This window comes from Clostridium sardiniense, assembly GCF_050584765.1.
Classification (GTDB): Bacteria; Bacillota; Clostridia; order Clostridiales; family Clostridiaceae; genus Clostridium; species Clostridium sardiniense_A.
On record NZ_JBNOOR010000003.1, the window covers coordinates 1 to 57,671 of the forward strand.

The 57,671-nt window shown below is 30.4% G+C and carries 43 protein-coding genes, 8 tRNA genes, 1 pseudogene and 1 other annotated feature; of the genes and pseudogenes, 6 read left to right on the forward strand and 46 right to left on the reverse strand.

Annotated elements, in window-relative coordinates; genetic code table 11:
- The 36 genes from ACQPUW_RS13860 to purR all read right to left on the reverse strand — a co-directional run bounded on the left by ACQPUW_RS13860 (nucleotide 1) and on the right by purR (nucleotide 33,204).
- Nucleotides 1-71 (reverse strand) — tRNA-Asn (locus ACQPUW_RS13860).
- A 372-nt stretch (nucleotides 72-443) separates the two neighbouring features.
- The gene (gene lysS, locus ACQPUW_RS13865) at nucleotides 444-1,949 is read right to left on the reverse strand and encodes a lysine--tRNA ligase (RefSeq protein ID WP_204596749.1); all 1,506 of its coding nucleotides are present in this window, start codon (nucleotides 1,947-1,949) and stop codon (nucleotides 444-446) included.
- Between the two features lie 14 nt (nucleotides 1,950-1,963).
- Nucleotides 1,964-2,446, reverse strand: coding sequence for a transcription elongation factor GreA (greA, locus tag ACQPUW_RS13870; RefSeq protein WP_430838098.1), 483 nt, complete (start codon nucleotides 2,444-2,446; stop codon nucleotides 1,964-1,966).
- 285 nt (nucleotides 2,447-2,731) lie between these two features.
- On the reverse strand, nucleotides 2,732-3,718 hold the full coding sequence (gene dusB / locus ACQPUW_RS13875; RefSeq protein WP_430838099.1) for a tRNA dihydrouridine synthase DusB: 987 nt from the start codon (nucleotides 3,716-3,718) through the stop codon (nucleotides 2,732-2,734).
- Between the two features lie 11 nt (nucleotides 3,719-3,729).
- Entirely contained in the window at nucleotides 3,730-4,509 is a 780-nt protein-coding gene (locus ACQPUW_RS13880; RefSeq protein ID WP_430835221.1) for a type III pantothenate kinase, read from the reverse strand.
- A 126-nt stretch (nucleotides 4,510-4,635) separates the two neighbouring features.
- Complete coding sequence (locus ACQPUW_RS13885; protein WP_430838100.1) at nucleotides 4,636-6,306, reverse strand: formate--tetrahydrofolate ligase; 1,671 nt, start codon at nucleotides 6,304-6,306, stop codon at nucleotides 4,636-4,638.
- Nucleotides 6,307-6,516: 210 nt separating this feature from the next.
- Entirely contained in the window at nucleotides 6,517-8,319 is a 1,803-nt protein-coding gene (gene ftsH / locus ACQPUW_RS13890; RefSeq protein ID WP_430838101.1) for an ATP-dependent zinc metalloprotease FtsH, read from the reverse strand.
- A 90-nt stretch (nucleotides 8,320-8,409) separates the two neighbouring features.
- Nucleotides 8,410-8,949, reverse strand: coding sequence for a hypoxanthine phosphoribosyltransferase (gene hpt, locus ACQPUW_RS13895; RefSeq protein ID WP_430838102.1), 540 nt, complete (start codon nucleotides 8,947-8,949; stop codon nucleotides 8,410-8,412).
- Between the two features lie 2 nt (nucleotides 8,950-8,951).
- Nucleotides 8,952-10,352 (reverse strand): tRNA lysidine(34) synthetase TilS, encoded by a 1,401-nt coding sequence (tilS, locus tag ACQPUW_RS13900; protein WP_430838103.1) that lies wholly within the window; start codon nucleotides 10,350-10,352, stop codon nucleotides 8,952-8,954.
- 120 nt (nucleotides 10,353-10,472) lie between these two features.
- Nucleotides 10,473-12,869: a stage II sporulation protein E gene (spoIIE, locus tag ACQPUW_RS13905; protein ID WP_430838104.1), complete on the reverse strand. Its 2,397-nt coding sequence runs from the start codon at nucleotides 12,867-12,869 to the stop codon at nucleotides 10,473-10,475.
- A gap of 373 nt (nucleotides 12,870-13,242) precedes the next feature.
- Nucleotides 13,243-13,331: transfer RNA gene (locus ACQPUW_RS13910), tRNA-Leu, on the reverse strand.
- Between the two features lie 7 nt (nucleotides 13,332-13,338).
- Nucleotides 13,339-13,415: transfer RNA gene (locus ACQPUW_RS13915), tRNA-Met, on the reverse strand.
- Nucleotides 13,416-13,423: 8 nt separating this feature from the next.
- A tRNA-Met gene (locus tag ACQPUW_RS13920) sits at nucleotides 13,424-13,499 on the reverse strand.
- A 33-nt stretch (nucleotides 13,500-13,532) separates the two neighbouring features.
- Nucleotides 13,533-13,621 (reverse strand) — tRNA-Leu (locus ACQPUW_RS13925).
- Nucleotides 13,622-13,631: 10 nt separating this feature from the next.
- A tRNA-Met gene (locus tag ACQPUW_RS13930) sits at nucleotides 13,632-13,708 on the reverse strand.
- A 7-nt stretch (nucleotides 13,709-13,715) separates the two neighbouring features.
- Nucleotides 13,716-13,791: transfer RNA gene (locus ACQPUW_RS13935), tRNA-Met, on the reverse strand.
- 20 nt (nucleotides 13,792-13,811) lie between these two features.
- Nucleotides 13,812-13,900 (reverse strand) — tRNA-Leu (locus ACQPUW_RS13940).
- Nucleotides 13,901-14,226: 326 nt separating this feature from the next.
- Entirely contained in the window at nucleotides 14,227-14,634 is a 408-nt protein-coding gene (locus tag ACQPUW_RS13945; protein ID WP_430838105.1) for a S1 domain-containing RNA-binding protein, read from the reverse strand.
- Nucleotides 14,635-14,691: 57 nt separating this feature from the next.
- Nucleotides 14,692-14,982, reverse strand: coding sequence for an FtsB family cell division protein (locus ACQPUW_RS13950; protein WP_430838106.1), 291 nt, complete (start codon nucleotides 14,980-14,982; stop codon nucleotides 14,692-14,694).
- A gap of 97 nt (nucleotides 14,983-15,079) precedes the next feature.
- Nucleotides 15,080-15,469, reverse strand: coding sequence for a spore cortex biosynthesis protein YabQ (yabQ, locus tag ACQPUW_RS13955; RefSeq protein ID WP_430838107.1), 390 nt, complete (start codon nucleotides 15,467-15,469; stop codon nucleotides 15,080-15,082).
- Between the two features lie 5 nt (nucleotides 15,470-15,474).
- Nucleotides 15,475-15,768 carry a sporulation protein YabP gene (yabP, locus tag ACQPUW_RS13960; RefSeq protein ID WP_430838108.1) on the reverse strand — a complete coding sequence of 98 codons (294 nt, stop codon included), beginning with the start codon at nucleotides 15,766-15,768 and terminating at the stop codon, nucleotides 15,475-15,477.
- A 95-nt stretch (nucleotides 15,769-15,863) separates the two neighbouring features.
- On the reverse strand, nucleotides 15,864-16,121 hold the full coding sequence (locus ACQPUW_RS13965) for an RNA-binding S4 domain-containing protein (RefSeq protein WP_204594071.1): 258 nt from the start codon (nucleotides 16,119-16,121) through the stop codon (nucleotides 15,864-15,866).
- 134 nt (nucleotides 16,122-16,255) lie between these two features.
- Entirely contained in the window at nucleotides 16,256-16,531 is a 276-nt protein-coding gene (locus tag ACQPUW_RS13970; protein WP_204594072.1) for an HU family DNA-binding protein, read from the reverse strand.
- A gap of 228 nt (nucleotides 16,532-16,759) precedes the next feature.
- Nucleotides 16,760-18,214: a nucleoside triphosphate pyrophosphohydrolase gene (gene mazG, locus ACQPUW_RS13975; RefSeq protein ID WP_430838109.1), complete on the reverse strand. Its 1,455-nt coding sequence runs from the start codon at nucleotides 18,212-18,214 to the stop codon at nucleotides 16,760-16,762.
- 23 nt (nucleotides 18,215-18,237) lie between these two features.
- The gene (locus ACQPUW_RS13980) at nucleotides 18,238-19,773 is read right to left on the reverse strand and encodes a putative polysaccharide biosynthesis protein (RefSeq protein ID WP_430838110.1); all 1,536 of its coding nucleotides are present in this window, start codon (nucleotides 19,771-19,773) and stop codon (nucleotides 18,238-18,240) included.
- 98 nt (nucleotides 19,774-19,871) lie between these two features.
- Nucleotides 19,872-20,423: a stage V sporulation protein T gene (gene spoVT, locus ACQPUW_RS13985; protein WP_430838111.1), complete on the reverse strand. Its 552-nt coding sequence runs from the start codon at nucleotides 20,421-20,423 to the stop codon at nucleotides 19,872-19,874.
- 145 nt (nucleotides 20,424-20,568) lie between these two features.
- A complete protein-coding gene (locus ACQPUW_RS13990) occupies nucleotides 20,569-21,582 on the reverse strand; it encodes a peptidylprolyl isomerase (RefSeq protein WP_430838112.1) in 1,014 nt (337 codons plus the stop codon).
- Between the two features lie 106 nt (nucleotides 21,583-21,688).
- Nucleotides 21,689-25,201 carry a transcription-repair coupling factor gene (gene mfd, locus ACQPUW_RS13995; RefSeq protein WP_430838113.1) on the reverse strand — a complete coding sequence of 1,171 codons (3,513 nt, stop codon included), beginning with the start codon at nucleotides 25,199-25,201 and terminating at the stop codon, nucleotides 21,689-21,691.
- A 14-nt stretch (nucleotides 25,202-25,215) separates the two neighbouring features.
- Nucleotides 25,216-25,791 (reverse strand): aminoacyl-tRNA hydrolase, encoded by a 576-nt coding sequence (pth, locus tag ACQPUW_RS14000; RefSeq protein ID WP_430838114.1) that lies wholly within the window; start codon nucleotides 25,789-25,791, stop codon nucleotides 25,216-25,218.
- 134 nt (nucleotides 25,792-25,925) lie between these two features.
- On the reverse strand, nucleotides 25,926-27,017 hold the full coding sequence (locus tag ACQPUW_RS14005; protein ID WP_430838115.1) for a S1C family serine protease: 1,092 nt from the start codon (nucleotides 27,015-27,017) through the stop codon (nucleotides 25,926-25,928).
- A gap of 14 nt (nucleotides 27,018-27,031) precedes the next feature.
- The gene (locus ACQPUW_RS14010; RefSeq protein WP_430838116.1) at nucleotides 27,032-28,450 is read right to left on the reverse strand and encodes an ATP-binding protein; all 1,419 of its coding nucleotides are present in this window, start codon (nucleotides 28,448-28,450) and stop codon (nucleotides 27,032-27,034) included.
- Nucleotides 28,451-29,137 carry a response regulator transcription factor gene (locus tag ACQPUW_RS14015; RefSeq protein ID WP_221861351.1) on the reverse strand — a complete coding sequence of 229 codons (687 nt, stop codon included), beginning with the start codon at nucleotides 29,135-29,137 and terminating at the stop codon, nucleotides 28,451-28,453.
- Between the two features lie 218 nt (nucleotides 29,138-29,355).
- On the reverse strand, nucleotides 29,356-30,315 hold the full coding sequence (locus ACQPUW_RS14020; RefSeq protein WP_430838117.1) for a ribose-phosphate diphosphokinase: 960 nt from the start codon (nucleotides 30,313-30,315) through the stop codon (nucleotides 29,356-29,358).
- A 59-nt stretch (nucleotides 30,316-30,374) separates the two neighbouring features.
- Nucleotides 30,375-31,745 (reverse strand): bifunctional UDP-N-acetylglucosamine diphosphorylase/glucosamine-1-phosphate N-acetyltransferase GlmU, encoded by a 1,371-nt coding sequence (glmU, locus tag ACQPUW_RS14025; RefSeq protein ID WP_430838118.1) that lies wholly within the window; start codon nucleotides 31,743-31,745, stop codon nucleotides 30,375-30,377.
- Nucleotides 31,746-31,987: 242 nt separating this feature from the next.
- Entirely contained in the window at nucleotides 31,988-32,263 is a 276-nt protein-coding gene (spoVG, locus tag ACQPUW_RS14030) for a septation regulator SpoVG (RefSeq protein WP_430838119.1), read from the reverse strand.
- 125 nt (nucleotides 32,264-32,388) lie between these two features.
- The gene (gene purR, locus ACQPUW_RS14035; RefSeq protein ID WP_430838120.1) at nucleotides 32,389-33,204 is read right to left on the reverse strand and encodes a pur operon repressor; all 816 of its coding nucleotides are present in this window, start codon (nucleotides 33,202-33,204) and stop codon (nucleotides 32,389-32,391) included.
- 258 nt (nucleotides 33,205-33,462) lie between these two features.
- Between purR and murC the strand changes: the two genes are divergently transcribed.
- Entirely contained in the window at nucleotides 33,463-34,839 is a 1,377-nt protein-coding gene (murC, locus tag ACQPUW_RS14040; RefSeq protein ID WP_430838121.1) for a UDP-N-acetylmuramate--L-alanine ligase, read from the forward strand.
- 11 nt (nucleotides 34,840-34,850) lie between these two features.
- Here the strand turns inward: murC and ACQPUW_RS14045 are convergent, their stop codons facing one another.
- The gene (locus ACQPUW_RS14045; RefSeq protein WP_430838122.1) at nucleotides 34,851-35,414 is read right to left on the reverse strand and encodes a YdcF family protein; all 564 of its coding nucleotides are present in this window, start codon (nucleotides 35,412-35,414) and stop codon (nucleotides 34,851-34,853) included.
- A 223-nt stretch (nucleotides 35,415-35,637) separates the two neighbouring features.
- Here ACQPUW_RS14045 and ACQPUW_RS14050 point away from each other — a divergent pair, with 223 nt between their 5' ends.
- Nucleotides 35,638-36,456 (forward strand): purine-nucleoside phosphorylase, encoded by an 819-nt coding sequence (locus ACQPUW_RS14050; RefSeq protein WP_430838123.1) that lies wholly within the window; start codon nucleotides 35,638-35,640, stop codon nucleotides 36,454-36,456.
- Nucleotides 36,457-36,506: 50 nt separating this feature from the next.
- Nucleotides 36,507-37,733: a NupC/NupG family nucleoside CNT transporter gene (locus tag ACQPUW_RS14055; RefSeq protein WP_430838124.1), complete on the forward strand. Its 1,227-nt coding sequence runs from the start codon at nucleotides 36,507-36,509 to the stop codon at nucleotides 37,731-37,733.
- Nucleotides 37,734-37,927: 194 nt separating this feature from the next.
- Here the strand turns inward: ACQPUW_RS14055 and ACQPUW_RS14060 are convergent.
- From ACQPUW_RS14060 to ACQPUW_RS14080, 5 genes and pseudogenes are all read right to left on the reverse strand, one after another.
- Nucleotides 37,928-42,820 (reverse strand): annotated as a pseudogene (locus tag ACQPUW_RS14060) (immunoglobulin-like domain-containing protein); the annotation flags it as partial.
- 736 nt (nucleotides 42,821-43,556) lie between these two features.
- Nucleotides 43,557-44,591: a DUF4179 domain-containing protein gene (locus ACQPUW_RS14065; protein WP_430838125.1), complete on the reverse strand. Its 1,035-nt coding sequence runs from the start codon at nucleotides 44,589-44,591 to the stop codon at nucleotides 43,557-43,559.
- A gap of 8 nt (nucleotides 44,592-44,599) precedes the next feature.
- Nucleotides 44,600-45,130, reverse strand: coding sequence for a sigma-70 family RNA polymerase sigma factor (locus ACQPUW_RS14070; protein ID WP_430838126.1), 531 nt, complete (start codon nucleotides 45,128-45,130; stop codon nucleotides 44,600-44,602).
- 147 nt (nucleotides 45,131-45,277) lie between these two features.
- Nucleotides 45,278-46,156, reverse strand: a complete 879-nt coding sequence (locus ACQPUW_RS14075) for an ion channel (RefSeq protein WP_430838127.1) — start codon at nucleotides 46,154-46,156, stop codon at nucleotides 45,278-45,280.
- A 54-nt stretch (nucleotides 46,157-46,210) separates the two neighbouring features.
- On the reverse strand, nucleotides 46,211-47,290 hold the full coding sequence (locus ACQPUW_RS14080; protein WP_430838128.1) for a M24 family metallopeptidase: 1,080 nt from the start codon (nucleotides 47,288-47,290) through the stop codon (nucleotides 46,211-46,213).
- A gap of 156 nt (nucleotides 47,291-47,446) precedes the next feature.
- Here ACQPUW_RS14080 and ACQPUW_RS14085 point away from each other — a divergent pair, with 156 nt between their 5' ends.
- The gene (locus tag ACQPUW_RS14085) at nucleotides 47,447-48,145 is read left to right on the forward strand and encodes a metallophosphoesterase family protein (protein ID WP_430838129.1); all 699 of its coding nucleotides are present in this window, start codon (nucleotides 47,447-47,449) and stop codon (nucleotides 48,143-48,145) included.
- A 98-nt stretch (nucleotides 48,146-48,243) separates the two neighbouring features.
- Here ACQPUW_RS14085 and ACQPUW_RS14090 read toward each other — a convergent pair whose 3' ends face one another.
- The gene (locus ACQPUW_RS14090) at nucleotides 48,244-48,720 is read right to left on the reverse strand and encodes a cytochrome b5 domain-containing protein (protein WP_430838130.1); all 477 of its coding nucleotides are present in this window, start codon (nucleotides 48,718-48,720) and stop codon (nucleotides 48,244-48,246) included.
- 102 nt (nucleotides 48,721-48,822) lie between these two features.
- Nucleotides 48,823-49,079, forward strand: a binding site (T-box leader).
- 64 nt (nucleotides 49,080-49,143) lie between these two features.
- Here ACQPUW_RS14090 and asnS point away from each other — a divergent pair.
- Nucleotides 49,144-50,538 carry an asparagine--tRNA ligase gene (gene asnS / locus ACQPUW_RS14095; RefSeq protein ID WP_430838131.1) on the forward strand — a complete coding sequence of 465 codons (1,395 nt, stop codon included), beginning with the start codon at nucleotides 49,144-49,146 and terminating at the stop codon, nucleotides 50,536-50,538.
- A 95-nt stretch (nucleotides 50,539-50,633) separates the two neighbouring features.
- Here asnS and ebgA read toward each other — a convergent pair whose 3' ends face one another.
- Nucleotides 50,634-53,696, reverse strand: a complete 3,063-nt coding sequence (gene ebgA, locus ACQPUW_RS14100; protein ID WP_430838132.1) for a beta-galactosidase subunit alpha — start codon at nucleotides 53,694-53,696, stop codon at nucleotides 50,634-50,636.
- A gap of 48 nt (nucleotides 53,697-53,744) precedes the next feature.
- Nucleotides 53,745-55,280: an amino acid permease gene (locus tag ACQPUW_RS14105; protein WP_430838133.1), complete on the reverse strand. Its 1,536-nt coding sequence runs from the start codon at nucleotides 55,278-55,280 to the stop codon at nucleotides 53,745-53,747.
- A gap of 274 nt (nucleotides 55,281-55,554) precedes the next feature.
- Between ACQPUW_RS14105 and ACQPUW_RS14110 the strand changes: the two genes are divergently transcribed.
- Nucleotides 55,555-56,388, forward strand: a complete 834-nt coding sequence (locus ACQPUW_RS14110) for an AraC family transcriptional regulator (RefSeq protein WP_430838134.1) — start codon at nucleotides 55,555-55,557, stop codon at nucleotides 56,386-56,388.
- Between the two features lie 127 nt (nucleotides 56,389-56,515).
- On the opposite strand, the gene ACQPUW_RS14115 is transcribed toward ACQPUW_RS14110, so the two are convergent.
- Nucleotides 56,516-57,637, reverse strand: a complete 1,122-nt coding sequence (locus ACQPUW_RS14115; protein WP_430838135.1) for a glycerate kinase — start codon at nucleotides 57,635-57,637, stop codon at nucleotides 56,516-56,518.
- Nucleotides 57,638-57,671: the final 34 nt, after the last annotated feature.

Genomic DNA, 57,671 nt, shown 5'->3' on the forward strand with positions numbered 1-57,671 from the left:
TCCGCGAAGAGGACTCGAACCTCCAACCTGTCGGTTAACAGCCGAATGCTCCACCATTGAGCTATCGCGGAATATTTGCTACATTTGATATTATATCATCTTTAAATTAAATTGCAACTCTTTTTTATTAAAAAAATTAATTTTTAATTGAATTCTTTTATAAAATACTCTCTAGACCTGATATATACTTCTTTCAAGTCTATTTTTAAAATCAATCATGTTATAACACTTAAACATTACTATTACACCAATTAACTAATACTATTGATAATGCAATAGAAAACTCACTGTAATTAATATTTAAAATACTAACTACTTCACTAAATACTATTCATAACTCCTCCCAATTTTAAGCATACAAATATATTAACATATTTGTATTTTAAAGGATATTAATGCATAAAAAAAGGATACCTCTAAAGAGATATCCTTAATATATTTTATTATTTTGCTGGTTTCATTGTTGGGAATAGTAATACGTCTCTTATTGATGATGAGTCTGTTAAGAACATAATCATTCTATCAATACCTATTCCAAGACCACCTGTTGGAGGCATCCCTGTTTCTAAAGCACTCATGAACTCTTCGTCCATCATGTATGCTTCGTCATCTCCGTATTCTCTTTCCTTAGCTTGTTGTTCAAATCTTTGTCTTTGAACTATTGGATCGTTAAGTTCTGAGTAAGCATTACATACTTCTCTTCCATAAACAAATCCTTCAAATCTTTCAGTAAATGCTTCATTTCCTCTCTTCTTCTTAGTAAGAGGTGAAATTTCTACTGGATAATCAACTAAGAATGTTGGTTGAATTAATTTTGATTCACCATATTCTTCGAATAACATATTAAGAACTTCTCCCTTAGTTACCTTATCTAAAGGTTTTGGGAATTCTAAATGCTTTTCTTTAGCAATAGCTTGTGCTTCTTCATCTGTTTTGATTTCATTGAAATCAACTCCAGCATATTCTTTAACAGCATCAACCATAGTAATTCTTCTCCATGGTGGCTTAAAGTCTATTTCTGTTCCTTCATACATTACCTTAGTTGTACCATTTACCTTTTCACATACATATGCAATCATATTTTCCATGATTTCCATCATATCATTGTAATCTGAATAAGCTTGGTATAATTCTATACAAGTGAATTCTGGATTATGTCTTACTGAAACTCCTTCATTTCTGAAGTTTTTACCCATTTCATAAACTTTTTCAAATCCAGCAACTATTAATCTCTTTAAATATAACTCAGTAGCAATTCTTAGGTACATATCTATATCTAAAGCATTGTGATGAGTTATAAATGGTTTAGCAGCAGCTCCTCCAGCTATTGGTGATAGTATTGGAGTATCAACTTCTAAGAATCCTCTATTATCTAAGAATTCTCTTATAGTTTTTATTATCTTTGATCTTTTTATAAAAGTATCTTTTACTTCTGGATTAGTAATTATATCTACTTCTCTTTGTCTATATCTTAAGTCTGGATCTTTTAATCCGTGGAATTTTTCTGGTAATGGCTTTAATGATTTACAAATTAACTCGAAATCTGAAACCTTAACTGAAACTTCTTCAGTTCTAGTTTTAAACACTTCTCCAGTCGCAACAACCCAGTCACCTAAGTCAAAACTCTTATATGCTTTTAAATTTTCTTCTCCAACTGCATCAATCTTTATAAATAATTGGATTTTACCATCTCTATCATGTATGTCTGAGAATACAACTTTACCTTGACCTCTCTTTGACATGATTCTTCCAGCTACAGTTACAGTCTTGCCTTCTAATTCTTCATAGTTTGATTTAACTTCTTCTGAACTATGTGTTCTTTCCACTTTATATACATCAAATGGATCTTTACCTGCAGCTTGTAATTCAGCTAATTTTTCTCTTCTAAGTGCTTCTTGCTCACTTAACTGAGCTTCTAATTCTTGTATATTCATTTCCTCAGTTGACATTAATTATCCCTCCGTTATGATCTGCTTATTTCTAAGACCTCGTATTTACTTACTCCATCAGGTACTGATATTTCAACTATGTCTCCGACCTTTTTACCTATAAGGCCAGCTCCTACTGGTGATTCATTTGAAATTTTAAATTCCATTGGATCAGCCTCTGCTGAACCTACTATTGTATAGATAACTTCTTCATCAAAATCATAGTCTTTAACCTTTACTTTTGCTCCAACTGCAACAACGTCTGATGGTATTTCTGATTCATCTACAACTTCAGCATTTTTAAGCATATTCTCTAATTGAAGGATTCTTCCTTCTGTAAAAGCTTGCTCGTTTTTTGCTTCGTCATATTCTGAGTTTTCACTTAAGTCTCCGTATCCTAATGCTACTTTTATTTTTTCTGTAATTTCTTTTCTTTTAACTGTTTTTAAATGCTCTAACTCGTTTTCAAGTTTTTTAACACCTTCATAAGTCATTACAAATTTTTTTTGTTCGCTCATACTTAACTCCCCTTTAATAACCTTCTACTGGTTTATATTTTAATTTAATATTTCTTAAACCTATCAAAATTTGGGCCCTATAACGAATATTCAAATTCATTTAAAATATTATAAAGCAGGGCCTATAATATGTCAACAAATCTAACTTTTTAAAAGTATTGTCAATAGTATATAGTATCTATTATATAACCACTTTATTCATAATAATACACTTTATTCAGAAATGTATTTTAAAATAATGTAACTTTTGAATAAACATTCCGTAATATTCAAAAGCTTACATTTTTATCTGCCAGTTTTTAAGTTCTTTAATTCGTTTTTGTAATTTATTAAAAGCTCCATAACAGCATCACTATCTTCTAATACATTCATTTCATTTCTTACATCTGTACATTTTGGAAGACCTTTTATATACCATGATGCATGCTTTCTCATCTCTCTTATAGCTTTATGATATCCGTCATACTTTATTGCTAGTTCATAATGTCTTATACACATATCAATCTTTTCTTCTGGAGTTATTTCCTTAAGCGCTTCTCCTTCAAGAATTCTTTGTATCTGTTTGAAAAGCCATGGATTACCCATACTTCCTCTAGCGACCATTATTCCATCACAATTAGTAAGTTCTTTCATTCTTAAAGCATCTTCTGGAGTAAATACATCACCATTACCTATAACAGGCACTTTCACTTTATCTTTTATTTCTTTTATTATATTCCAGTCCGCTTTTCCTTCATACATTTGTTTTCTTGTCCTACCATGTACAGCTACAGCATCTACTCCTGCATCTTCTAGAGCTAACGCAAACTCAACTGCATTTAGATTATCTTCATCAAATCCTTTTCTAAACTTTGCAGTTACAGGTTTTGATGAAACTTGTTTTATCTTTCTTACAATTTCTGCTGCAAGTTTTGGATCTTTCATAAGAGCTGATCCATCTCCATTTTTAACAATCTTAGGAGCTGGGCACCCCATATTTATATCTATAATACAAATATCTTTTCTATCATTAAAATGTTCCTCAACCATCTTTGCCATAATATCAGGATCATTTCCAAATATTTGTACAGCAACTGGCATCTCTTCATCTGAAATTCTAAGAAGCTTTTGCGTATTTTCACTGCCATAATATAAAGCCTTTGCACTAACCATTTCTGTATAAACTAGCCCACACCCTTGTTCCTTGCAAAGCCCTCTAAATGATATATCTGTTACTCCTGCCATAGGAGCTAGAAATACATTGTTTTCGAATTCTATATTCCCTATCTTCATTTCTTTGAGTTTTACTCCTTATTCTTATTGTATATTAATCTTAACCCTTCTAATGTTAAGTCGCTATCAACTATATCTATTGCATCAGTCTCTTTAGCAATTAAATTTGCAAGACCTCCTGTTGCAATAACTATAGGTTCTTCATTGCATTTATTTCTCATTTCGTTTTTCATTTTCTTTACTATATACTCAACTTGCCCAATATATCCATATAAAATACCTGCTTGCATACTTACAATTGTACTTTTACATATAATATTTTTAGGTACTTCAAGTTCTATTCTTGGTAGTTTTGCTGCTCTTTCGAATAATGCATCTGATGCAATTCTTACGCCCGGAACAATACATCCACCTAAATAATCTCCCTTTTCTGTTATTGAGCAAAATGTTGTTGCTGTACCAAAATCAATTACTATGTTTGGTTTTTTATATAGTTCAAAAGCCGCAACAGCATTAACTATTCTATCTGCCCCAACTTCTTTAGGATTATCATATTTTATATTTATTCCTGTCTTTATTCCAGGTCCTACTATTATAGGCTCCCTGCAGAAACATTTTCTTATCATATTTTCTAATGAATGCATTATATTAGGAACTACTGATGATATTATTATCCCCTTAACTTCCTTTGGATCTAAGTTATGCTGAGAAAATAACTGCATAACTTGTACGCTATACTCATCAGACGTTTTTTGTGCATCTGTTGATATTCTCCAACTAGCTATATAATTATCATCTTTGTGAACTCCTAAAACGATGTTTGTATTTCCTACATCGACAAGCAAAATCATAAAAGCACCACCTTAATATAGTTAAAAGCAGCTATAATTAAAGCTGCTTTTATTCTGATAAAATAACTTAATTTTAACAATATAATTTTAACAATTCAGTGGTATTTGTCAAGAGTTAACAGAACGTTAGAATAATCCTATAATTTCTCCATCATCCAATATGTCCATTTTATTCGCTGCTGGAACCTTTGGTAATCCTGGCATTGTCATAACATCTCCAGTTAATGCAACTATAAATCCAGCACCATTTGATACTCTTATCTCTTTTACAGTTATATCAAAATTTTCTGGTCTACCTAAAAGATTTGGGTTATCTGATAGTGAATATTGAGTTTTTGCCATACATATTGGAAGCTTATCTAAATTAAACTTTTCAAGTTCAGCTATTTGTTTTCTAGCTTGTGGTGTATAGTTTACACCATTTGCTCCATATATTTCCCAGGCTATAGTTTTAATTTTTTCTTCAATAGTATTATTTGTATCATATAAAACTTCAAATTTTGATTCTTCATTTTCTAATACATCAACTACTTCAGTGCCAAGTTCTATTCCACCTTCTCCACCTTTTGCCCAGACATCTGAAAGTGCAACTCTAACACCATTTTCTTTGCAGAAGTCTTTTATAAATTGAACTTCCTCTTCACTATCTGATGTAAATTTATTTATAGCCACAACTACGGGAACATTATACTTTTTAATATTCTCTATTTGTTTTTCTAAATTTGAAACACCTATTTTTAAGGCTTCAATATTTGGCGTATTAAGGTCATCTTTTTTCACTCCACCGTGATGCTTTAAAGCTCTTATAGTAGCAACTATAACAACACAATCCGGAGTTAATTCTCCATATCTGCATTTAATATCCAAGAATTTTTCAGCTCCAAGATCTGCTCCAAATCCTGCTTCTGTAACTACTATATCACTAAGTTTTAGTGCAAGTTTAGTTGCTATAACTGAGTTACATCCATGTGCGATATTCGCAAATGGTCCTCCATGAATTATAGCTGGAGTATTTTCTAATGTTTGAACTAAATTAGGCTTTATTGCATCTTTCATTAATAGTGCCATGGCACCTTGTATACCTAATTCTTTCGCATATACTGGCTCTCCATCTAAGTTATAAGCAATTAATATATTTCCCATTCTTTCTTTTAAATCACTTAAATCTTTAGCTAAGCATAATATAGCCATTATTTCTGATGCTACAGTTATCATAAATCCATCTTCTCTTAAAAAACCATTAATCTTTCCTCCAAGACCTACAACAACTTCTCTTAATGCTCTATCATTCATATCTATAACTCTTTTGAAAATTATTCTTCTTGAGTCAATTCTTAAATCGTTCCCTTGATGTATGTGATTATCTATAGCTGCTGATAACAAGTTGTTAGCTGATGTTATAGCATGCATATCACCAGTAAAATGTAAATTTATATCTTCCATAGGAACAACTTGCGCATATCCACCACCAGCAGCTCCCCCCTTGATACCAAATACAGGCCCAAGAGATGGCTCTCTAAGTGCTATAACTGAATTCTTACCCATTCTACGCAATGCATCTCCAAGTCCTACTGTAACCGTTGATTTCCCCTCTCCTGCCGGTGTAGGATTTATAGCTGTTACTAGGACTAATTTTCCATCTCTATTTCCTTGCTTCTCTTTTAGTGCATCTAATGATATTTTACATTTATATTTTCCGTATAATTCTATATCATCCTCATTTAAATTTAATTTTTCCGCTACCTTTGTTATATATTCCATATTTGCTTCTTGAGCTATCTTAATATCGCTTTTCATTAATACTAACCTCATTTCTTATTAAATAAATTTCAGTTCTCTAAAAATTATCTATTATTATACCCTACATATTACGAGTATACCATTTGTTTTAAATTTTTTGAAGCATTTTATCGAACGTTTATTGTTTTTTATTACTTATAGTTCGTATATTTCCTGATTATATTTTTATATAAAACAAAAAGGTTCTGTTTTCACAGAACCTTTAAATTACGCTTTATTAAATATTTCTTCGAATTCTTTACCTTCTATCTTTTCTTTTTCTAGAAGTACTTGAGCAACAGCGTGTAATTTGCTCATATTTTCTCTAAGTATAGCTTCGGCTCTTACATAAGCTTCATCAACAAAATTCTTAACTTCTCTATCAATTTCAGCTCCTATTTCTTCTGAGAAGTTTCTTCCTCTTCCAAGATCTCTTCCAAGGAATACTTCATTTTGATCTGATCCGTATGAAATTGTTCCAAGCTTTTCACTCATTCCATATTCCATAACCATACTTCTAGCAATTGCACTAGCTCTATCTATATCATTCTTAGCTCCAGTACTTATATCTCCAAGAATAAGTTGTTCTGAAACTCTTCCTCCTAGAAGTCCAACCATATCATCTTTAAGTCTAAGCTTTGAAGTATATGATCTATCTTCATCAGGTAGGTACATAGTATATCCGCCAGCTCTTCCTCTTGGGATTATGCTTATTTCATGAACTGGATCTGAATATTTTAATGACTTCATCACAACAGCGTGACCTGCTTCATGGTAAGCCGTAAGTTTTCTATCTTTTTCGCTAATAACTCTACTTTTCTTTTCTGGACCAGCTACTACTCTTGTTATCGCATCTTCCATATCTAGCATTGTTATAGCCTTATCTCCTCTTCTAACTGCAAGTAGTGCCGCTTCATTAGTAAGATTCTCTAAATCAGCACCTGAGAACCCTGGTGTTCTCTTTGCTAGGACATCTAACTTAACATCATCAGCTAGAGGTTTCTTTCTTGTATGAACTACTAAAATTTCTTCTCTACCTTTTACGTCTGGAGCTCCTACAACTATTTGTCTATCAAATCTACCTGGTCTTAATAATGCAGGATCTAAAATATCTGGTCTATTAGTTGCCGCTATCATTATGATTCCTTCATTCATTCCGAAACCATCCATTTCAACAAGTAATTGATTAAGAGTTTGCTCTCTTTCATCATGACCTCCACCAAGACCTGCTCCTCTTTGTCTACCTACAGCATCTATTTCATCTATAAATACTATACATGGAGCATTCTTTTTAGCATCTGCAAAAAGATCTCTAACTCTTGATGCACCTACTCCGACAAACATTTCAACGAAATCTGAACCTGATATACTAAAGAATGGTACACCAGCTTCTCCAGCTATCGCTTTTGCAAGTAAAGTCTTACCTGTTCCAGGAGGACCTACTAAAAGAACTCCTTTAGGTATTCTAGCTCCCATTTGTGTATACTTTGACGGTTCCTTTAAGAAATCAACAATTTCTTCTAATTCTTGCTTTTCTTCATCAGCACCAGCAACATCTTTAAATGTTACTTTTTTAGAATCTGGAGTAGCAACTTTAGCTCTATTTTTACCAAAGTTCATTACCCCTCGACCACCACCGCCGCCTTGAGATTGTTGTGTCATTACAAATAAAAGTACTAAGAATAATACAACCATAAGCACTGTTGGTATAATAGATAACCATGCTCCACTATTTGAAGGCTTTTCAAATTCTACTTTTACATTATTCTTAGGATTTTCACTAATTAACTTTGTAAGCATTGTCTCAGGTGCATATGTTATAAATTTTTGATTATTGTTCATTACACCTTCTATAGTCATATCGTCTTCACGAACATATATGCTAGTTATTTCGTTAGAACTCCACTTTTGTTGGAAAGAACTATATGAGATTGTATCTGATTTATTACCTGTTTCCCACAAGGCTACTGATGCAAAAATCAGTACCGCTAATGTGACAATCCATACAGCTGCACTTGAATATTTTTTCATTCAAGGCCCCCCTCTCTTTATAATATTTTAAATTTTACCATATGATTTTTTTAATTACAATAATTCCTATTTGTAAATATTTGAATTTTTTTATTTGTTGTATACTTCTTCTTTTAATATGCCAACGTAAGGTAGATTTCTATATTTTTCAGCATAATCGATTCCATATCCAACTATGAATTCATTAGGAACTTTAAATCCTATATATTTAACATCTAAATCTGCTGTTCTTCTCTCTGGCTTATTAAGTAATGATACAATTTCAATACTTTCTGCTCTTCTTGCTTTTAAGTATTTTAATAAATAACTTAATGTTATTCCACTATCAACTATATCTTCAACTAATAGTACATGTTTACCTTCTATACTATGGTCTAAATCTTTTAATATTCTTACAACACCTGATGATTCTGTTGCATCACCATAGCTTGATACTGCCATAAAATCTATTTCGCAAGGTATAGTTATATTTTTAATAAGATCTGATGCAAATAAAACTGATCCTTTTAAAACTCCAACTACAAGTAAATCTTTACCCTCATAATCTTTACTTATTTCAGCACCCAATTCCTTGACTTTTTTAGCTAAGTCCTCTTCATTAAATAATATCTCTTTTATATCTTCCCTCATGACTATAATTCCTCTCTTTTACACACTACCTTAATAATGTTTTCTGTTTGTTTAGTTACTTTATATGTATTAGATGTTTTAACGCCTAATAACCATGCAATTTCATTATCAAACTCAATAACTGGAATATTGTCTCTATAATCCTTAGGTATTTTCATATCAATAAATATATCTTTTATTTTTTTGCTACCTTTCATACCTAATGGTATTATTCTATCCCCATTTTTTCTTTTTCTAAGAGTAACATACTCATTAATTTTATCATAATCAAAATACTTAATTAAGTCATTATTGTTAAATTTTAAATTTTTTTCTTTTATTTTTACTTCAAATTCTATAAGACAACCTAAAAAATCTACTTGTAACCCATCTAACTCATCTTTTTTTATTTTAACCTCATGAATATCATCTTGTTTTTTTAATAATCTTTCCTTCTTCTTTATATATATTTCACCATATATATTTTCAGCATATATTCCATTAGGTAAATCTATTCTTTTATTTGTTCCTATATCTTTAAGTTCTATAACTTCTTTTATATGTTTCACTTCAAAATCATAAGTACTATTTGAAAGAGTTGTCAGAGCTTTTCTTATTACTCTAGTAATTATAGCCTTTTCTTTATCAAATAATTCCCTACTTAGTATTATTTCATCTTTTTTTACTATACAATACTTAGAAAAAGCCTTTTTAGCCTTATTATTGATAAAATCATTGTCTTCTTGAAGTAATAAACTCATTCTATTTATAGCTTTAACTACATCTCCATTAAAATTTTCCTTCATATAAGGCAATATATCTAATCTTATTTTATTTCTACTATATATATTTTCTAAGTTTGTCTTATCAATTTTAGGATTTAAATTATTATCCACGCAATACTTTTCTATATATTCCCTTTCTAAAAATAGTATGGGTCTTATATATATTCCATCTCTAATAACAGGAATTCCTCCTAAGCCTTCAAGACCAGTACCTCTCATCATTCTCATTATTATTGTTTCTGCCTGATCATTAGCATTGTGAGCTGTAGCAATCTTTGTGTATCCATTTTCTTTACTTATTTTATTAAAGAATCCATACCTTTCATCTCTTCCAGCAGTCTCACTAGATATTCCTCTATCTTTTGCTATTTTTTCTATCTCAAGTCTTATACTATAAAAATCTATTCCTAATTGTCCACAAAGCTCTTTAGCATACTCCTCATCTTTTAATGCCTCTTCTCCTCTAATCATATGATTTATATGAGCTGCTCCAATTTCTAAAGAATATTTATCTTTTATAGTGTGTAGTAAATGTAATAAACATACTGAGTCTGGACCTCCTGATAATCCAACTAGAACTCTATCTCCTTTATTTAAAAGTTCATTTTCTTCTATATAATTAATAAAATCGTTAATCAACTTTCTCACTTCCTATGTATAACTATTCATTTATATCATACCTTAATATTACACATTTTGTAATATTAAAATTATAAAAGCTGACTACAAGCCAGCTTTTATTATTAACATAACTACATTTTAATATGCAGAATAAACCTTAGATACCACAATAGTCATATCATCTTTTATAGTTCCATTGTTAATTTCTTTAGAATATTCTAATATATCTAGAACAAGTTCCTTAGGATCACTTCCCTTCTTAACAAGATAATCTTCAAGCCACCTAGAATCTCCGACCCCCTTCTTATCGACATCTAGAACTCCATCACTTAGTGTTATTATTATATCTCCGTTTTTAATCCTTTCTTCAGTACTTTCTATTTCTACCTTATCCACCAATCCAAAAGGCGGCATATTAGATGATATTTTCTTTATTTTATTTCCTCTCTTTATGAAACTAGCTGCTGCACCAACTTTATAGAATGATGCTTTACCTGTATATAAGTCTATTGTATTTAAATCTAATGTTGAGAATTTCTCATCCTCTTCAAATTTCATACTCATTATTGAATTTACTGTATTTAATGCAGTCTCAACTCCGAATCCTTCCTCAATAAATTTTTCAACTAAATCAACAGTTATTTTACTCTCTTTTCCAGCTTCCGGACCTGATCCCATTCCATCACTTAATAAAGTTATATATTGTCCACCTTCTAATCTTCCAAAAGAATAAGTATCTCCAGTTTGTTGTTCTCCTTCTTTAACTCTCATACCAGCATAAGAGACAACCTTATATCTTGGCATTTCTTTTAAGAATATAGCACAATCCTTATTGTTTGGTTGTATTCTACATCCTTCTTCACTAATCATCATTGGAGTTCTCACTAACTCATTAACTACTGGAAGTATATTCTTTATACAGTATGTTCCGCATGAACAGTTCTCCATACTTACCTTTATATTCATTCTTCCACCTTTATCTGTAAAGCAGAATATTTCTTTATACTTTATTGAATTCTTATTAAGTTCTTTTCTAATTATTCTTTCAAGCTCTGAGCACCAAGTAACATCACGTTTAAAATCTGAAACCATATTATCTAAATTATCTGATACATTCCTTATATGAGTTGCTACAAGTTTTCTACCTTCCTCTAGCTTCCTTCTTGTAATTTCATTGGCATTTAGTATATTTAATATTTCTTCTGAATTTCTTATAAGTTCTGATTTACCAATACACTTTTTTTCAAGTTCTATAGGGAAATTTTGTCTTCCTTCTTCTCTTCCCTTTAAAAGCTCTTGAAAAGCTGTATATGTCTGATTAAATTCTCTTTCCCAGCATTTATTGCAATCTGTACATACACTACATACTCTATCTGCTAGATTTTCAACTAATGCTGTACTTCTATTTTTATATTGTAATTTATTATTATCTGAAATACTATTTAAGGATGTTGCTAACATATCTAATGCATTTCCAAAGCCCTGTACTTTTCTTGAAAACTCATTCTTAACTTGGGATAGATGCTCCTCATTTATAGTATCTACCTTAGTCTCCTGACACATTTCAACCTCTAACCCATTAAATATTTTCTTAGGAATTATTAGGAAAATCATTCCTCCTACTAATATCTCAATAATTCCTTCCATATGCAACCCTTGAGAATATAGTGAAAGAATCAAATAAACCATTATAGATGATAAGAATGAGAATACCTTACCAGTTTCTTTAAATAATCCTACCATTAATCCTATGCTTCCATATAGTCCAATTCCGCTTATCATGTTTCCAGATGTAATTCCTACAACAACGCCCATTGCAATTCCAATAGCAGCTCCATTTGCAGCTCCACCAATATAAGCTATTGATATTACAGTGGCAAGTGATGCTATATTTCTTATACCAACTCCTGCAATAGTTATTCCACCAATTCCTGCAATCATCAAACACACTATTATTGCAATGCTTATTACTTCTTCTATATTAAAGAAATAGTTTGTATTATACTCACCTACACACTTCAATCCATACTTTATAACATAATATATAGGAAGGACAAGAATCGTATTTAACCCTGCAATTGTTACGTTAACTCCTATATCATAATTACTTATCACTAATCCATAAATTATATAGCTTAAAAATACTATAAAGAATAAATGCTTTTCATTTAGTCTTTTTTGAAGCTTATTTATAACTAAGCTATACCCTAATACCATAAGAACAGTTATTAGATACATCCATCCATCTTTTAATGTAGCATTTATTGTAAAATATCCAATCAAGGCTCCAACAGAAGCTACAACAACCTTACTCTGTTCTCTTCCAGCAACTACGCTAATTAAAAAGGCTAACCCAAATGGAGATACTCCAGCTATATCACCTTCTCCAATCATTATAGTAACTCTACTTAACAATAATGTAGCTATAAAAATAACTGCTAGCTTCGTAGGCTCATTCCTCACTTCTACTTTACTATTATTGTCTATTCCTTCTTCAAATCTTTTAAATGCTCCTCCATTAAGTCTGTACTGCATATATCTTCCTCCCAATTCCCATAATTTGTAATTTAATTATAACAACTATTCTTCTCGATATATGTCAATACATGGTGTAATTTTAAAATTTCGTCGGACATTATTCTTTTATATTTTTAATTTTCTATCTTTAGTATTATTTTTCGATATATTATTCATATCATATAAAAAGTTCCATGAAGTGCCATCTTCCAATACTTTGTAGCAATTTATTTTATTTTTACTCTTTGTCATTATATATATCAATTTGTTATTTCTTAACATATTTTTTTATGCATAAAAAAATAGAAGCTATAATAAATCTTTTTTCGACTATAGCTTCTATACTTTTATTTTATATAGCAAAAAAGATCTAAGAAGAATCTTAGATCTTTGGTGCCGAAGACCGGAATCGAACCGGTACGGTGTTTAACCACCGCAGGATTTTAAGTCCTGTGCGTCTGCCAGTTCCGCCACTTCGGCAGGCAATTGGTAGCGGAAATAGGACTTGAACCTACGACACTTCGGGTATGAACCGAATGCTCTAGCCAGCTGAGCTATTCCGCCACGCTTTGTGGTTGCGGGAGCAGGACTTGAACCTACGACCTTCGGGTTATGAGCCCGACGAGCTACCAACTGCTCCATCCCGCGATATTATAAATTATTTCATTTTTAAAATTAACTTGGTGCCGAAGACCGGAATCGAACCGGTACGGTGTTTAACCACCGCAGGATTTTAAGTCCTGTGCGTCTGCCAGTTCCGCCACTTCGGCATGAGTTAATTGGTAGCGGAAATAGGACTTGAACCTACGACACTTCGGGTATGAACCGAATGCTCTAGCCAGCTGAGCTATTCCGCCACATTTGTGGTTGCGGGAGCAGGACTTGAACCTACGACCTTCGGGTTATGAGCCCGACGAGCTACCAACTGCTCCATCCCGCGATATTATATTTTGAAAAACTTGGTGCCGAAGACCGGAATCGAACCGGTACGGTGTTTAACCACCGCAGGATTTTAAGTCCTGTGCGTCTGCCAGTTCCGCCACTTCGGCATGCGTTTTTCTCTCTGTCATTTCCTGACGACAATAGTTATTATATAGTATAGATATAGTACTGTCAACATTTATTCGAAACTTTTTTATAATAATATTACTTTTATTTTAAAAAGTTATGTTAAATGGCTATATTGCTTATGTTCTAAAGATAAAATATATTCTAATTTTTTATAATCTAATACCTATATCTATAATTTAAAAACTATTTTTTATTATTTCCATGTCATTTTACCCATATAAAATAATAAAAAGCCTCTAGTTAATCATCTAAGGGCTTTTTATTATATAGATTTATATATTAAATTTATATGATGTCGTGTATTTTAGAATGATTTTTTACCACTCTTGCTTTTGAAATCTTGATGCTTTTTAACATCTTGCATTCTTTCTTCACTATCTTTTAAGAACTTAGACATCTTATCCTCAAAATTTCCGCCAGCTTTTTTCTTTTCAGTTACCCAATCAAATTCAGCTGGTCTAACTGATTTTTTTGGCTTAGTTTCAGCTTGCTTTATTGATAAACTAATTTTTCCGTTATCATCAATTGATATAACTTTTACTTTTACTTTATCTTGTTCTTTTAAATGTTGTCTTATGTCCTTTACAAAAGAATCTGCTACTTCTGATATATGAACTAGACCTGTTTTTCCGCCTTCTAATTCTACGAAAGCTCCGAAATTAGTAATATTTACCACTGTACCTTCTAATATGTTTCCTGCCTCTAAGGTCATGTTTAAAAGACTCCTCCTTAATTTAAATAAAATATATATGTTATTATTAATAATAACCTACTTTTCAGACTTTGAGTCACCTTTTTTATCATTTACGACTTGTTCACCTGGTTTAACCATCTTAAGTCTTTCTCTAGCTAAGGTCTCAATATACTCATCAGAATTAGCACTTTTAACTTCCTCTTCAAGCTGCTTGTTTTTTTCCTTCAGCTTTTCTAATTCTGTATGCTTCTGAGCTATAGTATCTTCTATTCTTTTTATAGCTCTCTCTTGTCTAACAAAACTAAGTAAAAAAACAAGGCTTAGTACTAAGATTATTAAGTTCTTCCCTTTTATCTTTTTTATCATCCATAGTACCTCATTTTTTAAATTCTATAAATATATTTTAAACACTCTGAACTCTTAATTCAAGTTATTTTTAATTATATTTAGCTTTTATTTAAAATTAGTTTTTATTATTAATTTTTGACCATATAATTCTTAGGGGATAACTTGCATTTTTGTAGCTTCTTCTCACTATTGTCTTTGTGCCGAAAAGAATTATATTTTCTAATTTATATATGGCTTTGCTAAATAATTTTAGATATATAAGCAAAGATACTCCCATACATAAATAAACATATGGCCCCAAAAAAGCAAAGTTTGTGTAAAGCAAAAACGTAAATATAGCTAGTGCTGATAATATCCAAAATAGGATATCCTGTATCATTACTATTATTTTATGTCCTTTTTTTCCTCTTAATATTCTATATATGTCGAAAAAAATTCCTAAAATAAATCCAGCAGCTAATGCATAAAATACAATATTAAATTGAACTTCTAACTCTAATGGCATATTTTTTACCTACTTATAAGCTTTTTTAAATTTATTCTTCTTCTTTTTCGCTTTACTTTACCACTGTATATCATGCTTGTAATATGTCCCTCTATTATTACATCCCCATTTTTAACATCTAGCTTATTCATCTTAAGTCCTTGACCATTGATTTTAAGCTTTCCAAGTATAGTATTAAGTACTATCTTCTCATCATCAAAACTCATTACTTCATCAACACCTGTTAATGAAAGTTTTTTTCTATTCTCTAGTTCCATCTTACTTTTGCAAGCTTGTATGTTATCAGATTTCTTTTCCATATATAATCTCCTTTAGACATTACTCTTATTAAGAAATATATGTGATTATTAATTTCTATATTCTTAAATTGACGTCTTTAAAGATTATTATGAAATTATTCTATTTCTGCACCCTCTAATATCTTATACATATCCTTTGCATCTTCTTTTTTAACATGCTCTACTATATTTAGAACTTCAGCACGTAATGATCTATTTGCAAATGTAATTTCTATTATGTCCCCTTCTTTTACTTGAGTTCCTGACTTTGCTATTTTACCATTTATAGAAACTCTTTCACTTTCACACGCTTCTTTAGCAATAGTTCTTCTCTTTATAAGTCTTGAAACCTTTAAATACTTGTCTAATCTCATACAAAGTCACCTTCTTTTTTTAAATTTATATCCACCACTATTTAGTGATGGATATATTACATCTAATGTTTAATAATATTCAAATTAAAACTTAATTTTATAAAAGAACCCGAGTCTCCTCGGGTTCAAAAAAATTACTTATTAACTTTTTCTTTAAACTCTTTACCAGCTTTGAATACTGGAACAGTTGATGCTGGAATTTTTATAGTTTCTTTAGTTCTTGGGTTTCTTCCTTCTCTAGCTGCTCTTTCTCTAGTTTCGAAAGTTCCGAATCCAACTAATTGAACTCTTTCACCATTTTCTAAAGCTTCTTCAACACTTTCTATAAATGCTTTTAAAGCTACTTCTGCATCTTTTTTAGTTAACTTTGACTTTTCAGCCATACTAGTAATTAATTCTGCTTTATTCACAATTACATCCTCCTTAAATAACTAGTTACATATTTATAGTACTAACTAATTCTTTATGTACTACACTTACATTATCTTATTATATTATTACTTTGTACTCTCGTCTATACTGAATATATAAATATTCATATATTCCTGTAAAAAAAAGCTAATTTAATACAATAATTTGGAAGTATAGAATTTATTACTTAATTATATTCTCTAAAAACCTTGAAAATCCTTCTAAATCTAATTATTTTCTTGTCTTTTAGCCTCATTCCAAAGTTCATCCATTTCTTCAAGAGACATATCTCTTAAATCTTTTCCTTTGGCAATTGCCTGTTCTTCTATATAACTAAATCTTCTTATGAATTTATCAGTTGTTTTATTTAATGCTTCTTCTTCATCAACATTTAGAAATCTTGCTACATTTACACATGCAAACAATAAATCTCCAACTTCTTCTGTTATCTTTCCCTTATCTTCTGTATTATATACATCTAAAACTTCATTTAATTCTTCTGTTACCTTTTTTGATGCATCTTCTACATTATCCCAATCAAATCCAACTTTTCTCGCCTTGTTTTGAATCTTATGAGCTCTAATTAAAGCTGGAAGAGCATTTGCAACACCTCTTAATTCTTCCGTTACTGTTTCAAATCCCTTCTCTTCCTTCTTTATTTCTTCCCAATTTTGTACAACTTCTTCTGAACTGCAAGCATCTTTACCCTTAAATATATGCGGATGTCTATCTATCATCTTAGTATAAATTCCTTCTATTACATCACTAAAATCAAAATATCCATCTTCTTTTCCTATTGATGAATGGAATATCACATGTAATAAAACATCCCCAAGTTCTTCTATCAACGCATTATCATCATCTTTTTCTATGGCATCTTTAACTTCATAGCTTTCTTCAACTATTCCATTTTTTATACTTTCATGAGTTTGTTCTCTATCCCAAGGGCATCCTTCATCACTTCTTAATACATCTATTAAAGCTATTAAATCATTTATGTCCTTTTTATTGTTTAAATCTTTAGGTATATACACAGATGTTAGATAATCTATATCCTCTTGCATATCAAGTTCATATAGTGGGATTTCCCTTATACTCTCTAAACCTTCAATACCTGCCGCTCTTACATAAATTATCTTTGTTTCATCATCATAACACTCTAAAAGCTTAAGCTTAACTTCTGATGCAATAAATGGATTGTATACTTGTGTTATTATAGTACCTATTCTCTTATCCATTATTTGATTATTTATATCAAAAGCGTCAATAACTTTAAGACCTTCAATAGGATCTATTTTAAGTCTATCCATCATTGCATCAATAAAGCTAACTGCTGGAAGAATATCGTACTCTATTTTCTCTTCATCACAAATCTCCATAAGATTTGATACTGATTTTTCTGCGACTAACGGATGCCCTGGAACTGCATATACAACATTTCCTGTTTCTTTATGAATTTCAACTAAGTCTTCTGCTATATTTTTATAGACTTCATCAAAACTTTCTCCACTATTATAAAAATGATCATATGTTTTAAATTCTATATTTCTTTTTCTTATAAACTCAACTGTTGGGTGAATTTCTGTTCTAAAATAAATATTATCACTTTCTTCTAATACTCTTAGTGCACCTACGGTAAGAGCATCACTAGCTCCTGGTCCTAAACCAATAATCTTAATCATTAGGTAGTTCTCCTTTTGTATGTTTATTTTTTATAAAATCTGCTCTTTACTTCTTCAACATAAAACACTCTCATGCAAATTATTGAAGCCATATATACTATAATACCTAAAAATACTGATAATAAGCAAGATACTCCATTACTCATTGTATAGTTTAAAATCATTTTATAGCTAAATAAAACTGCAGCTGTCATTATAACTGATGCAATTATAGGTTTTATTATATTATTATTTATTTTAATTTTTGTTTTTAAATTCACTTTTAGTAAAATCATATTTAAGATTGTCGTTACGATATAAGCTAATATACTCGCTATTACAGCTCCATATATATTAAATTTAGGCATAGGAACTAGCATGAGAGTTAGTATAAGCTTTATTCCACAACCTACAAAAAGATTTACAACTGGAAGTATATATCTACCTACTCCTTGTAATATAGATGTAGTAGTTTGAGTTAAAATTACAAAAGGTACCGTAAGCGAAAGATATCTAAGAATCTCGAATCCCTCATATCTTCCTGGAAATATAAGTTTCATTATTGGTTCTGCCATAAAAAACATACCAAACATACATGGTATTGATATAACAGTTGAAATCTTTATTGCTAGATTTACTTTATTTTCAACATCTCTAGTTCTTCTTAAAATATATTGTTCTGCTATTATTGGAATTAATGATATAGATAGAGCCATTGAAAGAGTCATTGGTATATTTACTATAACGGAAGCCTTCCCTGTAAGCTGTGCATATAGAATTGTTGATTGTTGCGTTGTAAACCCTGCTTCTAATAATTTTTGTGGAATAAATATAGAATCAATAAGATTCATTATTGTTCCAACTGTAGCTCCTAGTGATATAGGAATTGCAATTCTAAGTATTTTACTCATAACAGCTGGATCACTTTTCACTTTCTTGATTCCATAATTTTTCTTAGTAATTAGATATTTAATATATAGATATCCACCTCCAAGTAGCCCTCCTGCTGCTGCACCAAAAGCTGCACCACCGGCTGCAAATTCTATTCCTTTTGGAAGAAATAAAACAGCTAGTCCAACTCCAAAAACTACTCTACCAATCTGCTCAAGAACTTGCGATGCTGCAGATGGTGTCATATTTTGAAGGCCTTGAAAGAATCCTCTAAATATTGTCATAACGGAAATTATGAGAGGTGCAAATGATATACCTATCAATGAATAATAAGCCTTCATGTCCCATTTTAGAAAATTAATTATAGGCTTTGCAAAGAAAAATAAAAAGAATGTTGTCCCAGCACCCAGTATAAGCATCATATAGGTAGAACATTTTACAACTTTAAAACTTCCTTCTATGTCACCCATTGCATTATTTTCTGAAACGATTTTAGAGATAGCAACTGGTACTCCTGATGCTATGGCTACAAAAAACATATATAAAGGGAATGACATTTGATAAAGTCCTATTCCTTCATCACCTATAAGCATTATAAGAGGCCATCTAAAAAATACCCCGAGGAATTTTGCTAGTATTCCAGCAGTTCCTAATATTATACTACCCTTTATTAGGGATTGTTTCTTCATAAAATACCTCCAAACTTTTCTTTTACTAATAATTATTATTGTAAGTTTAGAGGTATTATTACTTTTATTTTCTGTTTTACTTAATAAAAAATATTTTTTTATTGTTCCATTTGCTTTCCTAAGAAAGCTGCAGCTGTTTCTGCTAATTTAAGTTCTAATTCTCCCATCTTTTCTCCTGATTGTTTTGATAGGATAACAACAGCTCCAATTGCGTCACCTTCTGCAATTATAGGTGCTACTACTTGTGATGTCATTCCTTCTACGTCTTCATCACTATGTAATGGGATTAATTTTTGATTGCCGTCCCCAAGCAATACTGGTTTTCTACCTTCCATAACAGTTTCAAGTTCGTTGCTTATTTTTCTATCTATGTAATCTTTCTTAGGCACACCACTTGCTGATATAAATGCATCTTTATCACTTATTAAGATTATATGTCCAATAGCTTGTTGTAAACTTTCAGCATACTCTTTTGAGAAGTCTGTAAGTTCTCCAATAGGGGAATACTTCTTAAGAATTACTCCACCTTCTCTATCTGTAAAGATTTCAAGTGGATCTCCTTCTCTGATTCTTAAAGTTCTTCTTATTTCTTTTGGTATAACAACTCTACCTAAATCATCAATACGTCTTACAATTCCTGTAGCTTTCATTTATAATTAACCTCCTTAATAAAATACTATTAAAATTAGTAGCACTATTATTATTTAACTAGATAGAAATTTTATGCACATATAACCAATATTTAAAAGAAAAAAAAGAACACCTAACAATTTAGATGTTCTTTAAATGTATAATTTATGATTGAAGTTTATCTTCGTATACTTTAACTCCAATTTCATCTTTCCACTTTTTAATAGTTTCAGTATAAGCCTTTTGTTGTTCTGAACTTAATAAATTATCTTTTATATCACTCTTTACATAATCAAGTGGCATTATACCTGGCTTTTCCATAACATTTTCTACTTTTATTAAGTGATATCCATACTTAGTCTTAACAGGTTGTGATATCTCACCGTTTTTAAGCTTCTTAGCAGCACTCATAAACTCAGGTAAGTATTGAGTTGAATCATAAGCAACATATCCTAATGAACCACCAGTAGCTTTAGTATTATCAGTATTATACTTTGCAGCCGCCTGTTCAAAAGTTGTTGATTTATCTAAAATTTCTTTTCTTACTTTTTCTGCTGTCTTTTCATCTGGAAGAACTATATTGTATATCATAGCTCCAGCCTTATCTACTTTAAATGAGTCTTTATTTTCATCATAGTACTTTTTAATAGATTCATCACTAACTTTTAAATCTTTATATATATGATCATCAAGAGTTGTTTTTACTATTATGTTTTCTTTTAACATTTCTTTAACTGCAGCATCATCTTTAAGACCACTTTGTTGATATGCTGCTTTAAACTCATCTTCTGTCTTATACGCAGTCTTCATTTTATCAAATTGTGAATTAACTTCTTTATCTAATTCTTCTGTTGAAGGAACCCATTTATTCTTTTCAGCTTCTTGTACTATTACTTTTGTATCTACTAAACTCTCTAACATTTGTTTTTCTTGAGCTTGTAATTGAGCTTTTACTTGCTCATTATTTTTATAATCTTTTCCAAATTGCTGTTCGTATTGTTTATAATAATATGTCATTGCGTCTGTTAAATCTTGTCTTGTTATCTTTTGGTCTCCAACTTTAGCTAATGTTTCTTTTTGTACTGCTTCTGGAGTCTTTTGTATCATCTTACATCCTGCAAATGACATACTAGCCATCACAACTAATCCTAGAGCTACTAACTTTTTAATCTTACCCACGTTTTTTCCCTCACTTCACTAATTTTATTTTATAACGATTTATTTTCTAAAATTTCACATGTTTTAAGTATAACAATATTATAACCTCAATTCAATTATTTAACTTTTAAGTATTTATTACTTTTATAATATTGTCTAACATTTCCTTAAAGAATGGTAAAGTTTCTTCTTTTTTTACACTATTTTGCTTAAATTCAAATTCTGGGTTATTTCCAAATTTAAGTATAACATTATTTTTGTATTTTTCTAATAAAACTTTAAATACTTTTTCATATTCTTTATCACCTTCTACAAATTTAAAGAATATACCTTTTGGAGTTTCTTTTATCTCTTCTACATTAAGCTCTCTAGCTTTACTCTTTATATAAGCTATATCCATCAAATTATAAACTGAATCAGGAATGTCTGAATATCTATCTTCAAGTTCATCTTTAATTTCCATATATTCATCATAACTTTCAATTGCAGCAATCTTCTTATATACTTCAATCTTTTGATTTTCATCCTTTATAAAGCTTTCTGGAATATATGCATCTACCTTAATATCAACAGTCGTTTCAATAGGTTCTTTTGTGATTTCACCCTTAATAAGCTTTATTGTATCTTCAAGCATTCTGCAATATAAATCATAACCTATAGTGGCCATATGACCATGTTGTGCAGATCCCATCATATTTCCTGCACCTCTTATTTCTAAATCTCGCATAGCAATCTTAAAGCCTGAGCCTAGTTCTGTAAAATCTTTTAATGCTTTAAGTCTCTTTTCCGCTACTTCTGTTAAAACTTTATCCTTAGTATATAAAAGGTATGCATATGCAATCTTATTAGATCTTCCAACTCTTCCTCTTAATTGATAAAGCTGTGAAAGCCCCATCTTATCTGCATCATAAACTATTATTGTATTTACATTTGGCATATCTATACCTGTTTCAATAATAGTAGTACATACTAAAACATCATACTCCTTATTCACAAAGGCCATCATTTCCGTTTCAAGTTGTCTCTCTGTCATTCTTCCATGTGCAAATGTTACTCTACTTTCAGGAACTAATTCTTTAATATAGTTTGCCATGCTTTCAATACTTTCTACTCTATTATAAACAAAGAAAACCTGACCCCCTCTATTCATCTCCCTAAGTATAGCATCTCTTATAAGTTGATCATTTTGCTCTATAACATAAGTTTGTACAGGGTATCTCTCTTCAGGTGGAGTCTCTATGACTGAAATATCACGAGCTCCTGTTAAAGACATATGAAGAGTTCTTGGAATTGGTGTTGCACTAAGTGTTAGTACATCAACATTCTTTTTAATCTCTTTTATTTTCTCTTTTTGTTTAACTCCAAATCTTTGTTCTTCATCAATTATAAGAAGTCCTAAATCCTTAAACTGTATATCTTTAGCTACAAGTTTATGTGTTCCTATAAGTATATCAACATTCCCCTCTTTAGCTGCCTGTATAGTAGCTTTCTGCTGCTTTGCAGTCCTAAATCTACTTATCATATCTATCTTTATAGGAAAATCTGAGAATCTCTTAACCATATTTTTATAATGTTGCTCTGCAAGTATTGTTGTTGGAACTAAGAATGCTACTTGCTTTCCATCCATAACAGCTTTAAATGCAGCTCTTACAGCTACTTCCGTCTTACCATATCCAACGTCACCACAAAGAAGTCTATCCATAGACTTTTGTGATTCCATATCCTTCTTAATCTCTTCAAGAGATGTTAGTTGGTCAGGAGTTTCATCATAAGGGAATTCATCCTCAAACTGTCTTTGCCATTCTGTATCCCTACTGAATTTATATCCCTTTAGTGTAGCTCTTGTTGCATAAAGTTTTACTAAATCCTTTGCTATTTCATTTATAGAAGTTCTAACTTTACTTTTAGCCTTTTGCCACTCAGTTCCTCCTAGTTTATTAACTTTAGGAGTCTTTCCTTCACTACCTATATACTTCTGTATAAGGTCAAGTTGCTCAACTGGTACATAAAGCTTATCTCCCTTTTGATATACTATATCTAAATAATCTCTAGTATTTCCTGATACCTCTATCTGCTTTATACCTTTATATACACCAACTCCATGGTTTACATGAACAACATAATCTCCTATTTTAAGCTCTGCAAAGGAGTTTATTTTTGATACTCCCTTTCTTTGCTTTCTCTTCTTTGGTAATTTTCTTTTCGCTTCACCAAAGACTTCTTTATCTGATATTACACAAACTTTTTCATTTGGATATTCAAATCCCTTTAGAAGATTACCAAAAGTTATAACAACTTCTCCACATTGTATATTATCTACAGTATCTTTATAAACACTTTCTATATCTCTGTCTCTTAACGTATCAACTAATCTTTCTCCCCTTGTTCTTGTACCAGAAAGAATTAGTGTTCTAAAACCTTTATTTTTCTTATCTTTAATATCATCAATTAATAAATCTAATTGCCCTTGATAATTATGAAGAGTTAATTGAGATATATTAGTTATAGAACGAGGTCTAAATATCTCTCTACTCTTTTGGAATGTATCTAAAGTTATTAAATTAGATTCTTCAAATTTATCTACTACTTTATTATAGTCAATTAATAGTTCTGAGTGCTTTGGAAGTATATTTCCCTTTTGAAGGAATATTGAAAAATTCTCTCTAAATTCAGTATAGGTTCCTTCTAGTTTTCCAAGGACTCTTGTTGTATCATCTATTATAAAATTGTACCCTTTAAAATAATCAAATAAACTCTCAAGCTTTTCATAGAAGAACGGTAAATATGAGTCTATAGTTTCGAAACTTGAAGTCTGAACTAAACTTTCTAAGTTTCTATTTATAGTCTCAGATAGCTTTTCCTTAACTTCTTTATCTTTATTACTCTCTAAAGATTTATTTAGTTCATTTCTTAAATTCTCTTTAGCATAACTTATAACATCATCATCTATTATTATTTCCTTAGCAGGGAAAATATCTACTGATTTTACTTTTTCTATACTTCTTTGAGATTCTACATTGAAGGTTCTTATAGAATCAATTTCATCTCCAAATAATTCTACTCTGTAAGGGTATGCTGAATCTGGTGGATATACATCAAGTATACCTCCTCTTAGCGCAAATTCTCCCTTACCTTCCACCATCTCTACTCTTTCATATCCGCCTTCAATTAGTAGCCTACTAACACTGGAGAAATCAACTTCATCATTTACACTCAAATTGATTTTATGCTTTTCATAATACTCCCTTGGAGTGTAGTTTGCCGCAAAAGCTTCTATTGATGTTACTATTATTTTCTTCTTCTTATTTAAAATTTCTTTTATAACCTTAAGTCTAGCCCACCTTAGATCTCCTGATATTGCGTCTATATTATAGAAAACAACTTCCCTTACTGGAAAATAATAAACTTCTGTAGAGTAGAAACTTAAATCTTCATATAAATTTTTTGCCTCAATATCACTATGAGTAACTACAACTAATGGTCTATCATACTTTTCAAATAGAGCATCTATTAAGTACGTTCTACCCGATTCAGATAAACCATATATTGCAGAAGGAAATTTCTTATTATCTATATTATTGCTTATCTCATTAAATTCCCCACTCTCAATTAAGGGCGTCATTAACCCTTGTAACCTCATGTTATACATCCTCCTTAAATACTTTTCTTTGCCTTAAATCCATTATATTTATTCATTGCTGAACTTGTATCTTCTTTTAAAATTATATCTACTGAAAGCTTTGCAGCTTCTAAACTTTCTTCTAAAATTTCATTTTCTTCTTTTGAGAATTTACCTAATACATGATTAACTAAATCCCCTTTAGGTTGTCCTACGCCAATTTTAATTCTTGAGAATTCATCACTTCCAAGGTGTGCTATTATACTCTTAATTCCATTATGTCCACCAGCACTTCCCTTTTCTCTTATTCTAAGCCTTCCAACATCTAGACTTATATCATCGTATATTACTAATATATCCTCATTTGTAAGTTTATAAAAATCTATAACTTCCCTTACACACTCTCCACTTAAATTCATATATGTAGTTGGTTTCATAAGAATAACCTTTTCGCTTCCTATAAATCCTTCTCCATATTCACCTTTGAATTTTTTCCTATTTATATCTATATTATACTTCTTAGCTATATAATCTATAGCCTCAAATCCTATATTATGTCTAGTATTATCATACTTTTCACCTGGATTCCCAAGTCCAACTATTAAAAACATGTAATCTCCTCTTTCTAGCTTAATTATATATTATAATCTTTTCACTATAACCATACATCTATTCAAATACTACTTAATATTATACTAAATTTTTGCAATAATAAAGAGGCTTTCAAAAAAAGCCTCTTTGTTATTTATATAGCCATATCCAATTTTTGCATTTTGCCATCTCTTAAAATTTGAAGTTCTATCTTATTATCTTTTTTAGAATTTTTAATAATATCCATTAAATCATCATAGGATAATATAGGTTTCCCATTGGCCGTCAATATTATATCCGTAGGCTTAAGTCCACTCTTTGCAGCCTTTCCATCTTCACTTAAACTTTCAATATAGAAACCTTTTTTATATTCATTATCTACTTCAACTTCTGACCCTCTTATTCCTAAAACATCTGCATCTTTTATTATTTCATTTGTAACAGCTTTTAGTGCCTCACTACTTACAGCAAAGAATAACTCATCTCTACTATACTTATCAGTTAAGTACTTACTATTTATTCCAATAAGTTCACCACTTGAATTGCAGAGAACTCCACCATAATTTTCTTCATTCATAATAGCACTAGTTTGAATTGCTTCATAGTCACTATCTCCAACCTTAACATTATGGTTTGTTGATGTTATTATCCCTGGTGTAATAAGACCAATATAACTATCACCATTTGAATTTCCTAAAGCATAAACTATGTTTCCAGGCTTTATAGATTTATCATCAGATATCTTTATAGGGCTTAAATCATTGGCTGATATTTTGACTAATGCTATATCAGCATTTTCATTATATCCTAGCACAACTCCCTTCATCGGTTTAAATCCTTTTGAAGGTAATTCTACAAAAATGTTTTTATAATCTTTTATATTGCTATATGAAGTTGCTATAAGCCCATCCTTTGCAATAACCACTCCAGTTGAATTTGTATTTGGTAATTTATGTGGTTCTAAATTACTAACACTATCTCCTACAGTAACTAAAGATGGCGCCACTTCGCTTATAGCTTTTTTTATATTTCTTTCTGTTATAGCCCCTGACTTTATGTTACTTATATCATTATCTTGATTTATATTGCGTACGTTTAATTTATTTAAAACATACTCTACTGATATTACTCCAGTTAGCACTGCTACTAATAACACCGCTAATACTATTAGAATACTTTTTCGTGTAATAAATTTCTTCTTACTTTTTATATTTATAGTACCGTTTTTATCTTTACTATTTTTCATATACGTCACCAAACCTATTTTTTAGTTAAAGTAAATGTAAATATAACACCAGTATCTTTATAATTTTCAACCCAAATATCTTCACCATGTTCTGTAAGTATCAATCTTACTATTGGCAATCCAAGTCCTGTACTCACTTTATTCGTTCTAGAGACATCAGCCTTATAGAATCTATCCCAAATCTTAACTAATTGCTCTTGTGTTAGGGTTTCACCATCATTGTAAATACTTACAAATACTTTATCCCCCTTTGACTTAGTGTTAATTCTTATATTACCATTTTCATGGCTATACTTAACGGCATTATCAATTAAATTTGTAACTACTTGAGTTATTCTATCATTATCACCAATAACATATTGATGTTCTTTTTCTAATACAACATCAACGATTAGGCATTTATTATTTATTGATCCCTCAAATTTAGCAATAGTATGCCTTATTAAATTACTTATATCCAATTCTTGTTTATTAAGTCTTATCTTTCCTGCTTCTAAGCTTGATATATCTAATAAGTCATTTATAAGCCTTGATAATCTATCTGTTTCTTCATAAACAATATTAAGATAATATCCTTCTTTATCTCTAGGAATTACTCCATCTAGAATTCCTGATATAAAACCTTTTATTGATGTTATGGGCGATCTAAGTTCATGAGATACGTTTGATATAAATGCCCTTCTATTATCATCAACTTGCTGAAGTGATTCTGCCATTGTATTAAAAGATTGTGCAAGCTCACCTATTTCATTATTAGCTTTTACCTCAATCCTTTGATCTACACCACCTTTAGCTAACCTTCTAGCTGCTGTAGCCACTTCATCTATTGGTTCTATTAATGATTTCTTACTATATAAGTAAAGTACTATTCCACCTAAAACAATAGCAATTATAGCTGTAACCCAAATTACTTCATTAACTCTTATTATAGGATCAAGAATACTATCTATAGGTATTACCATAACTATAACTCCACTAAAATAATCCTTATTAAATATTGGTTTTAAATAAACATAATCATTTTTTGTTGAAGTTTTTATACTACCATACTCTATAGCTTTACCTTGTTTTAAAACATCCATATCTTCCTTAGGAATTCCCAAATTAGAAAACTTATAACTTTCATGTTCACTACTAGATACCGCATATGTATATCCTAAGTTGTCAGTAATTAATATCTCTGCATCTACTGATTTACCAACGAAATCCATTACGTTTTTTAGAGTTGTTAAATTTGAACTTTTATCTAACGTTAAATACGATATAGCTGCACTCTCAATAATTGTACTTTCTTTATTAAGCTGATCTTTCTTTTGATCAAAGTAGTATCCTTTAAACCAAATAGATAATACTCCAGCAACTATTACTAATGCAATGGCTAAAATTAAAGTAAAAGTTATTATAAGCTTATAAGCTAAGCTACTTTTTTTCATCTATTTCACCTCGAATTTGTAGCCAACCCCCCAAACAGTTTCTATTTGCCATGTATCTCCTGAGTGAAGTTTTTCTCTTAATCTCTTAACGTGAACGTCAACAGTTCTTGAATCTCCTGGATAATCATATCCCCAAACTTCGCATAATAACTGTTCTCTTGTGAATACTCTATTTTTATTACATGCTAAGTAATATAATAGTTCGAATTCTTTAGGTGGCATTTTAACTTCATTATTTCTATATATAACTCTGTATGAGTTAGCATCAATTGTTAAATCATTATATTGGATTACTTCCTTATTTGTGTTATCTGCTGTATATCTTCTCATTACAGCCTTAACTCTTGCTAGTAATTCCTTTGGTTCAAATGGTTTAACTATGTAATCGTCTGCTCCAAGTTCTAAAGCTAAAACTTTATCAAATGTATCTCCCTTAGCTGTAAGCATTATTACAGGAGTTGTTCCTTCTTTTCTTACCCACTTTAATACATCTATTCCATCTATGTTTGGTATCATAACATCTAATAATACTATGTCAGGTTTATAATCTAAAAATAATTCTTCTGCTTCTTTACCATTATGTGCAACTCTTGTATCATATCCTGCACTCTTAACATACATATTTATAACTTCGCAAATATTTTCATCATCATCAACTATTAATACTTTTCCTAAAACGCCTTCCATCTCGGCACCTCCATGCTTAATATTGCTAGTTCCCCATTCTATTAGTTAACTACCAATTATAAATTTATCATTTTTTGTTGCTTTTTAATATAGTTTTGTCTAAAAGTTACAAATTATTAACTATAAATCATTATTTTGATAAAATTTAAAACCTCTAGTTAATTTTCTAGAGGTTTTAAATCTAATAATTTACTTATTATATCTTATGTACTAAAATTTTATGCTTCAAATAATTTACTTATTGGTTCGTCATCATATATTCTTCTTATTGCTTCTGCAAATAATGGAGCAACTGATATTGATTTGAACTTTTCTTTATCTACACCCTCTGGTAATTTAATTGTGTTAAGCATAACTAGTTCTTCTATTGCTGAATTATTTATTCTTTCAAATGCTGGACCTGATAACACTCCGTGAGTACAACAAGCATATACATTCTTAGCTCCTAATTCCTTTAATGCATTTGCTGCATTTGCAATTGTTCCAGCTGTATCTATCATATCATCTATTAAGATACATTTCTTTCCTTCAACATCTCCAATAATATTCATTATTTCAGATACATTTGCTTTAGGTCTTCTTTTATCTATAATCGCTATTGGTGCATGTAATCTATCAGCGAATTTTCTAGCTCTTGTAACACTTCCAAGGTCAGGTGATACAACCACTACATCATCTTGGTCTGCTAATCCCTTATCTACAAAATATCTTGAAAGGATTGGTGAACCAACTAAGTGATCAACTGGTATGTTGAAATATCCTTGAATTTGAGCAGCATGTAAATCCATTGTTAGAACTCTATCTGCTCCAGCTGTAGTTAAAAGATCTGCTACTAACTTTGCAGTTATCGGATCTCTTGACTTAGCTTTTCTGTCTTGTCTTGCATATCCATAGTAAGGAATAACTGCTGTTATTCTTCCTGCTGATGCTCTTTTAAATGCATCTATCATTATTAATAATTCCATTAAGTTATTATTAACAGGTGAACAAGTTGATTGTACTATAAATACGTCAGCACCTCTTACAGTTTCTCCAATATTTACTGATATTTCTCCATCACTAAAAGTTCCTACATCACCAGCACCTACTTTTAGTCCTAATATTTTAGCAATCTCTTGCGCTAACTCTGGGTGTGAGTTACCTGTGAATATTTTTATATTCTTTACATGACTTAACATAATTAATGAAGACCTCCTCAAACTTTAGCTCTTTAAATTGTATATAAATTTTTAATTATCTACTTCTTTAATCCTTTTTTCTCTACCCATCCTTTGATGTTTCTTTGCTTAGCTCTAGCTATTGCAAGATCTCCTTCTAAAACATCATTAGTTATTGTAGAACCAGCCGCAATATAAGTATTATCATGAACTGTTACTGGTGAAACTAAATTAGTATTACATCCAATAAAGCTATGATCTCCTATTATTGTCTTGTTCTTTACTTTACCATCATAGTTAACTACAACTGTTCCACATCCAAAGTTACATCCTGATCCAACTTCTGCATCTCCAATATAAGTTAAATGTGATACCTTTGTACCATCTCCTATAGTTGATTTTTTAATTTCTACAAAATCACCTATTCTTGCTTTTGAACCTATCTTACTTTCAGGTCTTATATATGCAAATGGCCCAACTGTTGTGTTATCTCCAATTTCACTATCTAATATTACTGATGATTCAACAGTAACACCTTCATTTATCTTACTATCTTTAATTCTACAATTTTGCATAATTAAGCAGTTTGATCCTATTATAGTTTTTCCTTCTAATATTGTTCCAGGATAAATAACTGTATCCTTTCCAATTTCAACATCTATACCTATATAAGTAGCTTTTGGATCTATTAGAGTAACTCCATTATCAAGGTGTGACTCATTTATTCTATTTCTTAATATTTCTTCTGCTTCTGCTAATTGAGCTCTTGAATTTACTCCTATTGTATCTTCGTAATCTGTAACAACAGCTCCAATTTTCTTTGCTTCATCTTTAAGAATACCAATTACATCTGTAAGGTAATATTCTCCTTGGTTATTATTATTTGAAAGTTTTTCTAATGAATTAACTAATTCCTCTATATCAAAGCAGTACATAGCTGCATTCATTTCGTTAACTAATAACTCATCTTCATTACAATCTTTATGTTCAACTATCTTTAAAACATAGCCATCTTCATCTCTTATTATTCTTCCATATCCTGTTGGATCTTCTACCATCGCACTTAATAATGTAGCAGCATTTTTATTTTCTTCATGCTCTTTTATTAAGTTTTCTATAGTGGCCTTTTTTGTTAATGGCGCGTCACCTGCAAACACTACTACAGTTCCTTTTTTACCTCTTAAGAAATCGGCTGCACACTTAACCGCGTGTCCAGTTCCCAGTTGTTCTTCTTGCATAGAATATGAAACGGCTCTATCTTTAGTACCTTCCTTTACAAGTTCAGCACCTTTTCCGATTATTACATTTACATCTTCTATTTCTGCTTTTCTCATGTTATCTATAACATGGTTAACCATTTCCTTACCGCAAACTTTATGTAGCACCTTCGGAATATCAGATTTTATTCTCTTTCCTTGACCTGCTGCAAGTATTAATGCACATTTATACACTTTACCACCTCTATTATGATACTTTTTTTATTAAATAGTATATATTATTTGCTCTCTATATTCTTAAATCAAACTATTTCTATTTTATTATATTTCAATCAATCTTGTATTTCAACCTCTGTAAACTTTTAAATAAATTATTTGCCTACAATATTTAATTTACACTTTCCAACATTCGTATTTCCAAGTATTTTAAAACAAAAAAATAAAAGGGAATTACCCTTTTATTTTAAGCCTTAATATTATTCTGCATTTGCGTCTTCTGTTAACGCTTTATCATATGCTTCAAGAATAGCTGTTTGTATTGTTTCTCTTGAGTCTGTGTTTATAGGATGTGCGATATCCTTAAACTCTCCATCAGGAGTCTTTCTACTTGGCATAGCGATAAATAATCCATTTTGTCCCTCAATAACCTTAATATCGTGAACCACAAATTGGTCATCAAAAGTGATGGATACTATTGCTTTCATTTTTCCATCCGTAGCTATCTTTCTAATTCTAACGTCTGTAATTTGCATTTGACTACACCTCCAGTTGCCTTGATGGTATTATAATTCTCCATAAGTTGGCAATTTCCTCTTTTTATTTGGAAATATTTTAAAAAAATAATTTATTTTTTACTCTTCGGTGTAATCTGTATACTCTATTTGAATATTTTTGATGGACGAACATCTATTATTGATGATTCACTAACTGAATGAAGCTCTACTATAGATGCATATTCATCAACAAGTTTCTTCTTTGCTTCCTTACTATCAACTAAGACCCCAATTCCAACAAGTTCACTATCGAACTCTTTTAAAAGGTCTTTTATTCCAAGTGCAGTTCCGCCACCTTTCATAAAATCATCGATAAATACACATTTTGAATTACTCTTCATTGATTTCTTTGAAAGAGACATTTGTTGAAGTCTTCCACTCGTTCCTGATACATAATTTATTGTCATTGTAGTTCCTTCTGCGAACTGATTATCTCTTCTTGCGATTACGAGTTGAACTCCTAAGTTTCTAGCAACTTCATAAGCTAAAGGTATACCCTTAGTTTCAACTGTTATAACGTAATCTATCTCCATCTGCTCAAACCATGATGAAAGTATAGTTCCTGCTCTGCTTATTATTTCAGGGTTATACATTAAGTCTGTCATATAAATTATATTTCCAGGTACGACTCTTCCATCATCTTTTAAAAGATCACATAATTCTAGCGCAAATTCTTTTCCTTTTTCAATACTCATTTCTGGAACGTATCTTATACCTCCAGCGGCACCTGATATTGTTTCTACTCTTCCCATTTTAAGTTTTTCTAATATTTCTCTAACTATAACTATATCTTCACTTATCGTTGATTTAGCTGCATTTAATAATTCTGAAAATTTATTTAATCCAATAATTTTATTTGGATTTTCCATTAGTATTTTTGTTATTACAACAACCCTACTATTTCTACTCAATTTTTCCATTAAAATCACCTACATTTTCCATAATCGTACGAAATTGCACGAATTATTTTTACTTTTTACCATCTTAATATTCATATTTTATTCTATATTTTATCCCAGTGCAATATTTTTTAGCTACTTATACATTAATTATTTTTAAATTCTTTTTAAATATGGGTTTATTTTCTAAAAAATTTTCAATTCTTAATTGTTTTGTTGTGTTCAATTAATTAAAAATGTATATAATTATAAATGAACTAATAAAAAGGGGTTGATTTCATGTCATTTGATTTTTTAAAAGATACTAATAAAAAAGTTCACTTTATAGGAATTGGTGGTATAAGCATGAGCGGTCTTGCAGCTGTGCTTTTAAATAATGGATTTAAAGTTTCAGGTTCTGATTCTAAAGAATCAAACATCACTAATAGCTTAAAAGCGAAAGGTGCAGAAATTCACATAGGTCATAGAAGAGAAAATATTCAAGATGTTGACTTAGTTGTGTATACTGCTGCTATACCTCAGGATAATCCTGAAATTGTAGAAGCCAAGGATAAGAATATTCATCTTATGGATAGAGCTGAATTCTTAGGACATATCATGAAGGGACATAAATACAATGTAGCAGTTGCTGGTACTCATGGTAAAACAACTACTACAAGTATGATTACAAATATAACTCTTAAAGCTGAGCTAGATCCAACAATTCTTGTTGGTGGAGAAGTTGATGTAATTGGTGGTAACTATAGAATAGGAAGTAGCGAATATTTTGTAACTGAAGCATGCGAATATAAAGAGTCATTCTTAAGATTCTTCCCATACATAGGAATAATTCTAAATATAGATGCAGATCATCTTGATTATTACAGAGATTTAAATCATATTACTGAAACATTTAAAAAATTCTCAAAGTTAATTCCTAAAGATGGATACTTAATCGGCTACAATGAAGATAGCAATGTAGCTAAAATCTTAGAAGAAGCTGATTGTAATGTATTAAGTTATGGCTTCTCTAATGCTAGAGTAACAGCTAAAAATATTGAATACAACAATATGGGATGTGCTTCATTTACAGTTTGCAAAGATGGAGAGGAATTATTTAATCTTAAATTAAACATGCCTGGAAAACATAATGTATTAAATGCATTATCTAGCGTTTGTGTTGGTTTAATCTTTGGACTTTCATATGATGATATAGCTGAAGGATTAGCTGAATGTAGAGGGGCTCATAAGAGATTCGAGTACAAAGGTGAAGCTAATGGAGTAACTGTAATAGACGACTATGCTCATCACCCAGTTGAAATAAAAGCTACTCTAAATACAGCTAAAAAGATACCTCACGGAAAAACATTCTGTGTTTTCCAACCACATACTTATACTAGAACAAAGACATTATTTGATGATTTTACTACAGCATTTAATGATGCAGATGAACTAGTATTGATGGACATATATGCTGCAAGAGAAAAAGATACTGGTCTTGTTTCTTCTGATGAATTAGGAGATGCTATAAGAAAAACTGGTGTTAAATGTACAAATGTACACTCTCATGATGAAGCTGTAGAGTATATAAAGCAACATATAAACTCTGGTGATATGTTACTAACAGTTGGTGCTGGAGATGTTGTTATAGTTGGAGAGAAATTCCTAGAAAAATAATAAAAAAGTGGCTAACTAGCCACTTTTTTTATTTTATACTGGATAAAACTAATAATGAAATCTTTAATGTATGCAGGAACTTCTCTTATAATGGCAAATATCTCATACCTCCCATAATAATTACAATTCTTTCCTTCAAAAGTTGCTTTTAATTTTATATTCCTACAAATCATTTTTATTCTAGCTAAATGATAACCATCAGAAACAATAACAGCACTTTTAAAATTATTTATATCCATTATATTTTTTGAAAACTTTAAATTATCATAAGTATTTATTGCTTTTTCTTCTACATATATGTATTCGCTAGGTATTCCAAGTCCTATAAGCATCTCTTTCATACCTAATGCTTCCGTTATTTCTCCTCTTCCTTTTCCAGTTGCAATAATATGCTGTGCAATATTGTTTTTGTATAGCTCAATTGTTTTTTCAATTCTTTGACTCATAAAAAAGCTATCTAAATTGCACCCTAGTACCACTATTACATCACTTTTTTCTCCTCTACTTCTATAAGAAGTAATGATAATATCTAAAACTATTAATATTGTTATTGTAATAAATGCTATAAATATCATTTTCAACCACCTACCAGACGAAATAGTATATACTAATATATTCATTTAGATACTATTTGGGTTATATTCGCCATTTTTTTATTTATTTCGCTAAAATTTAATTTTTGTATTTAAATTTGTTTAATTTTATTCTATAATTTAATATGACAAAATGAAAAATTATGCTTTTTGCTATAAGCAGTAAAGTAATAATTAAAACGAAATATTTATAGGGGTGATTAAAATGGATTTATCAAACACCATTAAGGCTACTTCAGATTACATACTTGCAAAAAGTAAGTATAAACCTGAAATTGGACTTATACTTGGATCAGGTTTAGGATCTTTAGCTGATTTAATTGAAGAACCTGAATTTTATCCATATGAAGAATTACCAAATTTCCCTGTATCCACTGTAGAAGGTCATGCTGGCCGTCTAGTTATAGGAAAACTTGAAGGAAAAGTTGTTGTTGCAATGCAAGGAAGATTCCATTATTACGAAGGATATTCAATGCAAGAAGTAACATTTCCAGTTAGAGTAATGCACCTTTTAGGCATCCAAAAGTTAATCGTTACCAACGCAGCTGGAGCAGTTAATACTGACTTTAAGCCTGGTGACTTAATGATCATTAATGATCAAATTAACTTCTCCGGTGCAAATCCTTTAATAGGAAAAAACTTAGATGATTTTGGTCCAAGATTCCCTGATATGTCTACAGCTTATAAGCCACAGCTTAGAGACCTTGCAAAAAATACTGCAAAAGATTTAGGAATAGACATAAAAGAAGGAGTTTATACTATGTTTAGTGGGCCTACTTATGAAACTCCAGCCGAAATTAGAATGGTAAGATTTATGGGTGGTGATGCTGTAGGAATGTCTACCGCACCAGAAGTAATTGTAGCCAATCATTCTGGCATTGAAGTTTTAGGGATCTCATGCCTAACAAATATGGCTGCTGGAATTTTAGAACAACCACTTAACCACGAAGAAGTTATAGAAACTTCAACTAAGGCTAGAGATAGCTTTATGACTTTAACTAGAGAAATAATCAAAAGATTATAAAAAAGCTAGAGTAAAAATGACTAAATTTTACAAACAAAGGAGAAATAACATTGAGTAGATTTATAGGATTATTAGGAGTCGCTGCAATTATCGGAATAGCTGTACTATTCTCAGACAACAGGAAAAAAATTAACTGGCGTTTAGTTGGGATTGGTCTTGGACTACAAGTAGCATTCGCATTATTAATATTAAAAGTACCTGCTGGTAGAGCATTCTTTGATTTTTGTAGTAAAGCTATAACTAAATTACTTGACTTTACACTTGAAGGTTCTAAGTTCTTATTCGGTAACTTAATGAACCAAGATACTTTTGGAATGATATTTGCACTTCAAGTACTTCCAACAATTATCTTCTTCTCAGCATTAATGGGAATACTTTACTATTTAGGAATTATGCAATTTATAGTTAAAATAATAGCTAAGGGACTTTGTAAGTTACTTGGAACATCAGGTGCTGAAACATTAAGTGCTGTTGGTAACATATTCTTAGGTCAAACAGAAGCGCCACTTCTTGTTAAACCGTTTATAAAAGACATGACTAAGTCAGAACTTATGGCTATCATGGTTGGTGGTATGGCAACAGTTGCTGGTGGAGTTATGGCTGGATATGTTGCAATGGGAGTTAATGCAGGTGACTTACTTGCTGCAAGTATAATGGCTGCTCCTGCTGGACTTATATTAGCTAAAATATTAGTACCAGAAACTGAAGAACCAAAGACAAAAAATACTACAGATATTCAAATAGAACAAACAGCATCAAACGTTGTTGAAGCCGCTGCTAATGGAGCAAGCGAGGGATTAGGTCTTGCATTAAACGTTGCTGCTATGCTTTTAGCATTCGTTGCACTTATCGCTTTACTTAACTACATATTAGCTTCACTTGGTGGACTCGTAGGATTCCCAGATCTTAGCTTCCAATGGTTATTAGGTAAGATTTTCACACCTTTAACATTTGCAATGGGTATACCAACTAGCGATTTAGGAACTGCTGGTAGCTTACTTGGTCAAAAGGTTATGATTAATGAATTCGTTGCTTACTCAGAATTATCTAAGTATATCGCAGCTGGAACATTACAACCTAAAACAGTCCTTATATTAACTTATGCTTTATGTGGATTTGCTAACATCAGCTCAGTTGCCGTACAAATTGGTGGTATCGGTGCTTTAGCTCCAGAAAAGAAAGGTTTAATTGCAAAGTTAGGATTTAAAGCATTATTAGGTGGTGCACTTGCAACTTGTTTAACAGGAACAATTGCTGGTATCCTATTCGCAATATAACATATAGATTGAACAATACTTTTAGTATTTAAAGAAACAAGAGTGTCGATAAAATCGACACTCTTTTGTTTTCAAATAAAATATTTTTTAAATTATTTAGTTTTCTTTCTTAGTGCAAAATGTACTTGGAATTCTATAGTTTATTTAGTAACTAAAGCACTTCCTAAAGCAATCTAATCTTACTTACGTTTTTTCTTTTTTAATACTAATGCGCCACCTAGTGAAGTCATAATCGCTCCTATATATGATAATGTATCTCCATAACCTGTCTTAGGCAATTCTTTTACTTTATCACTTTCATTCGAATTATTTGAATTGTTTATAGTATCTTTATTTTCATTTGGATTGTTTATAGTATCTTTATTATCCTCCTTTGGATTTACTGTTACTGTTATTGTTTTTATTCCAGTTGCTCCTTGCTTATCTGTAACTTCGTATGTTACTTCATATTTTCCTGGAGTATTTGTATCTACTGTATTTTTTATAACTTTGATATCCTTTGTTAAATTCCCGTCTTCCTTATCTTCTGCTGTCACTCCTGCTAATGGGTCAAACTTATCTCCTACTGTTATTGTTTCATCCTTTGCATTTATTGTTGGTACTGCATTTATGCTTGTCCATTTAAGGTTTACTGTCACAACTCTCTTTGCTGTTGTAGTGTTTCCATCAGCATCTGTTACTGTGTAAGTTAATTCGTACTTTCCAGGCTTATTTACATCTACAGTTCCTGTTACTTTAATATCTTTAGTTATATTTCCATCCTCAGTATCAGTAGCAGTAACACCTGCCATAGGGTCGAATTTATCTCCTTCTTTTATACTCTCATTAACTACTCCACTTATCACTGGCTTATCGTTACTTCTAACTGTTACAGTAATAGTTTTTGTAGTTTTAGCACCTTGACTATCTGTCACTTCATAAACAACTTTGTAGACTCCGGATTTACTTGTATCCACAGTATTTTCAATAACTTTAATATCTTTAGTTACATTTCCATCTTCTTTATCAGTAGCAGTTACACCAGCTAACGGATCAAACTTGTCTCCTACTTTTATTGTTTTATTCTCCGCTGTTATTGTTGGTACTGCATTTATATTTGTCCATTTAAGGTTCACTGTTACAACTCTTTTTACTGTTGTAGTATTTCCATCCTTATCTGTTACTGTATAAGTTAATTCATACTTTCCAGGCTTATTTACATCTACAGTTCCTGTTACTTTAATATCTTTAGTTATATTTCCATCCTCGGTATCAGTAGCAGTAACACCTGCCATAGGGTCGAATTTATCTCCTTCTTTTATACTCACATTAACTACTCCACTTATCACTGGCTTATCGTTACTTCTAACTGTTACAGTAATAGTTTTTGTTGTTTTAGCACCTTGACTATCTGTTACTTCGTAAACAACCTTGTAAGTTCCAGGTCTGCTTGTATCTACAGTATTTTCAATAACTTTGATGTCTTTTGTTAAATCTCCATCTTCTTTATCAGTAGCAGTTACACTAGCTAGCGGATCAAACTTGTCTCCTACTTTTATTGTTTTATTCTCCGCTGTTATTGTTGGTACTGCATTTATATTTGTCCATTTAAGGTTCACTGTTACAACTCTTTTTACTGTTGTAGTATTTCCATCCTTATCTGTTACTGTATAAGTTAATTCATACTTTCCAGGCTTATTTACATCTACAGTTCCTGTTACTTTAATATCTTTAGTTATATTCCCGTCCTCAGTATCAGTAGCAGTAACACCTGCCATAGGATCGAATTTATCTCCTTCTGTTACACTTACATTAACTACTCCACTTATTACCGGTTTATCGTTACTTCTGACTATTACTGTAATAGTTTTTGTAGCTTTAGCACCTTGACTATCTGTTACTTCGTAAACAACTTTGTAAGTCCCAGATTTGCTTGTATCTACAGTATTTTCAATAACTTTAATATCTTTTGTTACATTTCCATCTTCTTTATCAGTAGCAGTTACACCAGCTAACGGATCAAACTTGTCCCCTACCTTTATTGTTTTATTTTCTGCTATTATTGTTGGTACTGCATTTATATTTGCCCACTTAAGATTTACTGTTACAACTCTTTTTACTGTTGTAGTATTTCCATTAGTATCTGTTACGGTATAAGTTAATTCGTACTTTCCAGGCTTATTTACATCTACAGTTCCTGTTACTTTAATATCTTTAGTTATATTTCCATCCTCGGTATCAGTAGCAGTAACACCTGCCATAGGGTCGAATTTATCTCCTTCTTTTATACTCACATTGCCTACTCCACTTATCACTGGCTTATCGTTACTTCTAACTGTTACAGTAATAGTTTTTGTTGTTTTAGCACCTTGACTATCTGTCACTTCATAAACAACTTTGTAAGTTCCAGGTTTGCTTGTATCTACAGTATTTTCAATAACTTTGATGTCTTTTGTTAAATCTCCATCTTCTTTATCAGTAGCGGTTACACCAGCTAACGGATCAAACTTGTCTCCTACCTTTATTGTTTTATTTCCTGCTATTATTGTTGGTACTGCATTTATATTTGCCCACTTAAGATTTACTGTTACAACTCTTTTTACTGTTGTAGTGTTTCCATCAGTATCTGTTACGGTATAAGTTAATTCGTACTTTCCAGGCTTATTTACATCTACAGTTCCTGTTACTTTAATATCTTTAGTTATATTTCCATCCTCAGTATCAGTAGCAGTTACACCTGACATAGGGTCGAATTTATCTCCTTCTTTTATACTCACATTACCTACTCCACTTATCACTGGCTTATCGTTACTTCTAACTGTTACAGTAATAGTTTTTGTTGTTTTAGCACCTTGACTATCTGTCACTTCATAAACAACCTTGTAAGTTCCAGGTTTGCTTGTATCTACAGTATTTTCAATAACTTTGATGTCTTTTGTTAAATCTCCATCTTCTTTATCAGTAGCAGTTACACCAGCTAGCGGATCAAACTTGTCTCCTACTTTTATTGTTTCATCTTTTGCGTTTATTACTGGAGCACTATTTATTATTACCATCTTTGGATTTACTGTCACTGTTATTGTTTTTATTCCAGTTGCTCCTTGCTTATCTGTTACTTCGTATGTTACTTCATATTTTCCTGGAGTATTTACATCTACTGTGTTTTTTATGACTTTGATATCCTCTGTTAACTCTCCATCTTCTTTATCTTCCGCTGTTACTCCTGCTAATGGATCAAACTCGTCTCCTACTGTTATTGTTTTATCTTTCGCATCTATTGTTGGTATAGAATTGTATTTTATAGGCTGTATTACCGTTCCACTAAATTCACAGTTAGCTCCTCCTATAGATACATTCTTATTAAATGTATAAGTTTCATTAATGTCATCAGTTATATTGTTCCATTTAACCTTGTTTGTATCTGAATCATATATCCCTTCATTGCTTATATCTATTGGTACAACTGCATTATTATTTTTATCTTTTATTGGATTATTTGATTCTGCATACTTTCCTACACTATATATAGAATTTAATGTTAGATCTTGGTTCTTTAAATCCAACCATGTTAAATTTGTTAGGCCCTTCAAATCACTTATATCACTTATTTGGTTATTACCTAATTCTAAATATGTTAAGTTTATTAATCCTTTTAAATTACTTATATTACTTATCTTGTTATTCCCAAGTTGCAAATTAGTTAAATTTTTTAATCCTTTTAAGTAACTAACATCACTTATCTGATTATTATTAAGATGTAAGTTCTTTAATTTTGTTAAATTATTTAGATTTTGTATATCACTTATTTGATTCGTACTTAAGTCTAAACTTATTAAATTTACTAATCCTTTTAAATCACTTATATCGCTTATTTGATTGTTACCAAGCTGTAATTCTGTTAGATTTGTTAATCCCTTTAAATCACTTACATCACTTATTTGGTTAGAATTTATCCCCAAAGCAGTCAAATTGGTAAGATTTTTTAAATCACTAATATTATTTATCTGATTGTTACCAAGCTCTAAATTAGTTAGATTTGTTAATCCCTTTAAATCACTTATATTACTTATCTCATTATTACCAAGATTTAAGTCACTTAAATTTGTTAATCCCTCAAAAGCACTTAGGTTGCTTATTTTATTAGCTCTTAATCCTAAATTTTTTAAATTTGTTAAACTACTTAAAGCACTTATATTACTTATATTATTATCACCAAGTTCTAGATCATTTAAATTTTTCAAACCCTCTAAATAGCTTATATCACTTATATGATTGTTACCAAGATTTAAATTTTCAAGTGATGTGCAATATTGTATACCTTCTATACTTTCAATATTTTTATATCTACCTTTAATATTTTTTATTGTTGCTAATTGTTCTTTTGTTATGTTCGCATCACTTGCTTGCCCTAACTCCTGATTAAGCACAGCCTTAAAGTTTACATCTGGAATATTAACATATTCCATCTTTGGATCTACTGTCACTGTTATTGTTTTTGTTCCAGTTGCTCCTTGCTTATCTGTTACTTCATATATTACTTCATACTTTCCTGAAGCATTTGTATTTACTGTGTTTTTTATAACCTTAATATCCTTTGTTAAATCTACGTCTTCTTTGTCTTCTGCTGTCACTCCTGCTAACGGATTGAACTTGTCTCCTACTGTTATTGTTTCATCTTTTGCATTTATTATTGGTATAGAATTGTATTTTATAGGTTGTGTTACTATTCCGCTAAATTCAAAATCAGCCTTTCCTATAGACAAATTCTTATTAAACTTATAAGTTCCATTAGCATCGTTAGTTATATTACTCCATTTAACCTGATTTGTATTTGAATCATATACACCTCCATTACTTATATCTGTTGGTGCAACTGAGTTGTTATTTTCATCTTTTATTGGATTATTTGATTCCGCATAATTTCCTTTACTATAAATAGAATCTAATGTTATATTTTGATCATCTAAATATACCCACTCTAACTTTGTTAGCCCCTTTATGGCGCTTATGTCACTTATTTGATTGCTTCCAATCTGCAAGATTGTTAAGTTTGTTAATCCTTTTAAATAACTTATATCGCTTATGTGATTCTCACTAAGGCTCAAAGTTTCAAGTGATGTACAGTATTGAATACCATCTATACTTTTAATATCCCTCTGTCTAGCTGCAATACTCTTTATTGTTGATAACTGCTCTTTTGTTATATTTTCACCACTTGCTTGTCCTAACTTTTGATTAAGTATAGCTTTAAAGTTTGCATCTGGAATATTAACAACTTCTGAATTAGTAGATAAATCTTGATTATCTTTTCCTATTGATTTAACTTGTGATGTTTCTGCATTTGCTATTAATGGCTGGCTTAGAAAGCTTGTACTAATGGTCATCCCAACGATTATTGAACATAATTTTTTTTTATTCATATTCTTAATTCTCCTTTAAATTATTAATACTTTACAAATCCCTTTATACAATTTGTATAATATTTTTATGTATATCTAGCTACTATTGGGTCCCTTATTTTAGTACACTTTCTATTTCATATGTAAAATTATCTATTCATTAAGTTATTAACTCTAAAAAATATAAAGATTATACATACTCGACAAATTATTGTATTATTCTACCATAATGCTTATAGTTAGTTAACCATCTTATTTTCACATTACAACATTTAATAATACTTTTATATAAATTATTTTAAATATTTACCATATAATTTTATAACTCTTACAGTAGCTCTAGTTCTCTACCTCTATATTAATAAATTATTTTATAATACAAAAAGAACTATTCTCAATATAGTATAAATTTAAAGAGTGCTTGAAATACTTCAAGCACTCTTTTTTATTTTATATTTAATTGTGTCTCTAGTTCTTTAAGTTCCTTGTTATTGTAGAAAATTTTAGTTTTAATATCCTTTGAATCCTTTATTTTATTATCAAGTTCAAATCTAAATTTATACTTTCCGAAGTTACCAGTTATATTTGAAGCTATAAAATCATATTTTTTACCTTTATTATCTTCTACGATAACTTTTAATTCCTCATAATCTTTATTTAATTCTCCCTTTATATATATTGATAGTGGAGTTACTACTATTGATTCTACATTTACTCCATCTTCACTTTTATCCACTTTATACTCTTTAATATCCTCTCTTAATTTTTCGTTAGATATAGGAATATTAAACTTCCAATTAGCTTCTTTTCCATCTATATCTTTATTTATATTTATTTCTATATTAAAATCCTTAGCGTTTTTACCTATGAATTCTTTTGATATATTATTATCTATAAACTTTTTTGATCCATTAGTATTTAATATATCATCTAACCATCCTTCTTCTACATCATAGCTAAGAACTCCAATTTGGTTTCCTTCTTCATCTAAATTCCAATATTCGCCTGATGAGGTGCTTACACTTTTATTATTTATTTTTATTTTAGTCTCACCTAAATTATTTGTTTGAAGGTTAAACCCTTTAGTATCTATTAGATGTTGTTTATCATTCTCAGCTTCAAGCTTATAAGCAATATTAATCTTATAGCCATCAAATACAACACTTGTTATAGTTACCTTCATACCTTCACTACTTTGTGCCTCATTAAGTCCTGTAGCATATTTATTATAATTATCATTAAATCCTAGAAATGAATATACTATATCTTTAAAATCTCTTCCAGTTGCATAACTTGTAAAGGTCACTCCAAAGCTTGAAAATACTATAAATCCTATAGCTGCTACGGCAACTGTTCTCTTCCATCTATTATTTTTCTTCTTATCATTTAATAGTTCTTCTATCTTTTTATCTAAGTTTTCTGGTATTTCTTTAATTTCATCATTTACTCTATTTTTTAATTTTTTATCAAAGTTATCCATAATAAAAATTACTCCCTTTCGCCCAAAGCTTCTTTTAATTTCTTTTTAGCCCTAAGAAGTCTAGTCCTAACCGTCCCCTCTTTTATACCTAATATATCTGCAATATCCTTCTGCTTAAAATCTTCAAAATAATAAAGTACAACTACTTCTCTAAGATCAATTTCTAACATATTCACTGCATTTGTTATATCTAAATTCTCATATTTATCATCATGCCTTAATCCACTAAAACTTTCTGATACATCAACTAAGTTTTCCCTTTTATTGTTTCTCAAAATAATATTACATTCATTTATAAGTATCCTAATCAGCCAAGTTTTAAAATAACTATTATTTCTTAAGCTAGATATACCCTCAAAAGCCTTCATTATGGTATTTTGAATTGCATCTTCAATATCACATTCTCTTTTAAGCATTCCTCTTGCCACTTTATAAAGTGATAACTTATTTTCACGTATAAGCTCGCTAAAAGCATCCCGCTCTCCACTTTTAGCTTTTCTAACAAGCCTCTCTTTTCTAAATATAGCTAATTGCATCATTTCACCCCCAACTAAACCCTCTATGTAGTTACGTAACTATTTATTAGATAACTTTATATATTAAAATGTTCTCACATATAAACATTTTTTTAAATAAAAAAAGCTAAAAGATAATTATAATTATCTTTTAGCTAATATAATTTTTTCTCACTTCTCATCAGTATTTGAAAGTACACTACTTAAAAATACAGTTAAACATACAACACTTGTTATTGAAATCACTATTGTTATAATCTTACCTGCTATAGTAAGTGGAACTATATCCCCATATCCAATAGTCGTAAATGTAACTATAGTATAGTAAAACAAATCAAAATCTGATGGATTGTTAGAGAATGATCCTGGAATACCACTATTTATTAAGTTTACAGCTAAAAATAGATTTAAAACTATCATAATTAAAAGCAAAACTGACGCTATAACTACGCTATTTCTTTGTCTCCCAGTTCTTCTCGCTCTCGTTTTGCTATGAACATCTTTAGGGTTTCTTATAAGCTTTATCAAAACTTTCATATTTAAATAATAAGACATGGCAAGACCAATAAGCCCTGTAATATATGTATTCTCAAAATCAGCAGGGAACATTATTAATGTAAAAAAGTATGTGCTTACAATAAAGTATGCTATTAAAAGCTCTGTTTTTAAATTTCTATTCTCTATTTTTGTTATAAATAATTGGATATTAGTTAGTACAAGAAGTAAATAACCTATTGATAAATGAACTGCAAGTACAATTCCTATTATAAGTATTGGAATCACAAAAGTTTTTTTTGTAATTTCATTATCCATACTTCTAAATGCTATACCTAATGCACCTATTATTGTCATTATTTCAGCAAAAATAAAAAATGATCCTTGAAGCCATCTTGTAACTTTTGACTTTTCTTTAAATAAATCTAAATACGTAACGTTTATTTCTATAAATAAATTCTTTATTATAGTAATTACTCTCGAATTATTTTCTCTATTACTAAACATGGCCCCTACAGCAATTATAGTACATAGAAATATCATTAATCTTCCCATAAATTCACCTTAAAGTTACAGGAGGAATTATTATAAATAACTCCTCCAAAATTTTTATTTTATAACTGTTAATTCTTTAGTTACTTTATTTAATCTTTCGCATCCATCTTCAGTAACTAACACTAAATCTTCTATTCTTACTCCTATGTTACCACTTAAATATACTCCTGGTTCTATTGAGAATATCATTCCTGGCTTAACTTCATTGTGATTTACTCCGCTTACATCACCAAAGTCATGACAGTCTATTCCTATACAATGTCCTGTTCTATGTGTAAAATATTCTCCATATCCTTGCTCTGTAATATAACTTCTTGCGGCGCTATCTATATCTGAGAACTTAACTCCTGGCTTTATCATAGCAATAGCTCTTTCATTAGCTTCTCTTACTATGTTATATATCTTTTTATGCTCTTCTGATGGCTCTTCCTTAAAGAATACTGTTCTTGTCATATCTGAGCAGTAATCATTATAAACTCCACCCATATCTATTACTATGCTATGACCCTTCTTAAGTACTGAAGCATCAGTGCTATGATGTGGATCTGCTCCATTTGGTGAAACCGCAATAATAGGTGAGAATGAGAATTTATGAACTCCGTTTTTAGCGTATAATTTTTCTAATAATTCTACACATTCTATTTCTGTCATTCCTTCTTTTAAGTTGCTCCATAAATCCTTCATAGTTTCATCATTTCTCTTTGATGATTCTTTCATTATAGCTATTTCTTCTTCATCTTTTATCATTCTTAAGTTATCAATTATTGGTGATGCATTTTTATACCCTTTAGCTGCATTTAAATCCATTAATGATAGTAAGAAATGTGATGCCCAAGTTTTATCTATTCCAAGTTCTTTATCCTTGTCAACATATTTTGCTAATACTTCTGTTGGATTTTCAGTATCTACATACCATACTAAATCCATCCCTAAATCTTCTTCGACAGGGAATAACTTATTTATAACTAACTTATGATCACCATTTGATTTAATAAGTAATGCTATCATTCTATTTCCTGGATGAAACCACTTTCCTGTTAAATAGAAAAGTGATGATGGTGATGAAACTATCATCTGTGATAAATTATTCTTTTCCATTTCTGATATAACTTTTCTAATTCTATTTTCTTTCATTCTTCTTCCCTCCGTTTATTAATTTTTTTCTATTACTTATTATAATATACTATTATGAATAAATTACAAATCATAACAACTTAAGTATTATTTAATAAATATAAATTAATCTAAGTGCTATAATATTATTAACATAATAATTAGGAGGATATACACATGAAAATAGCAGTAATCTCAGATATACACGGAAATCTTTATGCACTAATGAGAGCTTTAGAAGATATAGAAGATCAAAAAGTAGATACTATAATTTGCTTGGGTGATTTAGTAGGATACGGACCTCATCCAAATGAAGTAGTTGCAATGATAAAAAGAAGAAATATTATTTGTTTAAAGGGTAATTATGATGCCTCAGTTGTAGATGAAAATTACACTTTTATAAGAGAAAATAGTATAAATTCTTTCTCACTACCTTGGGCAGTAGATGAACTTAGGGCTATAAATAGATTTTATTTAAATTCACTTCCAACTTCTATCACATTAGAATTTGAAGGAAAGAAAATTTTATTTGTTCATGGAAGTCCAAATAAAATAAATGAATATATGTTAGAAGATGGAGATAACACTTCTGAGATTATGAAGAATATAAAAGAAGATGTTTTAGTATGTGCTCATACTCATATACCATCAGTGAAGCATTTTGGAGACAAGCTTTTTGTGAATGATGGTAGCATAGGAAAACCTAAAATAGGTCGTCCAAATCCAACCTACTGCATATTAGATGTTGAAAATAATAGACCTGTAAAAGCTGAAATAAAAGAAATTACTTATGAAGTTAAAAGAATAGTAAAAGATATGACAATGCTTAAATTCCCTGAAAGTTTAATAAGGTCTTTTGAGACAGGCGTAGAATAACTAAGCTAAAAATTATAATGAGGGCTTATATAATAGAATCATAAATTATAATATCATATTTATATAAGCCCCTTTGTCAATTGCAAATCACAAATACTCTACTGTCTTAATACTCCAACCTTCCTCAAATTCATAAGTACTTTCCTGTCTCCATTGTGACATTCTTTAAAATTTTTGCTTCCATCTGTTCCAGGTTTTACTCCAAAATGATTTCCATCTTCAAATCCCATAATACCTGTCACATCATAAACAGTTCCATCTATAGCTATATAAGCTGGTGCTCCATTTTCACCATTGTATTTTGATAAATCCATCATAGTAAATTCTCTACCTGCTCTATCAGGCTCACTAGGTTCTTCGTTAATCTCTCTGTAACCTCTATATCCTCTAAAGCTATTTTCTTCTACTTCAATATCTAATTTCTTTTCTTCCTCTAATATGATATCTAAATCTTCAATTACATTCTTGATATCTTCTAAAATTTCCTCTCTATCTTCTTCTCCTCTGTAAAAAAGTCTGTTCTTTAATTCATTAAGCTCGCTATTTTTCTTCATTATAAGCTTCTCAAGTATCATAAAACTTCTCCTAATAATATTAATATATAAGTAATATATGCTAAGTAAGTTGCATTTGTTAGAAAAGTATTGTAAAATCAATTTAATATAATATTATTTTTTAAAATAACTGTGACGAGAAGAGTAAACTTAGGACGTAGTCTTAGCGAGTAAGGGATGGTGTAAGCCTTATATGAAGCCTATTTTGAAGAACATCTCCGAGTTTCTAACCGAAAGCATTTATTGTTAGTAGACTTAGACGGAATTTTCTAGACCGTTAACTTCTAGAAGGGCATAATTAAATGTGCCTACATTTTGAGTTGGCTATAAATTTTATAGCAATTTGGGTGGTACCGCGATAGTATCCTTTCGTCCCATAGTTTTGGGGATGAGAGGTTTTTTTATTTTATAAAAAAGATTTTTAAAATTACAGGAGGTAATATAATGGATAAAAATACTTTAGTAAAGTCAATTTACAGAAATACTTCAGATTACTTAGATAAAGAAGTATCAATAACTGGTTGGATAAGAACTTTAAGAGCTTCAAATGCTTTTGGTTTCATAGAAGTTAATGATGGTTCTTTCTTTAAGAATATCCAAATCGTTTTTGATAACAAGTTAGATAATTTTAAAGAAATATCAAAACTTCCAATCTGCTCATCATTAAAAGTAGTTGGTACTTTAGTTGAAACTCCAAATGCAAAACAACCATTTGAAATTCAAGCTAAAGAAATCGTAATTGAAGGGATGTCAGATTCAGATTATCCACTTCAAAAGAAAAGACATACTTTTGAGTACTTAAGAACGATTGCTCACTTAAGACCTAGAAGTAATGCTTTCTCAGCAGTATTTAGAGTAAGATCAGTTGCAGCTTATGCTATTCATAAGTTCTTCCAAGATCAAGGATTTGTTTATACTCATACTCCAATTCTTACTGGAAGTGACTGCGAAGGTGCAGGGGAAATGTTTAGAGTTACAACTCTTGACTTAAATGATGTTGCTAAAACTGAAGAAGGCGCAATTGATTACTCACAAGACTTCTTTGGAAAAGAAACTAACCTTACAGTTTCAGGACAATTAAATGGTGAATCATATGCTTTAGCATTTAGAAATATCTATACATTTGGTCCAACATTTAGAGCAGAAAATTCAAATACAGCAAGACATGCAGCAGAGTTCTGGATGGTTGAACCTGAAATATCATTTGCTGATTTAGAAGATAACATGAAACTTGCAGAAGAAATGCTTACTTACGTAATTAAGTATGTAATGAATGAATGTCCAGAAGAAATAGAATTCTTCAATAAGTTCATCGATAAAGGATTAGTTGAAAGATTAAACCATGTTGTAAACTCAGACTTTGCTAGAGTTACTTATACAGATGCAGTTGAAATCTTAAAGAATTGTGGCAAGAAGTTTGACTACCCAGTTGAATGGGGAATAGATCTTCAAACAGAACATGAAAGATTCTTAACAGAAGAACATTTCAAAAAGCCACTATTTGTAACTGACTATCCAAAGGATATTAAGGCATTCTACATGAGAATGAATGAAGATAATAAAACAGTTGCTGCTATGGACCTTTTAGTTCCTGGAATAGGAGAAATAATTGGTGGTAGCCAAAGAGAAGAAAGACTTGATTTATTAAAACAAAGAATGGCAGAACTTAACTTAAATGAAGAAGATTACTGGTGGTACTTAGAGCTTAGAAAGTACGGAGAAACTAAGCACTCAGGATACGGACTTGGATTCGAAAGATTAATAATGTACATCACTGGTATGTCAAATATCAGAGACGTAATACCATTCCCAAGAACAACTGGTCAATCAGACTTCTAATATATTTAATAGAAAAAGAATGAGTCAATAAGACTCATTCTTTTTAGTTTATTTAAAAATCTTTTTTAAAACAAATTATCTCTATTTCTTTTTAACTATTCTCTATCTATTACTTCTCTACCTAATGATACTGCTGATACCTCTGTATTATTGTATGACGTTAATTTAAATGATAATTTGAATGGTTCAAACTTACATCTATACTTTTCTAATTGACTTTGTCCACAAGAATTAGTTCCAACACCATTTTGCTTATAGTCAATATTCAAGACTACATAATCTCTCTTTTTAAGGTCTATTGTATGCTTAGCATATTCTAAATCTATATCTTCATAATAAGATGCACTAAAATCAAACTTATTTTCAGTTGATGCAATTAATCCTAACCCTTTTCCATTAACTAAGCTTGCCCACTTACAGTCTGAACGATTTCCGTTTTCTTGTGGCTTAACATAGTTTGTAAACATCTCGTCTACAGTTTTATTAAATACTCCAAAAAGATTACACTCTTTAGTATCTGCGTAAGATTCTCCTGGACCTCTTCCCTTCCAAGTTACATTACTACACTCTTTGTTAACTTTAAGTTTAACTCCTATTCTTGGTAGCATGTCTGGGGCATTTTCAATCATACCTGAAGGAACTCCTTCTACATTTACTACTATATCTCCAGTTGGATATACTACATATTCATAACTTGATTCATAGTACCATGAGCTATTAGTTGTTCCATTTACAACTTTTACAGTAACAGTTAATATATTTTCTTTTACATCATAAGATACTTCTTTTGCAACTTCGTGCATTAAATGCATAAAGTATTTTTTCTTATAATCTTCAACTACATACATATCATTATCAATTGGAGCTCTCCAGAAGTTTAATTTTGGACCTTCTTCAACTAACTTATATCCGTCTTTAATTACATGTACTATATTACCTCTAACTAAATCAAACTCTACTTCAAAGTCCTCTCCTTTAGCTATTAATCTATAGTTATCTTTTTTAACTTCTAGATCTCCTTCTGGTTTTATCTTAACCATTTCTGTATCTATTGGTAACTTAAATTGTGCTGTTGCAAGTTCAATGCCAGCTTTTGACCACATAGTATCTTCTTTTAATACATAAGATAAGTTTACATAATAATCGGCACCTTTAACCTTCTTTAAATCTAAAGAGTAATTAAGCTCTATTTCCTTAGTATCTCTTGCTTTAATTGAAGGAAGTTCTACCTTTTTACTTTCTATTATCTTATCGTCCTCAACTATTGTATATACTAAATCTAAAGTATTTAAGTCATTAAAATCATATCTATTTATAAGTTTAAATATTCTTTTATTTAAATCTACAGCTTCTGTTTGTACTGGCTCAATTACTTTCTTATATTCAAGTAATCCTGGAGATGGAGTTCTATCTGGCATTATAAGTCCATCTATACAGAAATTAATATTACTTGGATCATCACCAAAGTCTCCACCATATTTATAATAAACTTGTCCATCTTCACTAATAGTTTCTATACCATGGTCAAACCATTCCCAAACGAATCCACCTTGTAACTTATCATGTGCATAGAATAAATCTTGATATTCTTTAAGATTTCCAGGTCCATTACCCATGGCATGACAGTATTCACAAAGTATATGAGGCTTTTTGCTCTCTTTAATAACCTTATCCATAAGTAATTTTTCCTTATGTTCAAGCCAAGTATACATAGTGCTGTATACATCTGTTATTTCAGCATCAAAATCACCTTCGTAATGTACTAATCTAGTTGGATCCATCTCCTTTGTCTTTTCAGTCATAGCCTTAAAGTTGCATCCAAATGATGATTCATTCCCTAAAGACCACATTATTATTGATGGATGATTCTTTAACATCTCAACCATTCTTTCCATTCTCTTAACGTAAGCTAATTCCCAAGCTGGATCATCAGTTATCCACTTATAATTTCCTGTTAATTCAAATCCATGACATTCTAAATCTGTTTCTGAAATTAAGTACATTCCATACTCATCACATAATTCATATAAATAATATTGATTTGGATAGTGAGCTGTTCTTATGGCATTTATATTATTCTCTTTCATTAAAATAATATCTTTTTCAATTTCTTCTCTTGTTACAACTCTTCCTGTCTTAGGATTATAATCATGTCTATTCACACCTTTGAACTTTATAGCCACTCCATTTACAGTGAAAAATTCACCCTTTAATTCTATTTTTCTAAATCCAATTCTTTGAGGTATAACTTCTACTACTTTTCCGGACTTCATAACAGTTATAAATAATGTATATAAATTTGGAGTTTCTGCTGTCCACTTTAATGGAGACATTACTTCTTTATTAAATGTTATTTTTTCATTGCTTATCTCAACTGATTCTTCAAATACTCTATTATTATCTTTATCTACTAATTTAAAAGAAATAAGATCACATTCTGTTGACTTAAGTTTTAAATTTACATTTAGATTTGCATTGTTATAATCCTCATCTAAATCTGTAACTACATATATATCTTCAATACCATCTTTTGGCTCTCCTATAAGTTCAACGTCTCTAAATATTCCACTTAGCCACCACATATCTTGGTCTTCTAGGTATGTTCCATCTGACCATTGATATACTCTAACAGTACATTGGTTTTCTCCAAGTCTTATATGATCCGTTATATCAAATTCAGTTAAAAGTCTAGCTCCCTTGCTATATCCAACTTCTACCCCATTTATCCAAATATTAAATGCTGAATCTACACCATTAAATCTCAATATTACCCTTTTATCATTCCAACTCTCATCAATATAAAAACTTCTCTTATAGATTCCTGTTGGATTTTCTGTCGGTACATATGGAGGGTTTATAGGAAAGTTATACCAAAGATCTGAATAATGCATCTTTCCATATCCTTGAAGTTGCCAATTCCCTGGAACGATTATATCATCCCAATTTTCTATATTAAAATTCTCATTGCTAAAGCCAACTGGTGAATATTCTGGTGCATCTAAGAATAAGAACTTCCATGTACCATTTAAATTTTTAAATTTATGACTATATCTATTTTCATTTATTTCTGCTTTTTCTATTGAATCAAAGCTCCTAAAATAACTTCTTGCCTCTAATCTATTAATTCCATCAATATTGATATTTTCCCAAAGTTTCATAATAATCCTCCCATTTCATCTAATTAATAATTATTTTATATACTAAAACTATTTATCTTTATCTTCACTTTTTGTTGCCGCTAGTTCTTGTGCAACTAAATTAGATTTTCTCTCTCTTCTATACATAGTATTTGAAGCACTAACCTTCTTCTCATATCTATTCCAGTAGAATAATGCAATTCCCATGAATAATACGATTCCTAAGATATTGTACCCAAGCACGAACATTGGATTTGCAACTCCTTCAGCTAAAGGTACTCCTTTTAGGTAATCCATAATTATTGATGGTTCTGGAATTGTTGATATTACAAATGATAGCGTGAATAATGCTAATAACATTACGCCTACACCTATACCTATATTTCTACTTCCAAGTTTGAAATCTCTTTTTATATTATCCTTTTTAATTCTGAAAACTATATATGCAATTAATAGGAATAATACTGGTATTAGTGATGTTGCAGCAGTCATATTTATTAAAGTTTCTAAGAATGTATCCATTGATCCTATTCCAAGTGCAGGTATTATTAAAAGAACAGTTACTATAATAGCTTGTGTATACAGCGCATTTACTGGAGTTCCTTGCTTATCTGTCTTTGCAATCCACTTTCCTAAAATTCCTTCCGGAATCTCTGAGAAAAGTATTTTAGCTGGTGCAGCGGTCCATATAACAAGTGATCCTAAACTACTTAATAACATTATTAATCCAACTATATTAGTAATAAAATTACCTATTCCATAATATTTACCTAAAATAATAAATGAATCGAATAATCCATTTGAGAAATTTCCACTTAAAGTTGATTCAGGAACTATAAGTCCAACAGCAACACAGCCTAAGCTATAAATTAATCCTATTGCAGCTGTAGATAATAACATTGTTCTTACGAAAGCTTTTGTTCCACCTTTAACATCTTTAACGTATACACCAATACTCTCAGCTCCTCCAACCGCTTGAAGTATCCATGCAAGTGTCATGAAATATGCCCAATTGAATTTTGGAGCTACTGTAGATGCTGCAAATTCTTGTGCTGGGGCCTCTCCTAATGCAAAAGTTACTCCAAATGCAAGAACTATAAATCCAATACCAATTATTATTCTAGCTACTCCAGATATATTAGTTATTTTAGATATCCAATCTACACCTTTTGTAGATACATACGTTGATACCCAAAACAGTACTATTGATACTATTGATATAATAACTGTCATATTACTTCCTTGGAATATATTTCTTCCTAGGAAAGTATATGAAGCATATATTAAAGTTTGTGGTAATAATGACGTAAAGAAAAATAAGTTAACAAAGAAATATGCCCAAGATCCTAAGAACGCCCATTTCTCGCCTAGTGCTGTTTTAATCCAACTATAAACTCCTGACTCTGAATCTTGATTTGCTGATGAAAACTCCCCAATCATAAGTGCAAATGGGAAAAAGTAAAATATTGTTGCAAATACATAAGTCGGTATTGATGCAAGTCCTATATTTATACTGTTGTTAATTATACTGTTGAATGAGAATACAGCAGTAAATGTCATAAGCATCAATGCCTTAGAACTCATTCTTCTCCTTGAATCGTCCATGTTAATTCCTCCTTATTTATAACCCATTAATTATTTCATAATTTAAAATCAATACATCTAATCACTTGGTAAACCTTTACAAGCAATGCAAAAAACAATAAAACTCTACATACATTGATCTGCATTGATTTGTAAGTATATATATAATATGGTAAAATTGTATTGAATTTAATATTCTTTCTAAATATATTCTATATTTTATTAAACTTTTTTTCGATTACATTTTGTTGTATTAATTTTCACTTTTGTTGCATCTTTTAAGGAGGTTTTCATCATGGGAGATTTTGTTGGATTATTTAAGACTAACAATAGACCGAGTAAAGAATTATTTATTTACGAATGCGGTTATGAAGATTGCAAAGCTACAAAGGCCTTTGAATATGTACCTATAGACTACTATTTAATTCACTATATTGTAGAAGGTGAAGGGATAGCAACTATAAATGGAATAGAATATCACTTAAAAAAAGGGGATGGTTTTTTAATTCCACCTCAAATTAAGAATAAATATTTTCCTTGTGAGAATAACCCCTGGAAGTATAAATGGATAGGATTTAATGGTACTGAATGCAAGTCATTGCTTAAGTTATGTGGTTTTTCAGATGATAACTATGTTTTTAATTATAAGAAAGACACATCCATTAATTTTTATTTTGATAAAATATTTGAGTATTGTAATACTGGTGATCCATTTCTTGCTATAGGTTATCTTTACTTATTTTTGGGGACTCTTATAAGTGAATATGATAATAACACAAGTAATTATAACGTTAGTAATTCTGACACCTATGTTACTGATGCATTAGATTTCATTCACAAGAATTATGATAAAGAAATATCTGTTGCAGATATAGCTTCTGAAGTAAATATAGATAGAAGTCACTTATTTAAACTTTTTAAATTAAATATGACTATGAGTCCACAGCAATATCTTATAAATTATAGATTAAATAAAGCTTGTGAACTTCTAAAAAAGAGTAATTCTTCTATAAATGAAATATCATACTTAACTGGCTTTAGTAGTCCATCCTATTTTTCACGTATTTTTACAAAATATAATGGATTACCACCTATCAGTTATAGAAATAAATATATAAAGAATAAATAAACTACACTAAAGTTTTGTACAAACTTTATTAAGCTTAATACAAAACCTTAGTGCCTATCTTTTATCCACAATATTGAATTTTATTAGCTATTTATCCACATATCTGTGCATACTTTCTATGGATATCTTATAAAAGTCTTATAACATTCTCAACTGTTCTCTCTAAATTCTTACTTCCATCTTTTAGTGCTTCATCTAATGTTATAACTCCAGGAGTAATAGATAATATAGAATTTATTCCTATATTATAAAGATTTTCAGATCCTTCTAATATTCTTCCTCCAAAAGCAATTGACTTTACACCTTTTTTCTTTGCAACTACCGAAACTCCCATAGGGGTCTTTCCATAGATAGTTTGATCATCAATACTACCTTCTCCTGTAAGCAAGAAGTCTGCACCTTCTAATTTTTCTTCTAATCTAGTATGCTCTATTACAATGTCAATTCCTCTTTTAAGCTTACCATCTAAAAATGCTAGAAGTGCTGCTCCAAGACCACCAGCTGCTCCGGCACCTTCTACATCTTTTATATCTTTACCTAAATATTCTTTAATTTTTTCTGCATAATGCTCTAGGTTTTTATCAAGTTCTAAGACCATCTCTTCTGTCGCTCCCTTTTGTGGACCAAACACGTGAGATGCTCCAAGGTTTCCGCAAAGTGGATTAGTTACATCACAAGCAACTTCTATATCTATATCCTTTAATCTTTTATCCAACCCTGATACATCAATTTTAGAAAGTCTCCTTAACTCTCCTCCTCCAAAAGAAAGTTCATTGCCATCCTCATCAAGTAATCTTCCTCCTAATGCTTGGATCATACCTGCCCCGCCATCATTAGTAGCACTTCCTCCAATTCCAATAACAATTTTTTCAGCACCTAAGTCTAATGCTCTTTTTATTATCTGCCCCGTACCATATGTTGTTGAAATCATAGGATTTCTTTTATCCCTATCTACAAGTGCAATCCCACTTGCTTCTGCCATTTCAATTACTGCAGTTTTTGAATTTCCAAGCATTCCAAACTTGGCTTCCACATCATTTCCTAAAGGTCCCTTTACCATGACTTTTGAAATTGATCCATTTGTCGCCCAAACTAAAGCTTCAACTGTTCCTTCTCCTCCATCTGCCATAGGCACCTTAATACATTCTGCATCTTTTATTACTTTTTTTATTCCTCGCTCCATTGCATCACATGCTTCCTTTGAAGTCATGCTCTCTTTGAAAGAATCTGGTGCTAGTACAAATTTCATAGTAATTTTTCTCCCTCCCTCTAAAAAATATAGG

Excerpts from the sequence above, each read along its gene's own strand:
- ACQPUW_RS14045 (WP_430838122.1), bottom strand. The coding sequence starts at position 35,414 with ATGATATTTATAGCATTTATTACAATAACAATATTAATAGTTTTAGAT.
- ACQPUW_RS14115 (WP_430838135.1), bottom strand. The coding sequence starts at position 57,637 with ATGAAATTTGTACTAGCACCAGATTCTTTCAAAGAGAGCATGACTTCA.
- ACQPUW_RS14085 (WP_430838129.1), top strand. The coding sequence starts at position 47,447 with ATGAAAATAGCAGTAATCTCAGATATACACGGAAATCTTTATGCACTA.
- lysS (WP_204596749.1), bottom strand. The coding sequence starts at position 1,949 with ATGTCAACTGAGGAAATGAATATACAAGAATTAGAAGCTCAGTTAAGT.
- ebgA (WP_430838132.1), bottom strand. The coding sequence starts at position 53,696 with ATGAAACTTTGGGAAAATATCAATATTGATGGAATTAATAGATTAGAG.
- ACQPUW_RS14020 (WP_430838117.1), bottom strand. The coding sequence starts at position 30,315 with ATGTTAAGTCATGTAAAGAATATAAAAATATTCACAGGTAACTCACAC.
- ACQPUW_RS14105 (WP_430838133.1), bottom strand. The coding sequence starts at position 55,280 with ATGGACGATTCAAGGAGAAGAATGAGTTCTAAGGCATTGATGCTTATG.
- ACQPUW_RS14065 (WP_430838125.1), bottom strand. The coding sequence starts at position 44,591 with ATGGATAACTTTGATAAAAAATTAAAAAATAGAGTAAATGATGAAATT.
- asnS (WP_430838131.1), top strand. The coding sequence starts at position 49,144 with ATGGATAAAAATACTTTAGTAAAGTCAATTTACAGAAATACTTCAGAT.
- purR (WP_430838120.1), bottom strand. The coding sequence starts at position 33,204 with ATGGAAAAATTGAGTAGAAATAGTAGGGTTGTTGTAATAACAAAAATA.
- ACQPUW_RS14080 (WP_430838128.1), bottom strand. The coding sequence starts at position 47,290 with ATGAAAGAAAATAGAATTAGAAAAGTTATATCAGAAATGGAAAAGAAT.
- ACQPUW_RS14010 (WP_430838116.1), bottom strand. The coding sequence starts at position 28,450 with ATGAAAAAAAGTAGCTTAGCTTATAAGCTTATAATAACTTTTACTTTA.
- dusB (WP_430838099.1), bottom strand. The coding sequence starts at position 3,718 with ATGAAGATAGGGAATATAGAATTCGAAAACAATGTATTTCTAGCTCCT.
- mazG (WP_430838109.1), bottom strand. The coding sequence starts at position 18,214 with ATGATTAAGATTATTGGTTTAGGACCAGGAGCTAGTGATGCTCTTACC.
- ACQPUW_RS14070 (WP_430838126.1), bottom strand. The coding sequence starts at position 45,130 with ATGATGCAATTAGCTATATTTAGAAAAGAGAGGCTTGTTAGAAAAGCT.
- ACQPUW_RS14050 (WP_430838123.1), top strand. The coding sequence starts at position 35,638 with ATGGATTTATCAAACACCATTAAGGCTACTTCAGATTACATACTTGCA.
- mfd (WP_430838113.1), bottom strand. The coding sequence starts at position 25,201 with ATGAGGTTACAAGGGTTAATGACGCCCTTAATTGAGAGTGGGGAATTT.
- ACQPUW_RS14005 (WP_430838115.1), bottom strand. The coding sequence starts at position 27,017 with ATGAAAAATAGTAAAGATAAAAACGGTACTATAAATATAAAAAGTAAG.
- ACQPUW_RS13945 (WP_430838105.1), bottom strand. The coding sequence starts at position 14,634 with ATGACCTTAGAGGCAGGAAACATATTAGAAGGTACAGTGGTAAATATT.
- spoVT (WP_430838111.1), bottom strand. The coding sequence starts at position 20,423 with ATGAAAGCTACAGGAATTGTAAGACGTATTGATGATTTAGGTAGAGTT.
- ftsH (WP_430838101.1), bottom strand. The coding sequence starts at position 8,319 with ATGAAAAAATATTCAAGTGCAGCTGTATGGATTGTCACATTAGCGGTA.
- greA (WP_430838098.1), bottom strand. The coding sequence starts at position 2,446 with ATGAGCGAACAAAAAAAATTTGTAATGACTTATGAAGGTGTTAAAAAA.
- hpt (WP_430838102.1), bottom strand. The coding sequence starts at position 8,949 with ATGAGGGAAGATATAAAAGAGATATTATTTAATGAAGAGGACTTAGCT.
- ACQPUW_RS13885 (WP_430838100.1), bottom strand. The coding sequence starts at position 6,306 with ATGAAAAGCGATATTAAGATAGCTCAAGAAGCAAATATGGAATATATA.
- spoIIE (WP_430838104.1), bottom strand. The coding sequence starts at position 12,869 with ATGCAGTACAGACTTAATGGAGGAGCATTTAAAAGATTTGAAGAAGGA.
- ACQPUW_RS13980 (WP_430838110.1), bottom strand. The coding sequence starts at position 19,773 with ATGAAGAAACAATCCCTAATAAAGGGTAGTATAATATTAGGAACTGCT.
- ACQPUW_RS13880 (WP_430835221.1), bottom strand. The coding sequence starts at position 4,509 with ATGATTTTGCTTGTCGATGTAGGAAATACAAACATCGTTTTAGGAGTT.
- ACQPUW_RS14015 (WP_221861351.1), bottom strand. The coding sequence starts at position 29,137 with ATGGAAGGCGTTTTAGGAAAAGTATTAATAGTTGATGATGATGAAAAT.
- ACQPUW_RS13965 (WP_204594071.1), bottom strand. The coding sequence starts at position 16,121 with ATGAGATTAGACAAGTATTTAAAGGTTTCAAGACTTATAAAGAGAAGA.
- pth (WP_430838114.1), bottom strand. The coding sequence starts at position 25,791 with ATGTTTTTAATAGTTGGACTTGGGAATCCAGGTGAAAAGTATGATAAT.
- spoVG (WP_430838119.1), bottom strand. The coding sequence starts at position 32,263 with ATGCAAATTACAGACGTTAGAATTAGAAAGATAGCTACGGATGGAAAA.
- yabQ (WP_430838107.1), bottom strand. The coding sequence starts at position 15,469 with ATGCCATTAGAGTTAGAAGTTCAATTTAATATTGTATTTTATGCATTA.
- ACQPUW_RS13950 (WP_430838106.1), bottom strand. The coding sequence starts at position 14,982 with ATGATAAAAAAGATAAAAGGGAAGAACTTAATAATCTTAGTACTAAGC.
- murC (WP_430838121.1), top strand. The coding sequence starts at position 33,463 with ATGTCATTTGATTTTTTAAAAGATACTAATAAAAAAGTTCACTTTATA.
- ACQPUW_RS14090 (WP_430838130.1), bottom strand. The coding sequence starts at position 48,720 with ATGATACTTGAGAAGCTTATAATGAAGAAAAATAGCGAGCTTAATGAA.
- yabP (WP_430838108.1), bottom strand. The coding sequence starts at position 15,768 with ATGGAAAAGAAATCTGATAACATACAAGCTTGCAAAAGTAAGATGGAA.
- ACQPUW_RS14110 (WP_430838134.1), top strand. The coding sequence starts at position 55,555 with ATGGGAGATTTTGTTGGATTATTTAAGACTAACAATAGACCGAGTAAA.
- ACQPUW_RS14075 (WP_430838127.1), bottom strand. The coding sequence starts at position 46,156 with ATGGGAAGATTAATGATATTTCTATGTACTATAATTGCTGTAGGGGCC.